Origin of the sequence: Nocardioides scoriae, from assembly GCF_900104965.1 — a bacterium.
Taxonomy (GTDB): Bacteria; Actinomycetota; Actinomycetes; order Propionibacteriales; family Nocardioidaceae; genus Marmoricola; species Marmoricola scoriae.
This window is the reverse complement of sequence record NZ_LT629757.1, coordinates 3290007-3347677: the sequence shown is the minus strand read 5'-3', so window position 1 is coordinate 3347677 and position 57671 is coordinate 3290007. Positions and strand designations below refer to the sequence as shown.

Annotated in this window: 51 protein-coding genes (2 of these 51 cut by a window edge); 14 read left to right on the top strand and 37 right to left on the bottom strand. The window is 73.8% G+C overall.

Annotated features, from left to right (window positions below; all coding sequences use genetic code 11):
* From clpB to dnaK, 7 genes are all read right to left on the bottom strand, one after another.
* Positions 1-2309 carry the 5' portion of an ATP-dependent chaperone ClpB gene (gene clpB, locus BLU55_RS15835; RefSeq protein WP_091731649.1) on the bottom strand. It extends 277 nt beyond the left edge of the window, so the window shows 2309 of its 2586 coding nt (coding positions 1-2309); it begins with the start codon at positions 2307-2309; its stop codon lies off the left edge, out of view.
* A gap of 254 nt (positions 2310-2563) precedes the next feature.
* Positions 2564-3532: an Abi-alpha family protein gene (locus BLU55_RS19800; protein WP_231916912.1), complete on the bottom strand. Its 969-nt coding sequence runs from the start codon at positions 3530-3532 to the stop codon at positions 2564-2566.
* Positions 3529-4839 carry a DUF445 domain-containing protein gene (locus BLU55_RS15825; RefSeq protein WP_231916911.1) on the bottom strand — a complete coding sequence of 437 codons (1311 nt, stop codon included), beginning with the start codon at positions 4837-4839 and terminating at the stop codon, positions 3529-3531. The genes BLU55_RS19800 and BLU55_RS15825 overlap by 4 nt, the downstream gene beginning before the upstream one ends.
* A gap of 157 nt (positions 4840-4996) precedes the next feature.
* Positions 4997-5431 carry a heat shock protein transcriptional repressor HspR gene (locus tag BLU55_RS15820; protein ID WP_091731647.1) on the bottom strand — a complete coding sequence of 145 codons (435 nt, stop codon included), beginning with the start codon at positions 5429-5431 and terminating at the stop codon, positions 4997-4999.
* Between the two features lies 1 nt (position 5432).
* Complete coding sequence (gene dnaJ, locus BLU55_RS15815; RefSeq protein WP_091731644.1) at positions 5433-6623, bottom strand: molecular chaperone DnaJ; 1191 nt, start codon at positions 6621-6623, stop codon at positions 5433-5435.
* Between the two features lie 37 nt (positions 6624-6660).
* Positions 6661-7323, bottom strand: coding sequence for a nucleotide exchange factor GrpE (grpE, locus tag BLU55_RS15810; RefSeq protein WP_091731641.1), 663 nt, complete (start codon positions 7321-7323; stop codon positions 6661-6663).
* Positions 7320-9182 (bottom strand): molecular chaperone DnaK, encoded by a 1863-nt coding sequence (gene dnaK, locus BLU55_RS15805; protein WP_091731639.1) that lies wholly within the window; start codon positions 9180-9182, stop codon positions 7320-7322. Before dnaK ends, grpE begins: the two co-directional genes overlap by 4 nt.
* Positions 9183-9401: 219 nt before the next feature.
* On the opposite strand from dnaK, the gene zwf reads away from it, so the two are divergent.
* Positions 9402-10841: a glucose-6-phosphate dehydrogenase gene (gene zwf / locus BLU55_RS15800; RefSeq protein ID WP_091734084.1), complete on the top strand. Its 1440-nt coding sequence runs from the start codon at positions 9402-9404 to the stop codon at positions 10839-10841.
* 70 nt (positions 10842-10911) lie between these two features.
* Positions 10912-11760 (top strand): aldo/keto reductase, encoded by an 849-nt coding sequence (locus BLU55_RS15795; RefSeq protein ID WP_091731637.1) that lies wholly within the window; start codon positions 10912-10914, stop codon positions 11758-11760.
* Positions 11761-11830: 70 nt separating this feature from the next.
* Here BLU55_RS15795 and BLU55_RS15790 read toward each other — a convergent pair whose 3' ends face one another.
* Positions 11831-12385, bottom strand: coding sequence for a hypothetical protein (locus BLU55_RS15790; RefSeq protein WP_091731635.1), 555 nt, complete (start codon positions 12383-12385; stop codon positions 11831-11833).
* Positions 12386-12731: 346 nt separating this feature from the next.
* On the opposite strand from BLU55_RS15790, the gene BLU55_RS15785 reads away from it, so the two are divergent.
* A complete protein-coding gene (locus BLU55_RS15785) occupies positions 12732-13673 on the top strand; it encodes a type IV toxin-antitoxin system AbiEi family antitoxin domain-containing protein (RefSeq protein ID WP_091731632.1) in 942 nt (313 codons plus the stop codon).
* Positions 13674-13756: 83 nt separating this feature from the next.
* Here BLU55_RS15785 and BLU55_RS15780 read toward each other — a convergent pair whose 3' ends face one another.
* The 10 genes from BLU55_RS15780 to BLU55_RS15735 form a co-directional block, all read right to left on the bottom strand.
* Positions 13757-14845 carry an ABC transporter ATP-binding protein gene (locus tag BLU55_RS15780; protein ID WP_091731629.1) on the bottom strand — a complete coding sequence of 363 codons (1089 nt, stop codon included), beginning with the start codon at positions 14843-14845 and terminating at the stop codon, positions 13757-13759.
* On the bottom strand, positions 14845-15981 hold the full coding sequence (locus BLU55_RS15775) for an ABC transporter ATP-binding protein (RefSeq protein ID WP_091731626.1): 1137 nt from the start codon (positions 15979-15981) through the stop codon (positions 14845-14847). Before BLU55_RS15775 ends, BLU55_RS15780 begins: the two co-directional genes overlap by 1 nt.
* The gene (locus tag BLU55_RS15770) at positions 15978-16991 is read right to left on the bottom strand and encodes an ABC transporter permease (protein WP_091731623.1); all 1014 of its coding nucleotides are present in this window, start codon (positions 16989-16991) and stop codon (positions 15978-15980) included. Before BLU55_RS15770 ends, BLU55_RS15775 begins: the two co-directional genes overlap by 4 nt.
* A gap of 138 nt (positions 16992-17129) precedes the next feature.
* Positions 17130-18896 carry an ABC transporter substrate-binding protein gene (locus tag BLU55_RS15765; RefSeq protein ID WP_091731621.1) on the bottom strand — a complete coding sequence of 589 codons (1767 nt, stop codon included), beginning with the start codon at positions 18894-18896 and terminating at the stop codon, positions 17130-17132.
* A gap of 74 nt (positions 18897-18970) precedes the next feature.
* Positions 18971-19960, bottom strand: coding sequence for an ABC transporter permease (locus BLU55_RS15760; RefSeq protein WP_231916910.1), 990 nt, complete (start codon positions 19958-19960; stop codon positions 18971-18973).
* Positions 19961-20156: 196 nt separating this feature from the next.
* Positions 20157-21434, bottom strand: coding sequence for an MFS transporter (locus tag BLU55_RS15755; protein ID WP_091731618.1), 1278 nt, complete (start codon positions 21432-21434; stop codon positions 20157-20159).
* Complete coding sequence (locus BLU55_RS15750) at positions 21421-21633, bottom strand: SCO4848 family membrane protein (protein ID WP_091731616.1); 213 nt, start codon at positions 21631-21633, stop codon at positions 21421-21423. Before BLU55_RS15750 ends, BLU55_RS15755 begins: the two co-directional genes overlap by 14 nt.
* The gene (locus BLU55_RS15745; RefSeq protein WP_091731614.1) at positions 21630-22073 is read right to left on the bottom strand and encodes a histidine kinase dimerization/phospho-acceptor domain-containing protein; all 444 of its coding nucleotides are present in this window, start codon (positions 22071-22073) and stop codon (positions 21630-21632) included. Before BLU55_RS15745 ends, BLU55_RS15750 begins: the two co-directional genes overlap by 4 nt.
* 92 nt (positions 22074-22165) lie before the next feature.
* Positions 22166-23782 (bottom strand): sensor histidine kinase, encoded by a 1617-nt coding sequence (locus tag BLU55_RS15740; RefSeq protein WP_091731611.1) that lies wholly within the window; start codon positions 23780-23782, stop codon positions 22166-22168.
* Between the two features lie 25 nt (positions 23783-23807).
* Positions 23808-24263 (bottom strand): response regulator, encoded by a 456-nt coding sequence (locus tag BLU55_RS15735; RefSeq protein WP_091731608.1) that lies wholly within the window; start codon positions 24261-24263, stop codon positions 23808-23810.
* A 161-nt stretch (positions 24264-24424) separates the two neighbouring features.
* Here BLU55_RS15735 and BLU55_RS15730 point away from each other — a divergent pair, with 161 nt between their 5' ends.
* Positions 24425-25099: a response regulator gene (locus tag BLU55_RS15730; RefSeq protein WP_091731605.1), complete on the top strand. Its 675-nt coding sequence runs from the start codon at positions 24425-24427 to the stop codon at positions 25097-25099.
* A 188-nt stretch (positions 25100-25287) separates the two neighbouring features.
* On the opposite strand, the gene BLU55_RS20070 is transcribed toward BLU55_RS15730, so the two are convergent.
* From BLU55_RS20070 to BLU55_RS15695, 8 genes are all read right to left on the bottom strand, one after another.
* Positions 25288-25419 carry an MFS transporter small subunit gene (locus BLU55_RS20070; RefSeq protein WP_269457924.1) on the bottom strand — a complete coding sequence of 44 codons (132 nt, stop codon included), beginning with the start codon at positions 25417-25419 and terminating at the stop codon, positions 25288-25290.
* Positions 25416-26843, bottom strand: coding sequence for an OFA family MFS transporter (locus BLU55_RS15725; protein WP_091731602.1), 1428 nt, complete (start codon positions 26841-26843; stop codon positions 25416-25418). Before BLU55_RS15725 ends, BLU55_RS20070 begins: the two co-directional genes overlap by 4 nt.
* Positions 26844-26929: 86 nt before the next feature.
* The gene (locus BLU55_RS15720) at positions 26930-27874 is read right to left on the bottom strand and encodes a sucrase ferredoxin (protein WP_091731599.1); all 945 of its coding nucleotides are present in this window, start codon (positions 27872-27874) and stop codon (positions 26930-26932) included.
* A complete protein-coding gene (locus BLU55_RS15715) occupies positions 27829-28974 on the bottom strand; it encodes a cupin domain-containing protein (protein WP_091731596.1) in 1146 nt (381 codons plus the stop codon). The genes BLU55_RS15720 and BLU55_RS15715 overlap by 46 nt, the downstream gene beginning before the upstream one ends.
* Complete coding sequence (locus BLU55_RS15710) at positions 28975-29220, bottom strand: hypothetical protein (protein WP_091731593.1); 246 nt, start codon at positions 29218-29220, stop codon at positions 28975-28977.
* Positions 29221-29288: 68 nt separating this feature from the next.
* Positions 29289-30440, bottom strand: a complete 1152-nt coding sequence (gene hutI, locus BLU55_RS15705; RefSeq protein WP_091731590.1) for an imidazolonepropionase — start codon at positions 30438-30440, stop codon at positions 29289-29291.
* Positions 30437-31777 (bottom strand): formimidoylglutamate deiminase, encoded by a 1341-nt coding sequence (locus tag BLU55_RS15700; RefSeq protein ID WP_091731587.1) that lies wholly within the window; start codon positions 31775-31777, stop codon positions 30437-30439. The genes hutI and BLU55_RS15700 overlap by 4 nt, the downstream gene beginning before the upstream one ends.
* On the bottom strand, positions 31774-32997 hold the full coding sequence (locus BLU55_RS15695; protein WP_091731585.1) for an allantoate amidohydrolase: 1224 nt from the start codon (positions 32995-32997) through the stop codon (positions 31774-31776). Before BLU55_RS15695 ends, BLU55_RS15700 begins: the two co-directional genes overlap by 4 nt.
* A 10-nt stretch (positions 32998-33007) precedes the next feature.
* Here BLU55_RS15695 and BLU55_RS15690 point away from each other — a divergent pair, with 10 nt between their 5' ends.
* The 4 genes from BLU55_RS15690 to BLU55_RS15680 all read left to right on the top strand — a co-directional run bounded on the left by BLU55_RS15690 (position 33008) and on the right by BLU55_RS15680 (position 36952).
* Positions 33008-33649: a nitroreductase family protein gene (locus BLU55_RS15690; protein WP_091734080.1), complete on the top strand. Its 642-nt coding sequence runs from the start codon at positions 33008-33010 to the stop codon at positions 33647-33649.
* Between the two features lie 167 nt (positions 33650-33816).
* Positions 33817-33960 carry a hypothetical protein gene (locus BLU55_RS19655; RefSeq protein ID WP_172833924.1) on the top strand — a complete coding sequence of 48 codons (144 nt, stop codon included), beginning with the start codon at positions 33817-33819 and terminating at the stop codon, positions 33958-33960.
* Between the two features lie 203 nt (positions 33961-34163).
* Positions 34164-35516: a M20/M25/M40 family metallo-hydrolase gene (locus BLU55_RS15685; RefSeq protein ID WP_091731582.1), complete on the top strand. Its 1353-nt coding sequence runs from the start codon at positions 34164-34166 to the stop codon at positions 35514-35516.
* The gene (locus BLU55_RS15680; protein ID WP_197681017.1) at positions 35513-36952 is read left to right on the top strand and encodes an MFS transporter; all 1440 of its coding nucleotides are present in this window, start codon (positions 35513-35515) and stop codon (positions 36950-36952) included. Before BLU55_RS15685 ends, BLU55_RS15680 begins: the two co-directional genes overlap by 4 nt.
* A 90-nt stretch (positions 36953-37042) precedes the next feature.
* Here BLU55_RS15680 and BLU55_RS15675 read toward each other — a convergent pair whose 3' ends face one another.
* The gene (locus tag BLU55_RS15675; RefSeq protein ID WP_091731578.1) at positions 37043-37828 is read right to left on the bottom strand and encodes a sulfite exporter TauE/SafE family protein; all 786 of its coding nucleotides are present in this window, start codon (positions 37826-37828) and stop codon (positions 37043-37045) included.
* Between the two features lie 94 nt (positions 37829-37922).
* On the opposite strand from BLU55_RS15675, the gene BLU55_RS15670 reads away from it, so the two are divergent.
* Both BLU55_RS15670 and BLU55_RS15665 read left to right on the top strand, forming a co-directional pair.
* Positions 37923-38537, top strand: a complete 615-nt coding sequence (locus BLU55_RS15670) for a DnaJ family domain-containing protein (RefSeq protein WP_091731575.1) — start codon at positions 37923-37925, stop codon at positions 38535-38537.
* Positions 38534-39196 carry a class F sortase gene (locus BLU55_RS15665; protein ID WP_157682905.1) on the top strand — a complete coding sequence of 221 codons (663 nt, stop codon included), beginning with the start codon at positions 38534-38536 and terminating at the stop codon, positions 39194-39196. The genes BLU55_RS15670 and BLU55_RS15665 overlap by 4 nt, the downstream gene beginning before the upstream one ends.
* A 105-nt stretch (positions 39197-39301) precedes the next feature.
* Here the strand turns inward: BLU55_RS15665 and BLU55_RS15660 are convergent, their stop codons facing one another.
* From BLU55_RS15660 to hutH, 4 genes are all read right to left on the bottom strand, one after another.
* Positions 39302-40180 (bottom strand): universal stress protein, encoded by an 879-nt coding sequence (locus tag BLU55_RS15660; RefSeq protein ID WP_091731569.1) that lies wholly within the window; start codon positions 40178-40180, stop codon positions 39302-39304.
* Entirely contained in the window at positions 40177-41661 is a 1485-nt protein-coding gene (locus BLU55_RS15655; RefSeq protein ID WP_091731566.1) for an amino acid permease, read from the bottom strand. The genes BLU55_RS15660 and BLU55_RS15655 overlap by 4 nt, the downstream gene beginning before the upstream one ends.
* 196 nt (positions 41662-41857) lie before the next feature.
* The gene (gene hutU, locus BLU55_RS15650) at positions 41858-43534 is read right to left on the bottom strand and encodes a urocanate hydratase (RefSeq protein ID WP_091731563.1); all 1677 of its coding nucleotides are present in this window, start codon (positions 43532-43534) and stop codon (positions 41858-41860) included.
* Positions 43531-45117, bottom strand: coding sequence for a histidine ammonia-lyase (gene hutH, locus BLU55_RS15645; RefSeq protein ID WP_091731560.1), 1587 nt, complete (start codon positions 45115-45117; stop codon positions 43531-43533). Before hutH ends, hutU begins: the two co-directional genes overlap by 4 nt.
* A gap of 179 nt (positions 45118-45296) precedes the next feature.
* Between hutH and BLU55_RS15640 the strand changes: the two genes are divergently transcribed.
* Positions 45297-46316 (top strand): hypothetical protein, encoded by a 1020-nt coding sequence (locus tag BLU55_RS15640; RefSeq protein WP_157682904.1) that lies wholly within the window; start codon positions 45297-45299, stop codon positions 46314-46316.
* A 27-nt stretch (positions 46317-46343) separates the two neighbouring features.
* Here BLU55_RS15640 and BLU55_RS15635 read toward each other — a convergent pair whose 3' ends face one another.
* Positions 46344-46922: an HAD family acid phosphatase gene (locus BLU55_RS15635; RefSeq protein WP_091731554.1), complete on the bottom strand. Its 579-nt coding sequence runs from the start codon at positions 46920-46922 to the stop codon at positions 46344-46346.
* Positions 46923-47068: 146 nt separating this feature from the next.
* On the opposite strand from BLU55_RS15635, the gene BLU55_RS15630 reads away from it, so the two are divergent.
* From BLU55_RS15630 to BLU55_RS15620, 3 genes are all read left to right on the top strand, one after another.
* A complete protein-coding gene (locus BLU55_RS15630; RefSeq protein ID WP_091731551.1) occupies positions 47069-47827 on the top strand; it encodes an IclR family transcriptional regulator in 759 nt (252 codons plus the stop codon).
* A gap of 4 nt (positions 47828-47831) precedes the next feature.
* Positions 47832-49025, top strand: a complete 1194-nt coding sequence (locus BLU55_RS15625) for an MFS transporter (RefSeq protein ID WP_231916909.1) — start codon at positions 47832-47834, stop codon at positions 49023-49025.
* Positions 49026-49122: 97 nt separating this feature from the next.
* Positions 49123-53244 (top strand): heterodisulfide reductase-related iron-sulfur binding cluster, encoded by a 4122-nt coding sequence (locus BLU55_RS15620; protein WP_091731549.1) that lies wholly within the window; start codon positions 49123-49125, stop codon positions 53242-53244.
* Positions 53245-53466: 222 nt separating this feature from the next.
* Here BLU55_RS15620 and BLU55_RS15615 read toward each other — a convergent pair whose 3' ends face one another.
* The 5 genes in view from BLU55_RS15615 to BLU55_RS15595 are tightly spaced (each overlapping or abutting the next) and all read right to left on the bottom strand, a layout consistent with a single transcriptional unit that may run on beyond the window.
* On the bottom strand, positions 53467-54483 hold the full coding sequence (locus BLU55_RS15615) for a siderophore-interacting protein (protein ID WP_231916908.1): 1017 nt from the start codon (positions 54481-54483) through the stop codon (positions 53467-53469).
* Complete coding sequence (locus BLU55_RS15610) at positions 54480-55328, bottom strand: ABC transporter ATP-binding protein (protein ID WP_091731546.1); 849 nt, start codon at positions 55326-55328, stop codon at positions 54480-54482. The genes BLU55_RS15615 and BLU55_RS15610 overlap by 4 nt, the downstream gene beginning before the upstream one ends.
* Positions 55328-56401 (bottom strand): FecCD family ABC transporter permease, encoded by a 1074-nt coding sequence (locus BLU55_RS15605; protein WP_231916907.1) that lies wholly within the window; start codon positions 56399-56401, stop codon positions 55328-55330. The genes BLU55_RS15610 and BLU55_RS15605 overlap by 1 nt, the downstream gene beginning before the upstream one ends.
* Positions 56398-57438 carry a FecCD family ABC transporter permease gene (locus BLU55_RS15600; RefSeq protein ID WP_091731544.1) on the bottom strand — a complete coding sequence of 347 codons (1041 nt, stop codon included), beginning with the start codon at positions 57436-57438 and terminating at the stop codon, positions 56398-56400. Before BLU55_RS15600 ends, BLU55_RS15605 begins: the two co-directional genes overlap by 4 nt.
* On the bottom strand, positions 57435-57671 hold the 3' portion of the coding sequence (locus BLU55_RS15595) for an iron-siderophore ABC transporter substrate-binding protein (RefSeq protein ID WP_091731542.1). It continues 798 nt past the right edge of the window; the window shows 237 of its 1035 coding nt (coding positions 799-1035); its start codon lies off the right edge, out of view; its stop codon occupies positions 57435-57437. Before BLU55_RS15595 ends, BLU55_RS15600 begins: the two co-directional genes overlap by 4 nt.

The window sequence follows — 57671 nt, the reverse complement described above, 5'->3', positions numbered from 1 at the left end:
TCCTTGCCGAGCGCGTCGAACATGACGACCTCGTCGAGCCGGTTGAGGAACTCCGGCTTGAACGCCTGCCGCACCACCGCCATCACCGCCTCGTGCTTGGACTCCGTGGCCAGCACCGGGTCCACGAGGTAGGTCGAGCCGAGGTTGCTGGTGAGGATCAGCAGGGTGTTGCGGAAGTCGACGGTGCGGCCCTGGCCGTCGGTGAGGCGACCGTCGTCGAGCACCTGGAGCAGCACGTCGAAGACCTCGGGGTGGGCCTTCTCCACCTCGTCGAGCAGCACGACCGAGTAGGGCCGGCGCCGCACGGCCTCGGTCAGCTGGCCGCCCTCGTCGTAGCCGACGTAGCCGGGAGGGGCGCCGACCAGGCGCGAGACGGAGTGCTTCTCGCCGTACTCGCTCATGTCGATGCGCACGATCGCGCGCTCGTCGTCGTAGAGGAAGTCGGCCAGCGACTTGGCCAGCTCGGTCTTGCCGACGCCGGTGGGGCCGAGGAACAGGAACGAGCCGGTCGGGCGGTCGGGGTCGGAGATGCCGGCGCGGCTGCGTCGCACCGCGTCGGACACGGCGCTGACCGCGGCCCGCTGGCCGACCAGCCGCTCGCCGATGATGTCCTCCATCCGCAGCAGCTTGGCGGTCTCGCCCTCGAGCAGGCGGCCGGTCGGGATGCCGGTCCAGGCCTCCACGACGTCGGCGATCTCGGCGGGGCCGACCTCCTCGTTGACCATCCGCTCATCGGCGGGCACCTCGACGCGGTCGGCCTCCTCGATCTGCTTCTCCAGCACCGGGATCCGGCCGTAGAGGATCTCCGAGGCGGCCCCGAGGTCGCCCCCGCGCTGCAGGCGCTCGGCCTCGACCCGCAGCTCGTCGATCTGCTTGCGCAGCTCGCCCGAGCCCTCCAGGGCGGCCTTCTCCCGCTCCCAGCGCGCCTCGAGCTCGCGGAGCTCCTCCTCGCGGTCGGCCAGGTCGGCCCGCAGCCGCTCCAGCCGGTCCTGCGACGCGGCGTCGGTCTCGCGCTCCAGCGCCAGCTGCTCCATCTTCATCCGGTCGACCGAGCGCCGCAGCTGGTCGATCTCCACCGGGGAGCTCTCGATCTCCATGCGCAGCCGCGAGGCCGACTCGTCGATCAGGTCGATGGCCTTGTCGGGCAGCTGGCGCCCGGGGATGTAGCGGTCCGACAGCATCGCCGCGGCGACCAGGGCGGCGTCGGTGATCTTCACGCCGTGGTGAGCCTCGTACTTCTCCTGCAGCCCGCGCAGGATCGCCACCGTGTCCTCGACGCTCGGCTCGCCCACGAAGACCTGCTGGAAGCGCCGCTCCAGGGCGGGGTCCTTCTCGATGCGCTCGCGGTATTCGTCGAGCGTGGTCGCGCCGATCAGGTGCAGCTCGCCGCGGGCCAGCATCGGCTTGAGCATGTTGCCGGCGTCCATCGCGGAGTCGCCGCCGGCGCCCGCACCGACGACCGTGTGCAGCTCGTCGATGAAGGTGATGATCTGGCCGCCCGAGGAGGTGATCTCCTCCAGCACGGCCTTGAGCCGCTCCTCGAACTCCCCGCGGTACTTCGCGCCGGCCACCATCGCGGCCAGGTCGAGGCTCATCACGCGGCGCCCCTTGAGCGAGTCGGGCACGTCGCCCGCGACCACGCGCTGGGCCAGCCCCTCGACGACGGCGGTCTTGCCGACGCCGGGCTCGCCGATGAGCACCGGGTTGTTCTTGGTGCGCCGCGAGAGCACCTGCACGACGCGGCGGATCTCGGCGTCCCGGCCGATCACCGGGTCGAGCCGGCCCTCCTCGGCGCGGGCGGTGAGGTCGACGGCGTACTTCTCCAGGGCGTCGTACGTCGCCTCCGCGTCCTGGCTGGTGACCCGGCGGCTGCCGCGGGTGGCGGTGATCGCCTCGCGCACGGCCTGCTCGGTGACGCCGGCGCCGGCCAGCAGCGAGCGCACCGGGGTGTCGACGACCGTCAGCGCGAGCAGCAGGTGCTCGGTCGCGACGTAGTCGTCCTTCATCTCCTTGATCAGGTCCAGCGACCTGGCCAGCACCCGCGTCAGGGCGGCGGAGGCCGTCGGCGAGGCCACGGTCGACCCGGAGGCCGACGGCAGCTGCCACAGCGCCTGGTCGACGGCGTGGCTCACGGCCGCGACGTCGGCGCCGGCCTTGGCCAGCAGGGACGGGGTGACGCCGCGCTCCTGCCGGAGCAGGGCGGCGGCGAGGTGCACGGGGTCGACCTGCGGGTGACCCTCGTTGACGGCCAGGGTGCTGGCGGCGTTGACGACCTCGACGCTGCGTGAGGTCAGCTTGGATGCGTCCACTCGAACTCCTCGTGACGACCGGGACGGACCGGGGTGGGATGCGGCTCGGACGGCGAGCGCGACACCGGGTCAACGCCGCCAGAGTTGAGTCTGTTCCCCTCAACTTTGGGGTTTGGGGGTGGGGGTGGTCAAGGGGCGCTGATCACCCGGACGTCCGGGTGATCGGTGACTGGACGTCTGTTGCAACAGACGTCCAGTCACCAGGAACGACGTCCAGTGGGACGCGTGGTGTGTCCGACCCCGAGGGCGGCGGGTCAGTCCTCGGGGATCTGGTGGGCCGGGAGCGAGGCCGCCTCGGAGTCGTCGACCAGGCAGGCGGTGCAGAAGCCGGTGCCGAAGGGCGTCAGGTGGATGCTGCGGCGCACCACCTTGGGGAAGCGCACGGAGTGCATCGCGGCCAGCACGTCGGGCTGGGCCTCGACGACCTGGTACTCCATCGGGTCCTCGAGCTGCTCGCGGCTGAACCAGATCAGGCCGAGCCGGAACAGGTTGTTGAGGTACGCCGGCACCTCGTCGGTGTGGCGGCAGCCGGCCCGGGCGCCGATCATCGACATGCCGGGGGCGACCAGCGCGCTGCTGACCATCCCGACGGGGCCGCCGGTGCGCACGTCGACCGAGGGCTGCGGGCCCCCGCGCAGCAGGAGCAGCAGGATCCGGGCCTCGTCGGGGGCGAGCTCGTCGAGGATCCGGCCGTACGCCGGGTGCACGCCCTCCTCGTCCCACACGTCGCGCGACCGCTCCAGCAGGTCCTCGCCGCGCTCGCGCAGCGACCGCTCGCGCTCGGGCTCGCGGGGCTGCGGCGTGACGTCGGCTAGCACCACGTCGGCCAGGGAGGCGGACGCGTCGCGCAGGGCGCGGGTGACCGGCACGCCCGCGGAGACGGCGCGGGCCACCTCGCTGACGGTGCGCGAGGCCTCGGCCACGTCGTGGGCGACGCCCTGGACGAGGTCGCCGGCGGTGTCGGGATCGGTGAGCGCGCGCACCAGGAGCCGGCCCGAGCGCAGGCCGGCGCCGACCGACCAGGCCGTCGAGCGGGCCGCGGCGGTGGCGGCGATCCGGGCCACGCCCGGCAGCGCCTCGGTCGCCTCGCGCAGCACGGGCTGGCGGCCGGGTCGTGCCGGCGGCTCGTCGTCGGTGCGCCACGGCGCGGGGCCCTGCGGGTCCTGCGCGCCGGGCAGGGCACCGGTGGCGCGCTCGGGCGTGCGGTCGGGACGGTCGTTCACGCCGGCCCCCCGACCCCGAAGAGCGCGAGGTGGAGCAACCCACCGCCGAAGCCCATGATCGCGCCGTGGGCGTAGAGCATCCACTCGTCCTCCTTGATGGCGGAGCGCATCATCTCCACGAAGTCGCGCGGGGGCAGCTCCTTGGTCCGCTGCGCGATGAGCGCGTTGATCTTGTCGGCCTGGCGGCGGCTGAAATCCGGGTCGCGGAAGGGCTCGATGGTCCGGTCGACCGCCTCCAGCGCCATCGCGTCGCGGATGTTGTCGAACTGCCGCGACCCCACGGCCACGCGCACCGCGCCGCGCACCGGGCCGGCGGCGTTGTCGATGGCCGGGCGCATCGCCGAGGCCAGCATCTGCCGGGTGCGGTCGCCCCGGGGGCCGTCGAGCAGGAAGTCGCCGATGTTCTCCAGCGTGATGACGTCGTCGGCGATGATCCGCGCGTAGACCTCGGCCGCCTGGTCCTGGCGACGCAGGAACAGGCCGTGCACCTTGATGCCCAGGACCCGGCGCGGCTCCGGCGGCTCGAAGATCAGCCACATGCCGAGCGCGTTGGTGGCCCAGCCGACGACCACGCCGAGCACGGGCAGCAGCCACCACTGGGCGAACCAGTGGTCGAGGACCGCGACCGGGATGCCGAGCCCGAAGCCGAAGATGAACCCGAAGGCCACCATCAGGTTGAGCTCGCGCTGGCCGAAGTCGCGGAAGATCCGGACCACCAGCGCGGGGTGCCGCTGGAAGTGGTTGATGACCATGATCTTCGGGTCGAGCAGCTGGTCGATGTGCTCGCCGATCTCGTCGGTCACGGTGCGCACCACGCCGGGCAGCTGCGCCTGGACGCGACGTACGACGGCCGCCCGTGCCCGTGGGGGCAGGTCACGCCACAGGGCGGGGTGCTCGCGCCGCATGATCTGGTCGATCATCTGTGGCAGCTCGGGCTCGAAGACCTGCACGATGTGCTCGGCGATCTGGTCGGGCTCGAGCTGCTGGTAGAACTCCGCGGGCGTGCCGAGCTTGGCGATCGCCTTGTCGACGGCGATGCTGCCCATCTTGGCCGCCCGGGCCGGCACGATGCCCTGCCAGCCGATGCCGCCCTGCAGGATGCCGGGCACCTCCTGCACCTTGCGGGGCAGCACCCGCGAGAGCTGGCGCATGCCCGGCACCGTGACGCCGTGGAAGCGCACCGGGGAGAAGAGCATCCACAGCCCGCTCCAGTTGATGAGGAACCCCACGACGCCGGTGAACACCGGGATCGTCAGCACGTGGAGCCAGTCGGCGCGCTGGAAGAACCAGTCGATCTCCGCCGGCATGGCGGCCTCCTGTCCCGGCCTCGCGGTGGGCCCGGCGGGCGGGTCCCCCGGGCGTGCGCGCGTGTGTCGCGAAGGTTAACGACTCCGCCGCGACCCGGTCACCGGGATCGGCAAGCCCGTGCCCGTGACGAGACGCACGGAGCGTCCCGACGGGCGGCTAGTGGGGCGACTGCAGGAACGGCGTGATGGCGCCGCCCGGGGGGCGCAGCGCCGGCAGGTTGGGCCGGTGGCCGCGCAGGGTGGCGAGCGTGGCCTCGAGGGCCGACTGCAGCTCGGCGACCTGGCCCCGCAGCTCGGCGTTGCGGGCGCGCAGGGCTGCGACCTGGTGCTCGAGCTCCAGGATGCGGCGCACCCCCTCGAGGCCGATGCCGGAGGCGGTCAGCTCGGCCACCTCGCGCAGCAGCTCGATGTCGCGCAGCGAGTAGCGCCGACCGCCGCCACCGGTGCGGCCCGGGGAGACCAGGCCGGCACGGTCGTACTGGCGCAGGGTCTGCGGGTGCAGGCCGGTCAGCTCCGCGGCGACGCTGATGACGTAGACCGGCACGGTCGGGCCGGGCACCTGGTTGCGACGCGGCTGGCGGGAGGTGGGCATCTCACGCGCCTCCCTCGAGCAGGCCGGCCCGCGGGTCGTGGCCCGCGCGCGCCGCGCGGTAGGCCTCCACGGCCGAGCGCGCGTCGTCGCCCAGCGTCGGCGGCACCTCCACGAGCACCGTCACCAGCAGGTCGCCCGGGGAGCCGTCCTTGCGCGGCGCCCCGCGGCCCCGCACCCGGAACACCCGGCCGCTCGGCGTGCCGGCCGGGACGCGCAGCGTCACCGGGGCGCCACCCAGCGTGGGCACCTTGATCTCGGCCCCGAGCGCGGCCTCGTCGAAGCCGACGGGCACCTCGAGGGTGAGGTGGTCGCCCTTGCGGCCGAAGAGCCGGTGGGAGCCGACCTTGACCGTCACGAGCAGGTCGCCGGCCGGGCCGCCGTTCTCGCCGGAGGCCCCCTTGCCCTTGAGGCGGATCCGCTGGCCGTCCTTGACCCCGGCGGGGATCCGCGCCGAGATGGTGCGGCTCGAGACGCCTCGACCGGAGCCGTGGCAGGTGGGGCACGACTCGTCGTAGACGAGCTGGCGACCGTGGCACTCGGGGCAGGTCTCGTTCATCGAGAACCCGCCGCCCACGGTGCTGGCCACCATGCCGGCGCCGTCGCAGGTGCCGCAGACGTGCGGCCGGGTGCCGGGCTTGCCGCCCGTGCCCGAGCAGGTCGGGCACGGCGCGTCCGAGCGCAGCCGCAGGCTGATGGTGGTGCCGGCGAGCGCGTCGGCGAAGGCGATCGTGGCCTCCGCCTCGACGTCGGCGCCCTTGGCCGGCCGCGGGCCGCGGGAGCCGCCGAAGCCGCCACCGCCCCCCTGGCCGCCCTGGCGGAAGAGGTCGCCGAACAGGTCACCGACGTCGAAGCCGCCGGCACCGCCCGGGCGGGTCCCGGTGCCGGGGCGACCACCGCCGAAGCCGCCGGGGAAGCCCCCGCCGCCCCCGCCCCGGCCGAAGCCGGCGCCGGCGCCGTAGAGCGAGCGCATCTCGTCGTACTGCGCCCGCTTGTCCTGGTCGCCCACGACGTCGTAGGCCTCCGCGACCGACTTGAAGCGGTCCTCGGCGGCCTTGTCACCCGGCTTGGAGTCGGGATGGTTCTCCCGCGCCAGCTTGCGGTAGGCCTTCTTGATGGCGGCCTGGTCGGCGTCCTTGGCCACGCCGAGGACCTGGTAGAAGTCCTTGGTGGCCCAGTCGGCGTTGTTCGCCACGGGTCGTCCCTCCTCTCGTCGGATCGGTCGGGGGCTCTCAGCCCTCAGGGTCCAGCACGGTCACCTTCGCCGCGCGCACGACGCGCTCGCCGATGCGGTAGCCCGCCTGCGCGACCACGTCGACGGTGGTCGTGGTGACCTCCGGCGACAGGCCGTGCATGAGCGCCTCGTGGAGCGTGGGGTCGAAGGCGTCGCCCGTGGCGGCGTACTTCGTCAGGCCCAGCTGCGCCACGGTGCGGTCCAGCGCGTCGGCGACGGCCTTGAAGCCGCCCTCGACCTCGCCGTGCTCACGGGCCCGGTCGATGTCGTCGAGCACCGGCAGCAGGCCGGTGAGCACCGTGAAGGTGGCGTTCTGCTGGACCAGCTCGCGGTCGCGCTCGACGCGCCGCTTGTAGTTGAGGAACTCCGCCTGCAGCCGCTGCAGGTCGAGCAGCCGCTCGGCCGCCTCGGCCCGCGCCACCGCGAGCTCGTCGGACGCCGCCTGGGCGGCGGGGTCGAACGGCTCCCCGTCGGCCTCGGGCCCGGTCGAGGCGTCGCCCGCCTCGACCTCGGTGTCCTCGCCGGTCTCGCCGGCGACGTCGCCGAAGCTGCCGGCGGGCCGGCCCTGGCCAGCGGGCCCCCCGGGCCGGGGAGCAGCGGAGTGCTCCCCGGCCGGGGTCTCGACGGAGTCGTCCTGGGGACGGTCGTCGGGAGCGGTCACTGGTCGTCCTTCTTGGGCTGCTCGTCCTCGTCCACGATCTCGGCGTCGACGACGTCGTCGTCACCGTCGGTCGTGGCCTCGGCCTGGTCGCCCTCGGCGGCACCGCTCTCGGCGGCGGAGGCCTCGTACATCGCCGCCCCCATCTTCTGGCTGGACTCGCCCAGCTTGGTGATGGCCGCGGTGAAGGCGTCCTTGTCGGTCTCGGTGTCCTCGAGGAGCTTCTTGAGCGCGTCGACGTCGGCCTGGACCTCGGTCTTCACGTCCTCGGGCAGCTTCTCGTCGTTCTCGGAGAGGAACTTCTCGGTCGAGTAGACGAGGGAGTCGGCCTGGTTGCGGGACTCGACGGTCTCGCGGCGGCGGGCGTCCTCCTCGGCGTACTGCTCGGCGTCCTGGACCATCCGGTTGATGTCGTCCTTCGACAGCGCGCTGCCGCCGGAGATCGTCATCGACTGCTCCTTGCCGGTGCCCTGGTCCTTCGCCGACACGTGCACGATGCCGTTGGCGTCGATGTCGAAGGTCACCTCGATCTTGGGCACGCCGCGCGGGGCCGGGGGCAGGCCGGTCAGCTCGAAGTTGCCGAGCGGCTGGTTCTGCGCCCACATCTGGCGCTCGCCCTGGGCGACCTTGATCTCGACCGAGGGCTGGTTGTCGTCGGCGGTGGTGAAGATCTCCGAGCGCTTGGTGGGGATCGTGGTGTTGCGCTCGATGAGGTTGGTCATGACGCCGCCCTTGGTCTCGATGCCGAGGCTCAGCGGGGTGACGTCGAGGAGCAGCACGTCCTTGACCTCGCCCTTGAGGACGCCGGCCTGGAGCGCGGCGCCGATCGCGACGACCTCGTCGGGGTTGACGCCCTTGTTGGGCTCCTTGCCGCCGAGCAGGCTCTTGACGACGTCGGTCACGGCGGGCATCCGGGTGGAGCCGCCGACGAGCACGACGTGGTCGATCTTGCTGACGTCGACGCCGCCGTCCTTGAGGACGTTCTGGAAGGGCGTCTTGGTCCGCTCGAGCAGGTCCGCGGTGAGCTTCTGGAACTCGCTGCGGGTGAGCTTCTCCTCGAAGTGCAGCGGGCCGGACTCGCCGTGGGTGATGTAGGGCAGGTGGATCGTGGTCTCGCTGGAGGAGGACAGCTCGATCTTGGCCTTCTCGGCCGACTCCTGCAGGCGCTGCAGCGCGATCTTGTCCTTGCTCAGGTCGACGCCGTTGTTGCCCTGGAACTTCTTGACCATCCAGTCGACGACCTTCTGGTCCCAGTCGTCGCCACCGAGGTGGTTGTCGCCGCTGGTCGCCTTGACCTCGACCACGCCCTCGCCGATCTCGAGGAGGGACACGTCGAAGGTGCCGCCGCCGAGGTCGAAGACGAGGATGGTCTGGTCGGCGTCGCCCTTGTCGAGACCGTAGGCCAGCGCGGCCGCGGTGGGCTCGTTGACGATCCGGCTCACGTTGAGGCCCGCGATCTCGCCGGCCTCCTTGGTGGCCTGGCGCTGCGCGTCGGAGAAGTACGCCGGGACGGTGATGACCGCGTCGGTCACCGGCTCGCCGAGGTAGGCCTCCGCGTCGCGCTTGAGCTTCTGCAGCACGAACGCGCTGATCTGCTGGGAGGTGAAGTCCTTCTCGTCGATCTTCTGCTTCCAGTCGGTGCCCATGTGGCGCTTGACCGAGCGGATGGTGCGGTCGACGTTGGTGACGGCCTGCCGCTTGGCGACCTCACCGACGAGCACCTCGCCGGACTTGGCGAAGGCCACGACCGACGGGGTCGTCCGGGCGCCTTCGGCGTTTGCGATGACGGTGGGTTCGCCACCCTCGAGGACCGCCACGACGGAGTTCGTCGTGCCGAGGTCAATGCCAACCGCTCGTGCCATGTGTGTGTTACCTCCGTGTGACTGTGGAACAGGATGATGAGGGGTGTGAAGATCGGGTGGTCAGACAACTTGAGTCCGACTGGCTCAACTCTAGACACCTGCTCCAACCCCCGGCAAACCCGGGGTGTTCCCCTCGGGCAGGGAAATTCGTGATGTCCGGTCCGGGCGAACCAGACAGTCGGCTTTGCAACCGGGCCGCGGCGGAGAATGCTGGTCCTCATGCCGACACCCACGACCGTCGTGCTCTTCGGAGCGACCGGCGACCTCGCGCAGCGCAAGCTCCTCCCCGGGCTGCTCCACCTCTTCCAGTCCGGCCTGCTCACCGAGGTGCAGGTCGTCGGGACCTCGCTCGACGACCACACCCGTGACAGCTTCGTCGACTTCACGAGGATGGCGATCGCCGAGCACGGCGGCGAGGGCGCCGACCCCGAGGGCTGGGAGGAGTTCAGCAAGCGGCTGCACTGGGCGCCCGGGGCGGGCGGTCCGGCCGCGCTGCGCGAGACGGTGGCCACCGCGGAGTCCCACTTCCCCGCCGACACCGAGCCCCGCCGGCTGGCGTACCTCTCGGTGCCCCCGAAGGCCGCGCTGCCCGTCGTGCACCAGCTGCGCGACGCCGGCCTGGTCGAGCGCTGCCGGATCATCATGGAGAAGCCGTTCGGCACCGACCTCGAGTCGGCCAAGAAGCTCAACAACGCGCTGCACGAGGTCTTCGACGAGGAGAACATCTTCCGCATCGACCACTTCCTCGGCAAGGAGGCGGCGCAGAACATCCTCGCGTTCCGCTTCGCCAACGGCCTGTTCGAGCCGATCTGGCACCGCAACAACATCGACCACGTGCAGATCGACGTGCCCGAGGAGCTGGGCCTGGCGCAGCGCGCCGACTTCTACGAGTCGACCGGCGCCTACCGCGACATGGTGGTGACCCACCTGTTCCAGGTGCTGGCGTTCACGGCCATGGAGCCGCCCACGGCGCTGGAGCCGTTCGCGATCTCGGAGGAGAAGAACAAGGTCTTCCGCTCGATGCTGCCGATCCAGCCGAGCGACGTCGTCCGGGGCCAGTACGTCGGCTACCGCGACATCACGGGCGTGCGTCCCGACTCCGAGACCGAGACCTTCATCGCGCTCAAGTGCTACGTCGACAACTGGCGCTGGGCCGGCGTGCCGTTCTACCTGCGCACCGGCAAGCGGCTGGCCGAGGGGGCGCGCATCATCTCGATCGCCTTCCGCGAGCCGCCCCGCTCGATGTTCCCCGCCGGCTCCGGCGTCGGCGACAACGGCCCCGACCACCTCACCTTCGACCTCGCGGACCAGTCGAAGATGTCGCTGTCCTTCTACGGCAAGCGTCCCGGCCCGGGCATGAAGCTCGACAAGCTCTCGATGCAGTTCTCCATGCACGAGACCGGCTGGGCCGGCGCCGTCCTCGAGGCCTACGAGCGGCTCATCTACGACGCCGCCCGCGGCGACCGCACGCTGTTCACCAGCGCGGAGGGCATCGAGCGGCTGTGGGAGGTCTCCCAGCCGCTGCTCGACAACCCGCCGCCGGTGCGGCCGTACGCCCAGGGCTCGTGGGGCCCCAACCGGATCCACCAGCTGATCACGCCCCACCTGTGGCGGCTGCCCTTCGAGCGCACCTGGCGCGACCCCAACTCGCTGGGCTGAGGTGCCGGCCCTGGGGGCCCCGACGGCGCACGTCGGAATAGCCGCGGGCCCCAGGGGTATTGGGTCAGGTATGGCTACTGTCCCGAACCTCACCCTCAACGACGGCAACACCATCCCCCAGCTCGGCTTCGGGGTCTTCCAGGTCCCGCCGGAGGACACCGCGAAGATCACCGGCCTGGCGCTGGACGCCGGCTACCGCCACATCGACACCGCGCAGATGTACGGCAACGAGAAGGGGGTCGGCGAGGCGATCGCCGCCTCCGACCTGTCGCGCGACGACGTCTTCATCACCAGCAAGCTCAACAACGGCTTCCACGAGCCCGACGTGGCCCGCAAGGCCTTCGACCAGACCCTGGCCGACCTCCAGGTCGAGCAGGTCGACCTGTTCCTCATCCACTGGCCGCTGCCCACCCGCTACGACGGCGACTTCGTCTCCACCTGGAAGACGCTCATCGAGTTCCAGCAGCAGGGTCGTGCGAAGTCGATCGGCGTCTCCAACTTCCAGCCCGCGCACCTGGCCCGGCTCGCGGAGGAGACCGACGTGGTCCCTGCCGTCAACCAGATCGAGGTCCACCCGTTCTGGACCAACGAGGCCGCCCGCGCGGCCAGCCACGACGCCGGCATCCTCGTCGAGGCGTGGTCGCCCATCGCCCAGGGCGGCGTCCTCGACGACCCGACCATCTCCGAGATCGCCCGCTCGGTCGGCCGCTCCACCGCCCAGGTGACGCTGCGCTGGCACGTGCAGCGCGGCGACATCATCTTCCCCAAGTCGTCCTCGCCGGAGCGGATGGCCGAGAACTTCGCCATCTTCGACTTCGAGCTCAGCGACGAGCAGGTCGACGCCATCTCGGCGCTCGACAAGGGCGAGGAGGGTCGCACCGGCCCCAACCCGGACGAGTTCGACTACATCCCGGACTGAGCCACCCCGCACGACAGCACGGGCCGGTCCCCCCTCGCGGGGGGCCGGCCCGTGCGGCGTACGACGGGGGTCAGCCGATCGTCACCGTGACGACGTTGCTGGCGACGCTGGCCTGCGGGTCCCACATCCGCAGCCGGTTCTCGCCGGTGCGGCCGCTCATGATCCAGGTCTGGTACGTGCCCGCGCTGACCGTGGCGTCGACGCCGAAGTCGGTCCAGGTGCCGCCGTCGTAGCGCTGCACCTGCAGCTGCCCGGCGTCGGCGCCCCGGTAGGTGCCCGTCAGGTTGATCCGCTGCATCGCCGAGACCTGCGGCGGGCTGACCTCGAGCTGCAATCGGCCTCCGTTGGGGCTCGCGCTCTGGCTCGGCGTCGCGGTCGCGCTGGGCGACCCCTCGTCCTCGGGCACCGGCAGCGCCGTGCTCGGCAGCGGCTCGGACGGCGACGACGCGGCCGCCTCCCCCGCCCCCGCGCCCTCGTCGACCCCCTGGTCCAGGCCCAGCGCCCGCACCGACAGCAGCGTGCCCACCGCGATCACCAGGCCGATCGCCACCAGGGCGACCAGGCCCTTGACCAGGGCTCCGCGCACCTGCTCGTCTCGCTCGTCGTCGGGTCGCTCGTCGTCCACGTCGTCCTCCGGTGGCCGTCCCCGGCCGTCGCTGGTCGTTTGCTGGTCGTTGCCCCGCTCCCCCGACGAGGGTGCCACAGGCCCAGCTGGGCGGCCGGCGGGTGGGGGCGGGGGGCGTTGCGCACGTCACGGAATCACCGGGTACCCGGTGGTCCATGGACTCCGGGGGCACTGCAACCCCCCGGGAAGTCCATGGAACCCCTGGGAGGTCGGGCCGGCGCGGACACCGCGACCGGTCCCGCCGTACGACGCCGAACGCCGTCCACAGGGTCGGCTCGGCAGCGCGCCGTCCACAGCCCGCCGAGTGCGCCTGGCGGCGGGGGCTGCGACGACCTTGACTCCCCGCATGGACGAGCTCGCGAGGATCAGCCAGGAGCAGGGGGTGTTCCTGCGGCGCGAGGCCATCGCCGCGGGGGCCGACGACGCGTGGTTGGCCCGCGCCCGACGCTCAGGCGTCATCCACCGCGTGCGCCGGGGCGCCTACGTCCCCGCCGAGGACTGGACCCCGCTCGACGAGGCGGCGCGGCACCGGCTGCTCGTCCGGGCGGTGCTGCGGACCGCGGGTGCCGCAGCCGTCGTGTCCCACGTCTCCGCGGCCGCGGTCTGGGGGACGCCGCTGTGGGACCTGCCGCTCACCGAGGTCCACCTGACGCGCCTCGACGGTCGGGCGGGGCGACGCGAGGCCGGCGTGGTGCAGCACTGCGGGCGGCTCGGCGAGGAGGAGACGGTGCAGGTGGGTCCCTACACCGTGACCACCCCCGCCCGCACGGCGCTCGACCTCTTCACCCTCACCGACGTCGAGCACGCCCTGTGCGTGACCGACCACCTGCTGCACAGCGGGCGCACCACGGCGGCCGAGCTCCGGCGCGCGCGGACCCTGATGCGGCGTACGCCCGGCATGCTCGCGGCCGACCTGTTGGTCGCCCTGGCCGACGCCCGGAGCGAGTCGGTCGGCGAGACGCGCAGCCGTCACATGTTCTGGCGGCAGGGCCTGCCGGCGCCGATCCCCCAGTTCGAGGTGCGCGACGGCCGGGGACGGGTGGTCGCGGTGGTGGACTTCGCGTGGCCGGCATACGCCTTGTTCGTGGAGTTCGACGGGTTCGTGAAGTACGAGAAGCTGCTGGCGCCCGGCCAGAGCGCCTCGCAGGTCGTGGTGGCCGAGAAGCAGCGCGAGAGCCTCGTGTGCCGGCTCACCGGCTGGCGCTGCCACCGGCTGGTGTGGGCCGACCTCCACCGTCCAGCGGAGACCTGCCGACTGCTCAGGTCGCTGATGACGGTCGCCGCCTGACCCTCACGAAGCGGACGAAGCAGTCGTCCTCCCAGGCTCTTCATGGACCTCGGGGGCATTGCAGTGCCCCCGGAGTCCATGGATCACCGGGTACCCGGGGGTTCCGTGGCAGGCGCGCCCGCCCCCACCTGCTCCCCCGCGACGTTCTCGGGGAAGTGGCAGGCCACCTGGTGGGAGCTGGTGCCGATCTGCAGGAGCGGGGGCTCCTGCGTCGAGCAGATCTCCTGGGCCTTCCAGCAGCGGGTGTGGAAGCGACAGGCGGGGGGCGGGTTGATGGGGCTGGGGACGTCGCCCTCGAGGCGGATCCGCTCCCGCGTGTGGCGGCGCTTCACGTCGGCCACGGGCACGGCGGAGAGCATCGCGACCGTGTAGGGGTGGTGGGGCCGGTCGTAGAGGTCGTCGCGGTCGGCGATCTCGACGATCTTGCCGAGGTACATCACCGCGATCCGGTCGGAGACGTGACGCACGACCGACAGGTCGTGGGCGATCATCACGTAGGTCAGGCCGAGCTCCTCCTGGAGGTCCTCGAGGAGGTTGACGACCTGGGCCTGGATCGAGACGTCGAGGGCGGAGACCGGCTCGTCGGCGACGATCAGCTTGGGCTTGAGGGCGAGCGTGCGGGCGATCCCGATGCGCTGGCGCTGGCCGCCGGAGAACTCGTGGGGGTAGCGGTTGTAGTGCTCCGGGCTGAGTCCGACCAGCTCGAGCAGGTCCTGCACGGCCTTCTTGCGGCCGCCCTCGGGCGTGACGCCCTGGAGGTGGAACGGCGCCCCGACGATCTTGCCGACCGTGTGGCGAGGGTTCAGCGAGGAGTAGGGGTCCTGGAAGATCATCTGGATGTCGCGGCGCATCGGCCGCAGCTTGCCCTCGGACAGGTGGGTGATGTCCTGGCCGTCGAAGCGCACGGTGCCGCCGGTGGGCTCGAGCAGCCGGGTGACCAGCCGTGCCGTGGTGCTCTTGCCGCAGCCGGACTCGCCCACGATCGAGAACGTCTCGCCCCGGCGCACCGCGAAGTCGACGCCGTCGACGGCCTGGACGGCGCTGGCGCCGCGGCCGAACAGGCCGCCCTTGATCGGGAAGTGCTTGACCAGGCCCTCGACCTCGAGGAGGAGGTCCGGGGAGCCGTCGTCGGACGCGGGCCCGGTGGGGGCGGGGGCAGGGGTGGTGGTCATCAGGCGAGCCTCGGGGAGATCTCCTGCGCCCAGATCTGCTGGCGCTGGTCGGTCGGGATGTGGCAGGCGACGTCGTGGCCGCCGGCGCCGGCGAGCGGGCCGCCGGCCAGGAGGTCGGGCCGCTCGGTCGTGCACCGGTCGCCGGTGACGCGGTCGGAGAACTCGCAGCGCGGGTTGAACGCGCACCCCGACGGCACCCGGATCAGGCTGGGCGGCGTGCCCTTGATCGGCAGCAGCCGCTCGGTCGGCGGCTTGTCGAAGCGCGGCATCGAGCCGAGCAGGCCCCAGGCGTAGGGGTGCTCGGGGGCCTCGAAGAGCTGCTGGGCGGTGCCGTACTCCGCGGCGCGGCCGGCGTACATCACCAGGATGTCGTCGGCGAGCTCGGCGACGACGCCGAGGTCGTGGGTGATGATGACGACCGCGGAGTTGAACTCCTGCTGCAGGTCGCGGATCAGGTCGAGGATCTGGGCCTGCACCGTCACGTCGAGGGCGGTGGTCGGCTCGTCGGCGATCAGCAGGCTGGGGTCGCACGAGAGCGCCATCGCGATCATGGCGCGCTGCCGCATGCCCCCGGAGAACTGGTGGGGGTAGGCGTCGACGCGGCTGCGGGGCTCGGGGATGCCGACCCGGTCGAGCATGTCGATGGCGTGGGCGCGGGCGGCCTTCTTGGAGACGTCGTTGTGGATCCGGTAGGCCTCCACGATCTGGTTGCCCACCGTGTAGAAGGGGTGCATCGCCGAGAGCGGGTCCTGGAAGATCATGGCCATCTTCTTGCCGCGCAGCCGGCGCACGTCGTCGAGCGGCCGCCCGACGAGCTCCTCGCCGTCGAGCCGGATCGAGCCGCTCAGCCGCGCCGTCCGGCCGGTGTGCAGGCCCATCACGGCCATCGAGGTCACCGACTTGCCCGACCCCGACTCGCCCACGATGCCGAGCGTCTTGCCGCGGTCGACGTGGAAGGACAGGCCGTCGACGGACTTGACCAGCCCGTCGTCGGTGGAGAAGTGCACCCGCAGGTCTTCGACCTGGAGGTAGTGCTCGGCCGCGTCGGGACCGGCGGCGGTCCGGTCGGCGTGGCTCTGGAGCCCGCCGGACCGCATGCCCGGCTGCTGGGTGGACTGCTGGGAGGACTGGCTCATCGGGTGCGCACCCTCGGGTCGATGACGGCGTAGAGCAGGTCCACGACGAGGTTGGCGACCGCCACGAAGACGGCGATCAGGAGGACGACCCCGAGGACCTGGGGCAGGTCGTTGGCCTTGGTGCCGTCGATGGCGAGCTGGCCCAGGCCCGGGAGGCCGAAGACGGTCTCGGTCAGCACCGCGGTGCCGATGAGGAGGCCGAAGTCGAGGCCGAAGATCGTGACGATGGGGGTCAGCGCCGCCCGCAGGCCGTGCTTGACCACCACCGTGCGCTCCGGCAGGCCCTTGGCCCGGGCGGTGCGGATGTAGTCCTCGCTCATCGTCTCGAGCATGCCGGCGCGGGTCAGCCGGGCGTACTGCGCGGAGAAGAGCAGCGCGAGCGTGATCCAGGGCAGCAGCAGGCCGTAGGCCCACTGCGCGGGGTTCTGCGTGAAGGGCGTGTACGTCGCGCCCGGTGGCGTCCAGCCGAGCTGGTAGCTGAACACCGACAGCGCGATCAGGCCGGTCCAGAAGACCGGCATGGACACGCCGGCCAGCGCCACGGTCATCGCGGCGCGGTCGAAGAAGGAGCCGCGGCGCAGCGCGGAGAGGATGCCGATGCTCAGGCCCAGCAGCAGCCAGAGCACGGCCGCGCCGATCGCCAGGGAGAACGACACCGGCAGGCGGCGCAGGATCTCGGGCGTCACCGGCGCCTGGGTGCGGAAGGAGTAGCCCAGGCACGGGGCCGGGCAGCTCACCTGCTGGGCGCCGGTGTCGATGGTGGTGCCGAACAGCACGCCCTGCAGCCAGTGCCAGTACTGCACGACGATGGGGTCGTAGAAGCCGAGCCGCTCGGCGGTCAGCTTGACCGTGTCGGCGGTGGCCGCGCGCCCGACGTAGCGGGTCGCGAGCGTCTCAGGGGTCGCCCCGGCGAGACGGGGCATCAGGTAGAAGATCGCGAACGTGATCATGCTGACGATGACCACGAGCCCGACGGCGGCGATGAGTCGCCGGATGATGTAGCTGATCACGTGCCTCGGCAGGGGGGCCGACCCGGACCGGACCTCGCGGTCCGGACCGGGTCGACCTCCTACGCCTTCACCTGCTCTCGGTGTGCCCCGGGGGGCATGGTGGCGGAGTTGCGACGGTGGTGCGGGTCGGGCTCGGGACTACTTCTTCACGCCCATGGCCGTGTAGTCGTAGTAGCCGAAGGACTCGTTGACGAACACGTTGGTCGCGTTCTTCGAGCGCAGCAGGACCGCCTTGGCGTACACGCCCGGGTAGATCACTGCCTCCTCCATGACGCGCTTGTCGACGGCGCCCCACAGCTCGTTGCGCTTGGTCTCGTCCTGCTCGGTGATGGCCTCGTCGACCATCTGGTCGACCTCGGGGATGCGGACCGAGGTGTTCGAGGAGCCACCGGTCTCCCGGATCACGCGGCTGTCGACGATCTGGGACAGGAAGCCGTAGCCGTCGGGCCAGTCGGCACCCCAGCCGTTGACGCAGATGCCGAGGTTGTTCTTCACGACGTACGGCGGCAGGCCGCAGGTGCCGGAGAAGTAGTCGTTCTCGGGCAGGGGGCGCGGGGTCGCGGTGATGCCGACCTTCTCCAGCGACTGCTGGAACGCCTCGGCCGTGGCCTTCTCCTTCGGGCGCTCGGCGCGGTAGCCGATGTTGAACTCGAAGCCGTCGGGCTGGCCGCAGGCCTCGAGCGCGGACTTGGCCTTGTCGGGCTGGCCGTTGGGGTTGTCCTTCTGGCCGTAGAGGTCGAAGTCCTGGTAGCCCGGGATCTGCGGGGGCAGCAGGGTGGTGGCGATGTCGCCGCCGGCGTACTGGCCGCCGTAGGCGTTCTGGTAGCTGACCGGGCTCATGGCGTACATGACGGCCTTGCGGCAGTCGATGTTGTCCAGGGGCTTCACGGTCGGGTTGATCGAGGAGTACCACAGCCGCGCGTTGACGGGGTTGTCCGCGCGCTCGCGCAGGTCGGCCGACTGCAGCACCTTGGGCAGCGCCGCCGCCTGGATGCCGGTGCCGGCGATGTCGACGTCGATGGTGCCCGCGATCAGCTGGTTGTCGAGGTCGTTGGCGTCGAGGCCGAGCTTGACGTCCATCTCGTCGGGCAGCGCCTTGCGGTTGGGGTCGGTCGAGGCGTCCCAGTTGGGGTTGCGCACGAGCGTGAACCCGGTGGTGGGGCTGTACTTGCCGTCGAACATGTAGGGACCCGAGGAGATGACGTGGTCCTTGTACTTCGTCCCGGTGTCCTCCGCCTCGGGCACGGGGGCCGTCTGCGGGAGCTGGGCGAGGTAGTCGAAGCCGGCGAACGGCGTGGTGAGGTGGAAGACGATGGTCTTGTCGTCGGGCGTCTCGATGGCCGAGTCGGTGTTGACGTCGGGCGTCTTGTAGGGGCCCTTGTAGTTCTTCGGCAGGTCGAGCATGCCCTCGAAGTAGGCCGGCCCGTTGGGGAAGGTCTGCTTGTCGGTGGAGCGGAGCACGGCGTACTTGACGTCCTGCGCCGTGATCGGGGAGCCGTCCTCGAACTTCACGCCGTCGCGCAGCGTGTAGGTCCAGGTCTTGCCGCCGTCGCTCGACTTGCCGAGGTCGGTGGCCAGGTCGGGGGTCAGCTCGAGGCCGGCCTTGCCGGGCTCGGTCTTGAACATCACCAGGGTGCGCGCGTAGTTGCGCAGCATGTCCCAGGAGTAGCCGTAGTAGGTCTCGCCGGGGTCGACGGTGTCGCCCCACTCGCCGGCCAGGCCGAAGGTGAGGGTGCCACCCTTCTCGTCCGACTCGTCCACGACCTTGCCGATCGCGGCGTTGGACAGCTCGGGCTCGTCGCCGTTGCCGCTGCTGCTGCCGCCCCCTCCGGAGCCACAGGCGCTGAGCCCGAGGGCCGCGACCGCGACCATGGCCGCGGCTGCTCTCTTACGCGTGATGCGCATCTTCCTCACCTTTCTCTCCTCCGGCCCTGGCAGGCGCAGGGTCGCGGGCTGTGCGAGCGCAGTGGTCCGAGGACTCACCGGCTGCTCTTGGGGTCGAACGCGTCGCGCAGCCCGTCCCCGAAGAGGTTGAAGGCCATGACCGTGGCGAAGATCGCCAGGCCGGGCCAGAACATGAAGTGCGGGACGGTGTAGAAGTTCACCGCGTCCGCGAGCATCCCGCCCCAGCTGGCGGTCGGCGGGGGCACGCCGACGCCGAGGAAGGACAGCGCCGCCTCGAAGAGGATGTTGGTCGGGATGATGAGCGTCGCGTAGACCAGGATCGGCGCGATCAGGTTGGGCAGCAGCTCGGTGAACAGGATGTAGGGCCGCCGGGCACCCAGGCTGCGGGCGGCCTCGACGTACTCCCGCTCGCGCAGGGAGATCGTCTGGCCGCGCACGATGCGCCCGATGTAGGGCCAGTTGAAGAAGCCGATCACGAAGACCAGCAGCGAGAGCCGCAGCGGCAGGCCCGAGAGGCCGAACGCCTTGTCGGGGATGACGCCCGAGAGCGCGATCGCGAACACCAGCAGCGGGAACGCCAGGAAGATGTCCATGATCCGCGACAGGACCGCGTCGACCCAGCCGCCGAAGAACCCCGCGACGATGCCGATCGTGGTGCCGATGACGACCGAGACGAAGGTGGCGAGGATCGCGATCAGCAGCGAGATCCGGGCGCCGTAGAGGACCCGGCTGAAGATGTCGCGGCCGTTGACCGTCTCCAGGCCCATCGGGTGGGCCCAGCTCATCCCGCCGAAGGTGCCGTAGGGGATGCCGCCGAGGCCCATGTTGAGCAGGTCCTCGTGGTACTCGTCGGGCGGGCCGCCGGTGATCTTGACCAGCAGCGGGGCGAACAGCGCCACCAGCACCAGGAAGACGATGAAGCCGGCGCCCGCGAGCGCCACCTTGTCGCGGCGCAGCCGTCCCCACGCGATCTGGGAGAGCGAGCGACCCTCGATGCGCTGCTCGCCCGCGGCGATGGCCTCGGGGTCCGCCATGGCGGACGAGGGGTCCTCCAGCGTGCTCAACTCGGGGGCCTCCCAGGCTGGTCGGACGATCTCCTCGGCCCCTCGGTGGCCGGGGTCCGGACCACGTCGGGCGGCGCGGTCGACTCACCTTGGTCCGCGGCCCCACCCCGGTCAAGCAGGCGGGTCCCCCGTTGCCCAATCGTGACCGACCGGCGCCCGGGGGCGGGAACTCCTGCGGCCGGTGCGGCGTACGGCCTCAGGGTGTGGCGAATCCGGCCTCGATGTCCGCACGATGACCGTGCAGCAGCCACCACACGCCGGCGCCGATGGCGATCCCGCCGACGCCGGAGACCACGAAGACGGCCGGCAGCCCCGCCACCGACGCGAGCGCGCCGCCCCCGAGGGTGCCGAGCGGGATGCCACCCCAGATCACGGTGCGGTAGGCGCCCTGCACCCGGCCGAAGAGCACCTCGGGCACCAGCGCCTGGCGCACCGACATCACCTGCACGTTGAACGCCGAGACCGCTGCCGCGCTGGTGGCGAAGCCGGCCACCGCGACGACGGGGTGCGGCGCCAGGCCCATGGCGAGCAGGGCGGCGGCCGACAGCACGCCGGTGACGCCCATGGCGTGGGTGCGGCCCAGCGTGCGCGTGACGTACGGCGAGGCCAGCGCGCCGACCACCGCCCCGATCCCCCCGGCGGCCAGCATCACGCCGAACCCGCGCTCCCCCAGGCCGACCGCCTCGAGGGCGTAGAGCACCAGCACGCCCTGCACCAGCGAGTGGCACATGGCCTGGACCGAGGTCAGCACCATCAGCGAGCGCAGCAGCCGGTGGTGGAGCAGCCAGCGCAGCCCCTCGGCCGTCGCGGCGCGCAGGGTGGGCCGCGCGGCGGTCGTGGCACCGGCGTCGGTCGCGCGGGCCGGTGCGGCCGGGCGGCGCACGGCCACGCCCAGGACGAGCAGCGCCGCCACGGCGTACCCCCCGGCACCGGACCACAGCGGCAGGCTGGCCGCGGCCGCGAAGAGCCACGCCCCCACCGGAGCGCCGGCGAACTGGTTGCCGACGCTCTCGGCGGTGGCGAGCAGGCTGTTGCCCCGCTCCAGCTGGTGGCGCTCGACCACGGCCGGGAGCAGCGCGCGTGCCGCGTTGTCGTGGACCGTCTCGGCGCAGCCGAGCACGAACGCCGCCGCCCCCAGCACCGGGAGCGTGGCGACGCCCGCGACCACCGCGGCGGCCAGCAGCCCCAGCGCCGCCGCGCGCCCGATGTTGGCCGCCGCCATCGCGGCCCGGCGGTCGACCCGGTCCACCAGGGTGCCGGCCGGCAGCGAGAACAGCAGCCACGGCACGAAGGCCAGCGCGGAGACGGTCGCGACGGCGACCGGGTCGCGGGTCAGGCTGGCGGCCAGGAGCGGCAGCGCCGCCTGCAGCACCCCGTCGGAGAGGTTGCTGGTCGCGCTGGCGCCGAACAGCCGGCGGAAGCCGCGGCCGAGCCCCGGGCGGGGACCCGGGGCGGCGGGCTCAGCGGCTGGCACGCAGCGCGCGCAGGCCCCACCGGCCCAGCACCACGGCGATCACCAGGTTGACCACGATCAGCACGCCGTGGGCCACGAAGTAGCCGGTCGGGCGGTCCTCCTCGGTCTGCACCAGCGCCTTGGTGAACTGCGCGTAGGTGACGACGTTCCACACCGCGACGGCGACCAGGACCAGGGCGTGCTTGCGCTCGAGCTTCACCCCGCCAGGGTAGGTCGACCCCGACTGGCGTCCCGAGCCGGCATGGGGACGAACCGACGAGCCGGGGGAGGTGGGGTCGACCCCGGCACCGATCCCCGACCTCGCGCCCAGGAGCCGAGGGCCTCGAGCACGACGGCCAGGTCGGGGCCCTGCTCCTGCGCCCCGGTGCTGTGGTGGCACACGTCGAGCACCTGCTCGACGGCGGCGCTCAAGCGCAGGCTGTTCACGGACACCCGTCGCAGCATCGACGCCTGGGCCTCGCTGAGCGGCCCCACCTCGCCGTCGAGCAGCAGCTCGACCAGTCCCACGACGCTCGTCGACGGAGTGCGGAGCTCGTGGTCCAGCAGCTCCACGAGGTCGTGACGGACGGCGTCCCGACCGGACGGGACGGCGACGGCGACCGGGATCGCCGTCTCGCCCGCACCGGCAGGACGGTTCACAGGATCGCGGTGTCGCGGGGCGGAGGGGTGCTCATCCATCCAGGGTGGCACCGCGACGCAGCCGTCCGACAGGCGCGCAGGTGGGGTCCTGACTAGTGCGATGGCGCTGGTGCGTCGCCGGTGGACGGGACCCACAGTCGTACGACGGTGCCCGCGCCCGGGACGCTCTCGACGTCCAGGTGCCCCCCCACGAGTGCCGCCCGGTCGTGCATGTTGCCCAGGCCGCGGTGGCCGGCCCCTCGGTCCGCGGTGGGGTCGAACCCGACACCGTCGTCGGTCAGGGTGACCGCCATCCCGCCCCCGACCGTGGTGGCGGCCAGCACGACGTGACGGGCCCCGGCGTGGTGGCGCACGTTCCACAGCGCCTCCTTGAGGATGCGCAGCGCTTGGACCCGGACCGCATCGGGCAGGGTGGGCGCGGGCCCGTCGTCCAGCCGGACGTCCACCACGACCTCGACCCCCGCGTCCCCGAGCACCTGCTCGACGGCGTCGCGCAGCAGGGCCTCGGAGGGGACCTCGTGACCGACCGGCTCCAGCTCGAAGAGCAGGTCCCGCAGCCCGGTCACGACGTGGCGCAGCGTGGCCCCCACCGACCCGACCTGCGCGGCGAGGTCGGGGTCGTGGGCCGCGACCTGCCCCTCGAGCATCCCCAGCCGCAGCTCGAGGGCGGCGAGCGACTGCAGGGAGTCGTCGTGGATGCCGGCGGCGATCCGGGACCGCTCCCGCTCCTGCGCGTCCGCCAGCCGCTCGGACAGCTCGTGGCGCTCGAGCGCCAGCTGCTCGAGCTGGCGCCGCACGGCGAATCCGTCCAGGGCGAAGGAGACGTTCTCCCCCAGCGAGCGCAGCAGCGCGCCGGTCTCGCCGCCGAAGGCACCCGGGTGCTCGGAGTAGAGGCACAGCACCGCGGCGGGGACGCCCCCCTGGACGAGCGGCACCGTGGCCGAGGAGCCGATGCCGTACGGCGCGGCGAGGTCTCGGAACGGCCGCACGATCTCGTCGTTGCCGAAGTCGGAGGTGAACCACGGGCGCCCCTCGCGCAGCGCCAGCGCAGTGGGGCCGTTGCCCCGGGGGTGCGCCGGATCGATGCTGATGTCCAGCGCGGCGACGTAGCCGTCCAGTGCGCCGGCAGAGGCGGCGGAGTGGACCCGCCCCGCATCGTCCGCGCGACCCACCCAGGCGCCCAGGTAGCCACCCCGCTCGACCGCGACCCGGCAGGTCTCGGCGAACAGCGCCTGCTCGTCGCCCGCTCGGACCACGACCTCGTTCAGCTCCGCCAGCGTCTGGTAGGACCGACCCAGCTCGCGCAGCCGCTCCTCGGTGGCCAACCGGCCGCTGACGTCGACCACGGACGCGATGGTCCAGAGCCCGTCGCCGCTGCGCAGCGGGATGAGGCTGATCTCGACCGGGAAGGTGCTGCCGTCGCGCCGTCGCGCAGCCAGGTGCAGACCCGCTCCGAGATCGCGGGCGCGCGGGTGCGCGGCGTACCCCGCGCGGAGCTGGACGTGACGATCCCGGGCGGACTCCGGGACCAGCTCCTCCACCCGACGGCCGAGGAGGTCGTCCAGCTCGTACCCGAACGCCGCGAGGGCCGCGCTGTTGGCGAAGTCGACCAGACCGGTGTCGTCGACGGCGATCACGGGGGTGGGCGCGGCGTGCAGCACCGCGAAGACGCTGTCGGCGTCCTCCAGACGACGCAGGTGTCGGATCACCGCCGCCGCCGGTGTCGCCGCGGCGTCACGTCAGCACGTGCCCGTCCCGGACCAGTGTTCGCAGCGCCTCGGCGCCCGACGGGCCGGCCACGACGACCTCGCCACGGGCGCACCTCTTGACCAGGGACCCCAGGTCCCCCCCGAGGTGGCCCTTGACGAGGTAGCCCACGGCTCCCTCGCGCAGCAGGGACACGACGGTGTGGGTCGCGGCCTGCGCCGAGATCGCGACGACCGCGACCTCGTGGAGGCGTCCGTCCTCGCACGCCTCGCGCACCGACCGGGCGGCGTGGACGCCACCGTCGGGCATCCGGACGTCGACCAGGGCGACGTCGGCGTGGGTGCGGGCCAGGGTCTCGACGAGCCCCGCGCCCGAGGACAGCGACGCCACCACCTCGATGCCCGGGTCGACGCCCAGGACGTCGACCAGCGCGCTCCGGAAGGTGCTGTCGTCGTCCGCCACCACTACGCGGGTGCTGGTCATCGTCTGGCTCCCTGGCTGGGGGCCTCCAGTCTCCGCCGAAGTCGCGGCCGGCGAAACGCGTGCAGGCACCAGTCGGTCTAGTACCTTGGCACCAGATCGAGCGGCCCCCGGCCGCTCGGCTCGGGGGAGGGGTGCGACCACGCACCCCGGGTGGGGGACCCATGAACGCCACGGACGACGTCCAGGAGAGCGACACCTCACCCACGCGCGTGCTCGTGGTCGACGACCACGAGGTGCTGGCCACCAGCCTGTCGATGGTGCTCGACGCCGAGCCGGACCTCACCTCCGTCGGCGTCGCCCGGAGCCTGGAGCAGGCCCGCACCCTCGTGCGGAGCACGCAGCCCGACGTGCTGCTCCTCGACCACCGCCTGCCCGACGGCGACGGCGTCAGCGCGATCCCCGAGCTGCGGGCGCTGCGCGAGCAGATGCACGTCGTGGTCCTCACGGCCACGGCGGCCGACCACGTGCTCGTCGCCGCCATCGAGGCCGGCGCGTCCGGGTTCGTGTCGAAGACCCGCGGTCTGGCGGAGGTCACCGCCGCGGTGCGGGCCGCCGCCTCCGGGGAGGCCCTGATCTCCCCCGAGATGCTCGCCCGGCTGCTGCCGCGGCTCACGCGGAGCTCGGGTGCACGGCACCAGGAGCTGACCGACCGCGAGCACGAGGTCCTGGGGCTGCTCGCACGCGGCATGACCAACGCCGCGATCGCGGCGCAGCTGGTGGTCAGCGTCCACACCGTGCGCAACCACATCGCCAACCTGTCGGCCAAGCTGGGCGCGCACTCCAAGCTCGAGGCGCTCTCGATCGCCGTCCGCGAGGGCCTGCTCCCCGACCGCTGAGGGCGGCCGGGTGCGTGCCGCCACGTGGTGCATCGGGGCCAGTCCGGGTGGGGCCCGTCGGCTCAGGCGTGCACGCGTACGGCGCGGCAGACTCGACCCAGGTGGGCACGACCCCCTGTGGCCCACCCGGCACCACCGGACGCGGAGGGCCCCTCCCCCCAGGGGCACCTCCGCGTCGCGGGTGGTCCTCAGCCGAGCAGCTGGGCGGCCTTGACCAGGGTCTGCCACAGGCCGTAGGCCAGCGGCACCGAGACGAGCAGCCACGCGAGCGTGACGAGCAGCGGGCTGGTGGGGCGGTCGTGCGCGTCGTGCTGGCTCATCGGGTGCCTCCTGAGGTGGCGGGCTCACCGGAGCGGCCGGCTCCGGAGCTGCGCTCGGCGTGGGTGGACAGGGCGTCCTGGTCGAAGTGCTTCTCGTCGACCGGCTTGACGAGCAGGTTGGCGACGAAGCCCACCGCGAGCACGACGACCATCGTGATCAGCGCGGGGTGGTAGTCCGAGGCCACCAGCGAGCCGGGCTCGCCGGCCGCGTCGAGGAAGCCGTTGACGATGAGCGGCCCCATCACGCCGGCTGCCGCCCACGCGGTCAGCAGGCGACCGTGGATGGCCCCGACCTCGAGGGTGCCGAACAGGTCCTTGAGGTACGCCGGGACGGTCGCGAAGCCACCGCCGTAGTAGCTGATGATCACCAGCGCCAGCACGACGAACACGGCCGTCGACTGCTGGCCGATCGTCGCCAGCAGGACGTAGAGGACCAGTCCCACCCCGAGGTACATCATGTAGATCGGCTTGCGTCCGATGCGGTCCGACAGGCTCGACCACACGAAGCGTCCGGCCATGTTGGCCAGGCTCAGCATGCCGACGAAGCCAGCGGCCTCGGCGGCCGAGACGCTGGAGTCCTGGCCGTCGCGGAAGAAGTCCTGGATCATCGGCGCGGCCTGCTCGAGGATGCCGATGCCCGCGGTGACGTTGCAGAACAGCACCACCCACAGCAGCGCGAACTGCGGCGTGCGGATGGCCTGCTTGGCGCGGACGAGCGCGCCGTTGCGACCGGGCTGGTGCGCGGCGGTGGCGTCGTCCTCGAAGCCGGGTGGCAGGCGGATCAGCGCGGCGCCGATCATCATGAAGACGAGGTAGACCAGGCCGAGGGTCAGGAAGGTGCTGGCCAGGGCCGAGGCGCTGGCGCCGTTGTCGGTGTTGGCCGGGTCGAAGCCCGGGTCGAACGTGCCGAGCAGCAGCGTGGACAGCGGCGAGGCGATGAGCGCGCCACCACCGAAGCCCATGATGGCCATGCCGGTGGCCAGGCCCGGCTTGTCGGGGAACCACTTGATCAGCGTGGAGACCGGCGAGATGTAGCCGATGCCCAGGCCGATGCCGCCGATGACGCCGTAGCCGAGGTAGAGCAGCGGCAGGCTGCCGATCGCGATGCCGAGCGAGCCGACGAGGAAGCCGGTGCTCCAGCACAGGCCGGCGGCGACCATCGCCTTGCGGGGGCCGTTGCGCTCCACCCAGGTGCCGAGCACGGCGGCCGAGAGGCCGAGCATGACGATGGCGATGGAGAAGATCCACGCCACCGCGGTCTGCGAGGACTCGAAGCGCTGCACCAGCGAGGCCTTGAACACCGAGAAGGCGTAGACCTGGCCGATGCTGAGGTGGACGCAGAGCGCGGCCGGGGGGATGAGCCACTTGCTGTAGCCCGGTCGGGCCACGGTGTTCTTCTTCTCGAGGAAGGCCAAGCCTGCCATGCGCACCTCCTGGTGTCGGTGTGTGACGTACCCCACCCGGAGTGGTGGAAACCTGGACGACCTTCGCACGCCGGACGGCGGTCGGGTCAGGCGCCCCCGGCCTCGGAGGTGTCGGGGTCGAGCCGGACGAGGGAGGTGACCGCGAACGTCGGGACCCGCGAGAGCCCGGCCGCCCCGCAGGTCAGCCGGGCGGGCTCACCGGTGCGCCGCTCGACGCGCACCTCCCAGCGACCGCTCTCGTGGGCGAACACCGCCCGCTCGGCGTCGAGGGCGACGAGCCGCACGGAGGTGAGGCGGTCGTCGTCGAGGTGGCGGCGCAGCGCGACCTCGGCGTGCTGGACCGACATCGGCCGGCTGGACCGGCCGCGCAGGTGGTCGAGGTCGAGGCGGCCCGCCTCGTGGTGGTGCGCCAGGCCGGTGACGCCCTCGGGGGTGACCTGGCCGTAGTAGAGACCCTCGGGCAGCACCAGCACGTTGGCGGCGAAGCGGTCGCCGCCGACGTGGGAGACCTCCCACGTCTGCTCGGGCCGCACCCCGGTCAGCGCGGCCACCACCGGGCGACCGCGCTCGGCGCAGCAGGCGTCGTGGCGGCCGTGGGTGCACACGGCGTACACCGGTCCGGGCGCGGGGTCCCAGCCCTCGGGGGCCTCGCCGCGGGCGATCGCCGCGACGTCGACGTCGAGCAGCTCGCGGTGGTCCTCGACCGTGCGGACGAGGAGCTGGCGACGGCCGGGGAAGCAGGCCATCACGGCGTACGACGAGCCGCGGTGCGCGCGGTGGTGCCGCCGGGCGAGGAGCACCTTGAGGTGCTGGTGGCCGCCGAGGTGGCGGCGCACGTCCTCGGGCAGCCGGCTGTCGCGCAGCACCGACTGCCCCCACGGGCCGTGGTGCTCGACCAGCAGGAACGCCGCGAGGTGCGGAGCGCTGCCGGCCGGGTCGTCGCCCCGCTCCAGGGCGGCGCCGGAGCAGCGGACGGGCGCGGCGCTCAGCGCCGGACCTCCAGCAGGCCCTCGCGGACCAGTCGACGGCACAGCACGAGGCTCGAGGCGGGGTCGAGGTCGAGGTCGTCGGGCGTGAGCTCCAGCAGCCCGCGCAGCTGCTCGACCGCGGTCGTGATGCGGGCGGGCACCGTGACCCGGCGGTCGCCGAGCAGCAGGTGGAGCCGGTCGCCGTCCGGCTGCAGCACGCAGGCGCGGCCGGGGCGCCGCCGCAGCGGGGTGTCCCCGGCCAGGTCGGCCAGCGCCATCCGGTCGAGCAGGCTGCCGCCGAGGGGGCTCGTGACGCGGCCCTGGAGGAAGGAGCTGGCCTGCGCGTCGGCCACCGCCTGGGGGTCCAGGGCGCCCAGGGCGTCGGACAGCCGGCCGAGCCGCTCGGCCAGGCCCTGCGCCAGCACACCGGGCCGGTCGAGGTGACCGGCAGGCAGGTGGGTGTCGAGGTCGCCGAGCCCGGCGAGCGCCTGCTCGACGGCACGGTCGACCAGGCTGCGCCAGGTCAGCTGGTTGATCCCGACGGTCACGTGCAGGGAGACGGTGTCCTGGGCGCGCGCGGCGTGGGGCGTGCCGGTCGGGAGGTACATCGACAGGCCGGGCTCGAGCAGCACCTCGCGGGCGTCCTCGTGGTCCTCCAGCGGCGCGGGGTGCACATCCCACAGCTTCGAGCCGTGGGTCTGGAAGACGAAGACGTCGTGGCTGTCGCTGTGGACCGCGAAGCCCTGCGAACCGGGCGGGGTCAGGTAGGCGTTGGCCTGGCACGGGTGGCCCAGCGCGAGCTCGAGCTCGGCGACCAGCCTCGTCAGGGGTGCCCAGTAGCGGTGCAGCCCCTGCAGCACGACGGTGGCGCCGTCCTCGAACAGGTCGGCGACCTTGCGGGCGTCGACCAGGCCGGTGAGGGGCTGGCCGGCCAGGGTCGACCCGCTGCGGGTGAACGCGGAGGCCGGCAGCACGGCGCCGTCACGGGCGACGCGGACCGCGGGGGTGCGGATGGCGGTGCTGGTGAGCAGGTGGTCGACGTCCGCGAACGACAACAGGCCGACGAGCTCGTCGGGCTCGGCGCGGTGGACGTGGACGTGCGACGCCCAGACCTTCTCCACGAAGGTCTGGGCGTCGCCGCTGAGCAGGTCGAGAGCGTCCACCTACGAGTCGGAGGCGTCGCTGTCGGAGCCGTCGGTGCCGTCGTGGGCGGCGGTGTCGCTGCCGGGAGCGTCGGCCGGGCCGTGCGAGCTGCCGTCGGAGGCGTCGCTGTCCGAGCCGTCGGTGCCGTCGTGGCCGGCGGTGTCGCTGCCGGGCGCGTCGGCCGGGCCGTGGCCGCTGTCGCCGCCGGTCGCGGGAGTGGTCTCGATCTCGTCGTCGCCGAGCGGCTGGTTCGGGGTCTCGCTCATGTCGCCTCCTGGGATGGGTGGGCGCTGCGGTGCGCCGCCACCTCCGTGCCCGTTCTCGCCGGATCGAATCAGGCGATCACCTCGGCGACCAGCGGCACGCCGGGGCGGTAGGCGAGGTGCAGGTGGGAGGGGGCGTCGAGCACCGTCAGGTGGGCGCGGCGGCCCGGGGCGAGGACGCCGACGTCGTCGCGGTCCAGGGCCCGGGCCCCGCCCGCGGTCGCCGCCCACACCGCCTCCGCGGGCGTCATCCGCATCTCGCGCACCGCCAGCGCCACGCACAGCGGCAGCGAGGAGGTGTAGCAGGACCCGGGGTTGCAGTCGCTGGCGAGCGCGACGGTGACGCCGGCGTCGAGCAACCCGCGGGCGTCGGGGTACGGCGAGCGGGTGCTGAACTCCACGCCGGGCAGCAGCGTCGCCACCGTGCCCGACCCGACCAGCGCCTCGACGTCGGCGTCGGCGAGGAAGGTGCAGTGGTCGACCGCCGTGAGCCCGAGCTCGCACGCCAGGCGCACGCCGGGCCCGGGCCCGAGCTGGTTGGCGTGCAACCGGCCCCGCAGGCCGGCCGCGGCGCCCGCCTCCAGGACGGCACGCGCCTGGTCGGCGTCGAAGGCGCCCCGCTCGCAGAAGGCGTCGATCCACCGCGCGTGGGGGGCGGCCGCCTCCAGCATCGGGCCCGTCACCAGCTCGACGTACGCCGCGGGGTCGTCCGCGTGCTCCGGCGGCACCACGTGGGCGCCGAGGAAGGTCGTCTCCGAGGTCCAGCGACGCGCGATCGCCAGCGCCCGGGCCTCGTCGTGGACGCTGAGGCCGTAGCCGCTCTTGACCTCGACGGTGGTGGTGCCCTGGCGGCGCATCTCGGCCAGGTGGCGGGCCAGGTTGGCCTCGAGCTGCTCGTCGGTGGCGGCCCGGGTCGCGGCCACCGTGGTGCGGATGCCGCCGCCGGTGTAGGACTCCCCCGCCATCCGGGCCGCGAACTCGCCCGCCCGGTCGCCCGCGAAGAGCAGGTGGGAGTGGGAGTCCACGAACCCCGGCAGCACCGCGCGGCCGCCCAGGTCCCGCGCGTCGTCGGTCGCCGGCGCCTCGTGGCGACGGCCCACCCAGGCGACGCGGTGGTCCTCGACGACGACCGCGGCGTCGGTGAGCAGGCCCAGCGGCGTGCCGTCGTGGGTGGGGTCGTTGGTGACCAGCTCGCCGATGCCGGTCAGCAGGACGGAGCTCATCGGGCCTCCTCCGGGAGTCGTGCGGGTGGGAGGGCGCCCTGGCGCCCGCTGGCACCCACGACTCCCCCCGGGAACGGGCGCACGTCGGCGCCGCCCGCCGCGAAGACCAGGGTCTCCGGGGCGGCGCCGGCGCCGCGGGTGCGGACGGTGGTGAGGTCGACGGTGACCAGGTCGGCGCGGCGGCCGACCTCGATCGCGCCGGCGTCGTCGAGGCCGAGCGCCGCGTGGCCGTCGCGGGTGGCGGCCGCCAGCAGCTCCAGCGCCGACCAGTGGCCGCGCTCCTGGGTGGCGAGCCGCTCGTGGAGCTCGACGGCGCGCATCTCCTCGAACAGGTCGATGACCGCGTGGCTGTCCGAGCCCAGCGTCAGCACCGCCCCGGCGTCGTGCAGCCGCCGCGAGGGGCCGATGCCGTCGGCGAGGTCGCGCTCGGTCGTCGGGCAGAAGCAGACCCGGGTGCGGCTCTCCCCCAGCAGCCGCACGTCGGCGTCGGTGAGGTGGGTGGCGTGCACGGCGGTGGTGAGCGGGCCGAGCGCCCCGTGGTCGGCGAGCAGCTGGGTGGGCGTGCGGCCGGTGGCGGCCAGGCAGGCGTCGTTCTCGGCGACCTGCTCCGACAGGTGCACGTGCAGCGGGCGGCCCGCGGCGGCCTCGACCACGGTCGCGAGCTGGTCGGCCGGCACCGCGCGCACGGAGTGGATCGCCACCCCGACCCGGTCGTCGTCGAGCAGCGCCACCCGCTCGGCCCAGGCGTGGGCGTCGCCGTCGGAGTAGCGCCGCTGCACCCCCTCCGGGGGTCGCCCGAACCCGGCCGCGAGGTAGCAGGTGTCGAGCAGCCGGATCCGGATCCCCGCGTCGTCGGCCGCGGCCAGCAGCGCCCGCCCCATCTCGTTGGGGTCGTCGTACGCCGTGCCGTCGGGCTGGTGGTGCAGGTAGTGGAACTCCCCGACCGCGGTGATCCCGGTGGCGACCATCTCGGCGTACGTCTCGCGGGCCAGCTCGAAGTAGGAGTCCGGCGTGAGGTCGGCCGCGACGGCGTACATCTGCTCGCGCCAGGTCCAGAACGACCCCCGCTCGGTCTGCGTGCGCCCCCTCAGCGCCCGGTGGAACGCGTGGCTGTGGCCGTTCGCCAGGCCGGGGAGGGTGAGGCCGGGGACCGGGATCGGGGCCGCTGATTCCCCGGACGTCCGGGTGATCGGTGACCTGACGTCTGTTGCAACAGACGTCAGGTCACTGGAAAGGACGTCCAGCACTCCCGCGATCACCCCGTCGGCGACCTCGACGCGTACGTCGGAGGCGACGCCGTCGGGGAGCAGCGCGTGCTCGAGCAGGTACGCCGTCACGCGACCAGCGCCTCGAGGGCGTCGGCGAGCGCGTGCACGCCGAGCAGGCAGTCGGCCGTCTCGGCGTGCTCGGCCGGCGAGTGCGAGACGCCGGTGGGGTTGCGCACGAAGAGCATGGCGGTGGGGATGCCGGAGGCCGCCAGGACGCCGGCGTCGTGGCCGGCCAGGGACGGGAGCACCGGCACCTCCCCGAAGCGGTCGGCCAGCGCGGCGCCGACCCGGGCGGTGAGGCCGGTGTCGAAGCGGACCGCCCCGGAGACCGACTCGGCGGTCACGGCCAGGCCGGTGCCGTCGCGGTCGGCCCGCTGCGACCCCTGCCGCTCGACCTCGCCCACGAGCGCGGCCAGGGCCTCGTCGGAGTCGCCCCGGGCGTCGAGCCAGGCGGTGACCCGCGAGGGCACGGCGTTGGTGCCGTTGGGGGCGACGTCGACGCGACCGAAGGTGGCGCGCTGACCCGCGAGCCGGGCCTGCTTGTTGGCCGCGAGGACGGTCATGGCGTAGGTCAGCATCGGGTCGCGGCGGTCCTCCATCCGGGTCGCCCCGGCGTGGTTGGCCTCGCCCGTGAAGTCGAAGCGCCAGCGGCCGTGGGGCCAGATCTCCCCGGCGAGCCCGACCGGGAGGTCGCGGTGCACCAGGTCGCGGCCCTGCTCGACGTGGAGCTCCAGGAAGCAGCCGACCCGGTCCAGCCAGGCGGCCGGGCCGGGGGCCGGCTCGTGGCCGGCGGCGGCCATCGCGTCGAGGAAGGGCACGCCGTCGCGGTCGCGCAGCGCGGCGGCGGCCTCGGGCGAGGTCGCCCCGGTCAGCAACCGGGAGCCGAGGCAGGCCACGCCGAAGCGCGACCCCTCCTCCTCGACGAAGGCGCCCACCAGCACCGGCCGGCGCGGCACCACGCCGCGCTCGCGCAGCAGGTCGACGGCGGCCAGCGAGGAGACCACGCCGAGCGGCCCGTCGTACGCCCCGCCGTCGAGGACCGAGTCGAGGTGGGAGCCCACGAGGACCGCCGGCCCGGCCGCGTCGCCCGCCGGGGGCGCCCAGGTCGCCACCAGGTTGCCGTTGCCGTCGGCCTCGAGGGCCAGGTCGCGGGCGGCGCACTGCTCGGCGAACCAGCCGCGCAGCTCGGTCTCGGCCGCGGTGAACGGCTGGCGGAAGTAGCCGCCGCTCGCGGACGAGCGCCCCACCGGCGCGAGGTCGCGCCACATCTGCTCGAAGTCCTCAGCCATGCTGGCCCCCATGGAGTTCCGCGAGGTCGTGCGACGACGCCGGATGGTCCGCAGCTACACCGACGAGGCCGTCGACCCGGCCGTCGTGGACCGCGCCCTCGCCCACGCGACCCGGGCGCCGAGCGCGGGGTTCACCCAGGGGTGGGGCTTCCTGGTGCTCGACGCCCCCGAGGACGTCGGCCGCTTCTGGGCGGCCACCTCCGACGGCGTCGCGGCCCCCGACCGCTGGCTGGCCGGGATGGTGCGGGCCCCGGTGGTGGTGCTGCCGTGCTCGAGCCGGGCGGCGTACGTCGAGCGGTACGCCGCGCCCGACAAGGGCCGTGCCGTCGCCCAGGAGGGCACCGAGGGGTCCCCGTGGTCGGTGCCCTACTGGCACATGGACGCCGCGATGGCCTCGCTGCTGGTGCTGCAGACGCTGGTCGACGAGGGCCTCGGCGGCTGCTTCTTCGGCGTGCCGCCCGACCGCGTCGAGGCGGTGACGACGGCCTTCGGGATCCCGGCGGAGTTCACCCCGGTCGGGGCGATCACCATCGGCCACCCGGCCCCGGGCGGGGCGGCCGGCTCGCGCACGCGGCGCCCGCGACGCGACCTCGACGAGGTCGTGCACCGGGGACGCTGGGGTCGCCACGGGATTGCCGGCGGGGCGGGTTGAGGCGAGGGGGCTCGTCACGGCACCAGTCCACCGGACGCCGCGCGAGGTCCGCCACCCGGGCGGCCCACCCCCGTCTCGGATCCGAGACCACACGCCTGTTGTTTGTGGCCTCTGCTAAGGGGGTACGTCTGTCCCATCGGGGGGAATTCCAACGAAGGGAGCAGGACATGGTCGTCCTGGGTTTGATTCTGCTGATCATCGGACTGGTGTTGCCCCAGTCCATCCTGGTCACGATCGGTGCGATTCTGCTGATCGTCGGCCTGGTGCTCAACCTGGTGCCGATCGGCGGCACGCGACGGCGCGTGTTCTAGGGGCACAGCCCTAGACGCACCACCCCGGACCTCGGTCCGGTCAAGCCCACGGCACGTCTTGCCCACGGCTCCGGAGGCCCCGACCCACGTGGTCGGGGCCTTCGGCACGTCCCGGTCGGTCGCGACACCGACGATCCGACCAGCCGCCCCGACGGCGCGGCGACGCGGCGCACGGCGGTCCGCGATCGCCTAGCCTCACCCGCGTGGACGTCGACGTCGAGAAGCTGCGCCGCCTCGTGCGGGTCCCGACGGTCTCCTCGACGGTCGAGGACGAGATCGACCACGGCGCGTTCGACGACTTCCTGGCTGCGCTGGCCGAGGAGTTCCCGCTGGTCCACGAGCGCCTCGAGGTGACCCGGGTGCGGCAGCACTCGCTGCTGCTGCGCTGGCCGGGCCGGGACGCGTCGTCCGCGCCGGTGGTGCTGATGGCGCACCTCGACGTGGTGCCCGTCGACCCCGACGCGCCGTGGCAGCACCCGCCGTTCGGGGCCGAGGTGCACGACGGCAAGGTCTGGGGCCGCGGCACCCTCGACGACAAGGGGTCGCTGGTGGCGCTGTGCGTGGCGGTCGAGCGGGCCCTGGAGCAGGACGTCGTCCCGGCCCGCGACGTGTGGCTCTCCTTCGGCGCCCGCGAGGAGGTCTCGGGGGCCGACGCCGCCGAGGCCGTCGAGGTGCTGCGCGGGCGCGGCGTGGAGCCGTGGTTCGTGCTCGACGAGGGCGGGGCGGTCGCGGCCGAGGCGTTCCCCGGCGTGCGCCCGCCGCTCGGGGTGGTCGGCGTCTCGGAGAAGGGGACCACCACGCTCGAGCTGCGGGCCGAGGGCCGGGGCGGCCACTCCTCGACGCCGGCGCCGGGTGGGCCGACCGCGCGGATCGCCCGGGCCGTCGTACGGCTGGAGCGGCGGCCGTTCGCGACCCGGCTGCCCGAGCCGACGCTGGAGCTCTTCGCCCGGATCGCGCCCCACGCGCCGCGGCCGCTGCGCCCGCTGCTGGCCTCCGCCCGCCGGCTGCAGCCGCTGGTCGCCCGCGCCCTGGTCGCCGCCGGTCCCGAACCGGCGGCGCTGGCGCGGACCACGATGGCCGTCACCCAGCTCTCCGGGTCGCCCGCGCACAACGTGATCGCCTCGAGCGCTACGGCCGTGCTCAACCTGCGGATCCTGGTGGGCGACACCGTGGCCTCGGCGACCGCCCACGTGCGCCGCGCGGTCGCCGACGACTCCGTGGCCGTGACCGTCCTGGAGGCCAACGAGCCGAGTCCCGTCTCCCCGGTCGACGACGACGCGTTCCGGCTGCTGGAGCAGGTCGTGGGCGACCACTTCCCCGAGGCGGTCGTGACGCCGTACGTGATGATGGCGGCCACCGACTCCCGGTTCTTCGCCGCGATCTGCCCCCGGGTCTACCGCTTCACGCCGTTCCGGATGAGCCGGGCGCAGCGGGAGAGCATCCACTCCTACGACGAGCACGTCGGCGTGCAGGACTGGCTCGACGGCGTGGAGTGGTACGCCGACCTGCTGCGCCGCCTCGACGAGCCCGCCGCCACGACCGGGACCCCGGCGTGAGCGCCACCCGGCCGGCCCCCACGACCAGCCCGGTCGTCCCGGGCCTGGTGGCGGTCGTCGGCTTCCTGGTCGCCGTCGAGGTCGCCAGCGGGATCCTGCAGGGCTACTACACGCCGGTCTTCAGCGACATCGCCCGCCACCTCGGGATCCGCGACGCCGACGTCAACTGGTTCGAGGCCGCGCAGCTGGTCGTCTCGGCGCTGGTGGTGCCGCTGCTGGCGCGCCTGGGCGACCTGTGGGGCCACCGGCAGGTGCTGCTGCTCTCGACCGGCGTCACGGCCCTCGCGTCGTGGGGCGTCGCGCTCGCCCCGGGCTTCACGACCTTCCTGGTCGCCTGGGCGCTCCAGGGGTTCTACGTGGTGTGGCTGCCGCTCGAGGTCGCGATCATCTACCGCCGCACCGCGGGCTCCGGCGCCCAGGGTCGCCTGACCCGGCGCTCGGCGGCCCTGCTCGTCGCCGCCCTCGAGCTCGGCGTCATCGCCGGGGCCCTCACCAGCGGCGCCCTGGTCACCTCGATGGGGGTGCCGCTGCTCCTCACGCTGCCGGCGGTCGCGGTGTCGATCTGCTTCGTGGTGGTCGGCATCGGCGTCGCACCGACCCCGCCGGTGGCCACCGGCCGGGTCGACCTGCGGGGCTTCGCGCTGGTGACGCTCTCGATCGGCCTCGTCATGGCCGGCCTCATCCTGGTGCGGCTCCAGGGCCCGGGGTCGCCGCTCCCGTGGCTGGTGCTGGTGCTCGGGCTGGCCTCGCTGTGGCCGTTCGTGCGCGTGCAGCTGCGCACGCCGGACCCGCTGATCGACGTGCGCCTGCTCGCGACGCCGGCCCAGTGGCCGGTGCAGCTGACCGCCTTCCTGTTCGGGATGTCGGTGCTGGGCGCGCAGATCCCGCTGTCGACCTTCGCCCGCACCGACCCGGCCGTGACCGGCTACGGCCTCGGCGCGTCGGCGAGCTTCGTCTCCACGCTCATCGGGGTGTACGTCGTGGCGCTGGTCGCCGGCGCCCTCAGCCTGCCCCTCACCTCGCGCCTGCTCGGCACCCGCGGGGCGATGCTCGTCGCCTGCCTGCTGGTGGCGCTGGGCTACGGCCTGTTCCTGCCGCTGCACGGCTCGACCGCCCAGACGCTGCTCAACATGGCGATCGCCGGCGTCGGCTCCGGCGCCCTGGTCGCCGCGCTGCCCGCCGCCGCGGCCGCCGCCGCCCCGCCGGACCGCACCGGCTTCGTCACGGGGATGACCAACACCACCAAGACCATCGGCGGCGCGATCGCCTCCAGCGTCTTCGCCATCGCCCTGGCCGCCACCGGCTCGATCGAGGGCGCCGAGGTCGGCGCCGCCCCGCTCTCGGGCTACCTCACGGTCTGGGCCGTCTGCTCCGCCACCGCGCTCGTCGCCGCGGCCTGCCTGCTCGTGGTGCCCCGGGACGCGTTCGCGGACTGACGCGGCGGCTGCTGGACGTCCTTTTCAGCCACTGGACGTCTGTTGCAACACCCGTCCAGTGACTGATCACCCGGACGTCCGGGTGATCAGTCAGCCCCAGAGCCCCAGCACCTCGCCCCCCAGCCGGACCACGAACCCGCCGACCACGAGCAGGAAGAACACCCGCACGAACGCCGTGCCACGACGCACGGCCGTGCGGGCGCCGACGTACGCGCCGACGAGGTTGCCCAGGCCGATGAGCAGCCCGACCTGCCACAGCACCGCGCCCTGCGGGACGAACACGACCAGCGCCGCGACGTTGGTCGCCCAGTTGGCGATCTTGGCCTTGGCCGAGGCCTGGAGGAAGTCGTAGCCGAGCAGGCCGACCAGCGAGATCACGAAGAAGCTGCCCGTGCCGGGGCCGAGCACGCCGTCGTAGAACCCGATCACCAGGCCGGTGCCCATGGCGGCCGCGACGTGCTGGCGGCCGGTGAAGCGCAGTGCGGTCACCTCGCCCATCGAGGGCCGGAACAGCACGTAGCCGCCGACCAGCACCAGCGCGACCAGCACGATCGGCGTGAAGGCGTCGCGCGGCAGGTGGCTGGCCACGAGCGCACCGCCGATGGAGCCGGCGAAGGCGGTGGCCATGAGGGGCAGGAAGGTGCGGGGGTCGGGCCGGACGCGGCGCAGGTACGTCGCGCTGCTGGCCGAGGTCGAGCACACCGAGCCGAGCTTGTTGGTGGCCAGCACCTGCAGGGGCGTCGCGCCGGGCAGCCCCACGAGCAGCGCAGGCAGCTGGACCAGGCCGCCGCCACCGACCACCGCGTCGACGAAGCCGGCCACCAGTCCGGCGAGCGTGAGCAGCGCCAGCACGGTCAGCGAGAGGTCGTCGGGCACCCCGGGATGCTAGGTGGTGGCCCTCCTCGTCGGCCGGACGGGACTTCTCCCCGCCCGTAGGCTGGTCGCACCGATCACCTCTCGGAGACCCACCATGACCGACTCCCCGGCCTCGCGATCCCCGGACCCCGGGCGGTCGCGCCCCGACGTCGACCGCCGCCACCGGGGTCGTGACGACCAGGAGCGCGACGCGCGCACCGGGTCCTCGGCCGCCGCCACCCGGATCCAGCACCAGGCGCGGTGGGTAGACCTGCAGATCGAGCGGGCGATGGCGCGGGGCGACTTCGACAACCTGCCGGGACAGGGCAAGCCGCTGGGCGACCTCGGCTCGCCGTACGACCGCGACTGGTGGCTCAAGAAGCTCATCGAGCGCGAGCAGATCACCGGCGTGCTGCCCGAGGCGCTGCAGCTGCGCAAGGACGACGCCGAGCTCGACGCGCTGCTCGACCGCGAGTCGCTGGAGAAGCGGGTGCGCGAGCTCGTCGAGGGCTTCAACCGCCGCATCGTGGTGGCCCGGCGCCAGCTCCAGGGCGGGCCGCCGGTGGTGACGCCGACGCGCGACGTGGAGCAGGAGGTACGCCGCTGGCGCGAGCGCCTCGACGAGCGCCGGCGCGCCAACGCCGAGGCCGCCCGGCGCACGGCCGAGGAGGAGACGACCCGTCGGGGCCGCCGCGAGCGCCGGGAGCGGCGCTGGTGGCGGCGCGCGTGAGCCGCACCGCACGCCTCGCGCTGGTCCTCGCGGCGGTGCTGGTCGTCGTGGCCGGCGGCACCTGGGCCGGCCTCGCCCTCACCCGTGGCTCGACCCCGGCGCCCAGCAGCGCGTCCTCGGGTGCGGAGCCCGCCTCGCCCTCCGGGCAGCCGGTCGAGCCGGCCGCGACGCTCGCCCCGCCCGCGTGCCCCAGCCGGGTGACGCGGCCCTTCGAGCCGACCACGGTCACGGTCGCCGGCGTGGTGCGCGACGCCGCCGTGGTCACCCCGCCGCGCCCCAGCCCCGAGGTCCCCGGCACGCCCCCCACGACGACCGCCGGCAAGACGGTCTTCGCCTTCGACCGCGCGCAGGGCGTCCGGCCCGGCGACGGCCGCGGCAACGTGCTGCTCAACGCCCACACCTGGCCCGACGGCTCGGCGCTGGGCAACCGGCTGCTCGAGGGCCTGCGGGAGGGCGGGCGCGTCGTCCTGGCCGACGGCGACCGCCGGCTCTGCTACCGCGTGACCGACCGGGTCGAGGTGCCGGCGGACGCGCCGTACTTCCGCTACTACGACCGCCGCGGCCCTGCCCAGGTCGCGATCGTCGTCTGCTCGGGCCAGCGGCTCGGCCCCGGGATCTGGACCGAGCGCACCGTGTGGTTCGCCCGGCCGTCGGCCTGACCCCGGCGCGCACCACGGGCTGCGCCGCAGAGCATGTCGCTGCGCCGGGGCTGCAGCTGCGGCCCAGCGGCGGTCTCCCGGGCGACCTCGGGAGACCGCGGCCCCCTACGGCACCACCACCACCGGCACCGGCGAGGACCGGACGATCTTGGTGGCGTTGGAGCCGAGGAACAGCCGCGACATCAGGCTGGCCGAGGAGGAGCCGACGACGAGCAGGTCGCCGGGCTGCCACGCCAGGCGCTCGAGCGCCTCGGCCCAGGTCGCGCCGGTGGCGACGGCCGTCTCGACGTGGGCGGGCCTGAGCTCCCCGAGGGCGGCGACGGCGGCTTCCTGGGCGGCCGAGGTGCGCGAGAGGTACGCCGCGAGGACGTCGCCCTCGCCGAGCACCTCGGGCGGGTACATCACCTTGCCGCGGACCCCGAAGGTCGCGACCCGCAGGTCGGCGCCGATGCCGCGGCAGATCCGGGCCGCCCGGCGCAGGGCCGTGCGCGAGGAGTCGTCGCCGCGGAAGGCGCAGGTGGCGCGGCGCACGCGCAGGTCGGGGTCGCTGCGGTGGCCGCGGGGGGCGAGCGCCACGGGGACCGGCGAGGAGTGCAGCAGCCGGTCGGCGGTGGAGCCGAGGACGACGGTGCCCCAGGCGCCCTCGACGCCGGAGCCGACCACCACCATCGGCGCGGCCAGCCGCTCGGCCTCGGCGACCAGGGCTCCGGCCACGGAGCTGCCGGCCACGGCGACGGCGTCGGCCGCGACGTCGGGGCAGGTCGCGGCGAGGGCCTCGCGGGCCGAGGCGACCGCGCGGTCGCCGTACTCCTCGGCCCAGCGGGCGAAGTCGCGGTCGACGTGGGAGGCGACCGGGGTGGGCCAGGCGCGGGGCACCACGGAGACCAGCAGCAGGTCCTCCCCCGCCGAGCGGGCGAGGGTGGCCGCGAGGTGGAGCGCCGCGGGGTCGTCGCGGTGGGGCGGCCAGCCGACGACGAGGGTCACCGCTGGCCCCCGTCGGGCACGTCGGTCGTGGCGACCTCGCCGCGGTTCAGGGCCGCGTGCCGGCGGCCCCACAGCAGGTAGAAGCCGAGCACGACCGAGAGCCAGACCAGGAAGATCACCCAGGTCACGGCGGCCAGGCCGGACAGGATGTAGACGCAGACCGCGATGGTGAGCAGCGGCGTCACGGGGTAGCCCGGCACCCGGAACGGCCGCTCCAGGTCGGCGGCCGTGCGGCGCAGCACCAGCACCGCCAGCGCGACCACGACGAAGGCGATCAGGGTGCCGATCGAGACGGTGTCCCACAGGTAGTCGGCCGGCACGAAGCCCGCCACCAGCGCCACCACGACCGAGACCACCACGGTGTTGAAGGTGGGGGTCAGGGTGCGGGGGTTCACCGAGGAGAACCGGTCGGGCAGCATCCCGTCGCGGCCCATGGCGAACAGGATCCGGGTCTGGCCGTAGAGCGTCACCAGCGTGACCGAGAAGATCGAGATGACGGCGCCGGCGGCCAGGACCGTGGCGGGGATGCTGCTGCCGGTGATGTTCTCGAGGATGACCGAGAGGCCGGCGCTCTGCTGCTCGGGGTCGGAGAACTTCTCCACCGGCTGGGCGCCGACGCCGGCCAGGGCGACCAGCACGTAGATCGTCACCACCACCGCGAGCGCGCCCATGATGGCCCGGGGCAGCGCGCGCTGCGGGTCGCGGACCTCCTCCCCCGCGGTCGACACCGCGTCGAGGCCGATGAAGGAGAAGAAGATCGTGGCCGCCGCCGCGCTGATGCCGGTCGCACCGGCGTCCCAGAAGCCGCTGAAGTTGTCGGTGTCGAAGGCGGTGATGCCGATGACGACGAACATCACCAGCACGCCCAGCTTGACCAGCACCATGATCGTGTTGACCCGGGCCGACTCGCTGGCACCGCGGACCAGCAGCACCATGCACATCAGCACCAGCACGATCGCCGGCAGGTTGACCAGGCCGGTCGTGTTGTCCTCGTAGGGCACCGGCGAGTAGGACAGCGCGTCGGGCAGCGAGAAGCCGAAGAGGTTGTCGAGCAGCTCGTTGAAGTAGCCGCTCCAGCCGACGGCGACGGCGGCCGAGCTGACGCCGTACTCCAGCAGCACGCAGGCGGCCACGACCATCGCGACCAGCTCGCCCATCGCGTGGTAGGCGTAGGAGTACGTCGAGCCGCTGACCGGGATCGCGCCCGCGACCTCGGCGTAGCACAGCGCGGAGAGACCGGCCCCGAGCCCGGCGACCAGGAACGAGATGATCACCGCCGGTCCCGCGTCGGGCACCGCCTCCTGGAGCACGAAGAAGATGCCGGTGCCGACGGTGGCGCCGACGCCGAACATCATCAGCTGGAAGGTGCCGAAGCTGCGCTCCAGCTCCGCGCCGTTGCCGGAGCGGGCGGCCCCGATCGGCTTGCGCCGCCGCAGCTGGTCCGCGAACCCGGTGGTGCCTCGTTCGGCCAGGTTGGTCATGCCGGCTCCCTCTCGTCGCCGGCCCCTCGCCGGGAGGCCGTCCGAGAAAACTAGACCCCGCGGCAGTCCCCGCGACAGTTCTCCGGCTGGCGAACCACCGCCGGAGACGGAAGTTTCACCTGGCCGACACACGCGCGCGGGTCGTGGGGGCCAGCGGGCGCCCGGGCGCCCGCTGGCCCCCACGACACCGGGGTGGTCAGCCCTCGGTCATCGGCACGCGTACGCCGCGCTCCGCGGCCACCTCGACGGCCCGGTCGTACCCCGCGTCGACGTGGCGGATGACGCCCATCGCCGGGTCGTTGGTCAGCACCCGCTCGATCTTCTGCGCCGCCAGCTCCGTGCCGTCGGCCACGCAGACCTGGCCGGCGTGGATGGAGCGGCCCATGCCGACGCCGCCGCCGTGGTGGATCGAGACCCAGGTGGCACCCGAGGCCGTGTTGACCAGCGCGTTGAGCAGGGCCCAGTCGGCGATGGCGTCGGACCCGTCGAGCATCGCCTCGGTCTCGCGGTAGGGCGAGGCCACCGAGCCGGCGTCGAGGTGGTCGCGCCCGATCACGACCGGGGCCGAGAGCTCGCCGCTGGCCACCATCTCGTTGAACTTCAGGCCGGCGCGGTGGCGCTCGCCGTAGCCCAGCCAGCAGATCCGCGCCGGCAGGCCCTGGAAGGCGACCCGCTCGCCGGCCATCTCGATCCACCGGTGGAGACGGGCGTACTCCGGCTTCTCGTCGGCCGGGAACAGCTCGAGGATCGCCCGGTCGGTCGCGGCGATGTCGGCGGGGTCGCCGGACAGCGCGGCCCACCGGAAGGGGCCCTTGCCCTCGCAGAACAGCGGCCGGATGTAGGCCGGCACGAACCCGGGGAACTCGAAGGCCCGGTCGTAGCCGCCCTTGCGGGCCTCGTCGCGGATCGAGTTGCCGTAGTCGAAGACCTCCGCGCCGGCGTCCTGGAACTCCACCATCGCCCGCACGTGGGCCGCCATCGAGGCCTGCGCGTCCTTGGTGAAGCCGTCGGGGTCGCGGCGGGCGGCGTCGTGCCAGTCCTCGAACGGCACGCCGACCGGGAGGTAGGACAACGGGTCGTGCGCCGAGGTCTGGTCGGTGACGACGTCGATCGGGGCGCCGACCGCGAGCAGGTGGGGGAACACCTCGGCGGCGTTGCCCAGGACCCCGATGCTGAGGGGCCGGCGGGCGTCGCGGGCCTCGACGGCCAGCTGCACCGCGTGGTCGACCGAGTCGGCCCGGACGTCGAGGTAGCGGTGCTCGATGCGGCGCTCGATCCGGCTGGCGTCGACGTCGACGCAGATCGCCACGCCGTCGTTCATGGTGACCGCGAGCGGCTGGGCGCCGCCCATGCCGCCGAGGCCGGCGGTCAGCGTGATGGTGCCGGCCAGGGTGCCGCCGAACTTCTTGTCCGCGACGGCGGCGAAGGTCTCGAAGGTGCCCTGGAGGATGCCCTGGGTGCCGATGTAGATCCACGAGCCGGCCGTCATCTGGCCGTACATCGTCAGGCCGAGGTCCTCGAGCCGGCGGAACTCCTCCCAGTTGGCCCAGTCGCCGACCAGGTTGGAGTTGGCGATGAGCACGCGCGGGGCCCACTCGTGGGTGCGCACCACGCCGACCGGCTTGCCGCTCTGGACGAGCATGGTCTCGTCGTCGCGCAGGTCGCGCAGGGTGCGCACGAGGGCGTCGTACGCCTCCCAGGAGCGCGCGGCCCTGCCGGTGCCGCCGTAGACCACGAGGTCCTCCGGCCGCTCGGCGTTGGCCGGGTCGAGGTTGTTCATCAGCATCCGCAGCGGCGCCTCGGTCTGCCACGACCGGGCGGACAACTCGGTGCCGTGGGCGGCGTGGATCGGCAGGCGGGGGTTGTCGGTCACTTCAGTTCTCCGATCACTGCTTCGGCGGCGGCCACGACGGCCCCGCTGCGGACGAGATCGACACAGGCCTCGATCTCGGGGGCCAGGTGGCGGTCGGGGCCGGGGCCCTGGACGCCGTGGGAGCGGAGCAGGTCGACGACCGCCCCGGTGGCGGGCGACGGCTCGAGCGGCCGGCGCAGGTCGAGCGCCCGGGCGGCCGCCATCACCTCGACGGCGAGCACGCGGGTGAGCCCGTCGACGGAGCGGCGCAGCTTGCGGGCTGCCGCCCACCCCATCGAGACGTGGTCCTCCTGCATCGCCGAGGAGGGGATGGAGTCGACGCTGGCGGGGTGGGCCAGCCGCTTGAGCTCCGAGACGATCCCGGCCTGGGTGTACTGCGCGATCATCAGGCCGCTGTCGACGCCCGGGTCGTCGGCCAGGAACGGCGGCAGCCCGTGGTTGCGGGCCTTGTCGAGGAAGCGGTCGGTGCGCCGCTCGCTGATCGAGGCGAGGTCGGCGGCCACGATCGCGGCGAAGTCGAGCACGTACGCCACCGGCGCCCCGTGGAAGTTGCCGTTGGACTCCACCCGCGCCGGGCCGTCGTCGCCCGCCGAGACCACCACCGGGTTGTCGACCGCGCTCGCCAGCTCCCAGCCGGCCACCCGGGCGCAGTGGTCGAGGGTGTCGCGGGCGGCACCGTGCACCTGCGGCGAGCAGCGCAGCGAGTAGGCGTCCTGCACGCGGGTGCAGTCGGGGCCGCGGTGGGAGGCCACGACGCCGGAGTCGCGGAGCAGCGCCCGCAGGTTGGCGGCCGAGGCGGCTTGCCCGGGGTGGGGCCGCAGCGCCTGCAGCTCCTCGGCGAAGACCCGGTCGGTGCCGAGCTGGCCCTCGACCGACATGGCGGCGGCGACGTCGGCGGTGCGCAGCAGCACCTCGAGGTCGGCCAGCGCCATCACCAGCATGCCGAGCATGCCGTCGGTGCCGTTGATCAGCGCCAGCCCCTCCTTGGCCGCCAGCTCGACGGGCTCCAGGCCCGCGGCGGCCAGGGCCTCGGCGGCCGGGCGCAGGACGCCGTCGGCGTCGCGCACCTCGCCCTCGCCGATGAGCGCCAGCGCGCAGTGCGACAGCGGCGCCAGGTCGCCCGAGCAGCCGAGCGAGCCGAACTCGTGGACCACCGGGGTGATCCCCGCGTCGAGCACGTCCGCGAGCAGCTGCACGGTGGCGCGGCGCACGCCGGTCCGCCCGGTCGCCAGCGTCGAGAGGCGCAGCAGCATCAGCGCCCGCACCACCTCGCGCTCGACCTCGGGGCCGGACCCCGCGGCGTGCGAGCGGACCAGCGAGCGCTGCAGCCGGGCACGCTTCTCGGTCGGGATGTGCCGCGTCGCCAGCGCGCCGAACCCGGTCGAGATGCCGTAGACGGGCGTGGCCGACGCGGCCAGCTCGTCCACGGCGGCGCGGGCGCGGTCGACGGCCTCGAGCGCGTCGGCCGTCAGCTCGATCCGCGCCCCGTCGCGAGCGACCGCGAGGACGTCGGCCGGCGCCACGGCCCCGACGCCCACCTCGACGACGGTGCGGGCGGACGGAGGCACGAGCGCGGTGGTCATGGACCCAGTACACGGCCGCGAGCCGGTCGCGGCCACGGCCCCGACCTCCTGCGCGTCTCGGATCCGAGACATCCCGGCGACCCGGCCCGCTCCGAACCGCCCGCCCGGCGGGGCCGGGGGTGGCACCATGCGACGACGGGCCCGGCCGGGCGCGCACGAGCGACGAGGGGGTGCTGCGGATGTCTCGTCGACCCCCCGGACGCGGTCTCGTGGGCGCGCTGGCCGCTGCCGCGCTGCTGGCGGCCGCGGGGTGCCAGGCGCCGCTCGAGCCCGAGTCGCGGCGCACCGCCTCCGAGGCGGCCGACCCGACCTCCTCCCCGACCTCCTCCCCGACCTCGACCCCGACGTCGGTGCCGACCGGTCGCGCGAGCGCCGGCCCGACCGCCGCCCCGCCGCGCGCGGGCCGCCAGCAGGGCGAGGTGACGGTGCCGGAGGGGCTGCGCGAGAGCGTGGAGGCCGGACGGCAGCAGCCCCCGGTGCTGGGCGGCGACGTCGGGTGGCCGCAGTGCCCGACCGGGATGGGGATCCCCCAGCGGCGCACGCTGGGGCTGCCGATGCCGCTGCCCGAGGCCAGGTTCGTGGTGCTGGGCCTGACCAACGGACCCGGCTTCACGCCCAACCCGTGCCTGGCCGACCAGGTCGGCTGGGTCCGGGAGCGCGGCCTGCTCGCCGCGGCGTACGTCGTGCTGTCGACGCCGGTGGGCGACCAGCTGGCCCGCTACGGCGACGCGGGTCCCTTCGACGGGGGCTCGCGGCTCGACGGCTACGCCAACGTCGGCTACGCGCAGGCGGCGTACGCCCGCCAGGTGATGCGGCGGGCCGGACTGCGCAGCCCGGTGGTGTGGCTCGACGTCGAGCCGGTGCCGGACTTCGACTGGGGCCCGGACCTCGCCGCCAACGCCGCGGTGGTGCGGGGCGCGGCGCGGGGCTGGACCGACGCGGGCCACCGGGTCGGCGTCTACTCCACGGCCGCGCTGTGGGACCGGGTCGTGGGCGACCTCGAGCTCGGGCTGCCCGAGTGGCGGGCCGCGGGTGAGACCTCGCAGGCCGAGGCGGTGCGGCGCTGCGGTCGCGGCAGCGCCATCCAGGGCGGCCCCGCCGTGATGGCGCAGTGGGTGGCCTCGGGACGCGACCTCGACATCACCTGCCCGGGCACGTCCTCGCGGATGGCGCTGTGGTTCGACGACACCACGGGGTGACGCGGCCGAGGCACCGCGGGCGGGCGCTCAGACCAGCAGGTTGCCGTAGTTCGGCAGCCGGTAGGCCCGGTCGTACCCACCGCCGGTGAAGTCGGTGCTGCGGTTGCCGACGTTGACCGCGATCCGGTAGCCCTGGTCGGCGAACTCGGCGCGACAGCGCTGCTTGCCCTCGGCCAGGCTCTCGCCGGACCTGCGTCCGCAGATGCCGTCGACCGGGAACCCGGCCTTCTCGAGCGAGGCCACCGCACCGGCGACCTTGCCCTCGGGACGGGCGGTGTTGAAGAAGACCTTCACCCCGTGGTTGCGGGCGTACGTCGCGAGCTTGAGCACCGCGACCACCGGCTTGCCCGGGTCGTAGTGGCTGGCCAGCGAGGTGTTGTCGATGTCGAGGGTGATGGCGAGCGGGTCGTCGCCCTCCTCGAGGGCGTCGAGCCGCTGCTGGAGGTAGGTGCGCGAGCCGGACGCGGCGGCCACGGTGTCGCTGACCCACTTCTTCTTGCTGGGCAGCGACGCGGCCGACGCCGGGGCGGTCGCCGCCAGCGGCAGGAGCAGCAGGCCCACCAGGGCGAGCAGCAGCAGGCGGACGGCGGGGTGGCGCGAGGGCATGGGGTCTCCGAGCGATCGAGGTGCCGGCAGGTGTCGGCGTCCCCATTGTGCGTCCGGCCGACCGCCGACGGGCGAGGTTCGCCAGGTTAGGTTCGCGCCATGGGCGGCAGCACGGGCGGGGGCACGACGGGCGACGGGGGCGGGCGGTGAGCCAGGTCCCGGCAGCCACGCGGGCGCTGCGGGTGCTGCGGTTCCTGGCCTCCCAGCCCGACCCGGTGCCGCTGGAGCGGATCGCCGCGGCCCTGGAGCTGCCGCGCTCCACGGCGTACCACCTGGTCAACGCGATGATCGCGGAGGGCTTCGTGGCGCACGTGGAGGAGGACCACCGCTACTGCCTGGGGGTGGCGGCCTTCGAGGTCGGCACCGGCTACACCCGGCAGGCGCCGCTCCAGCGCCTGGCCCACCGCCCGCTGGCCTCGCTGGTCGACCGCACCGGCCGCTCGGCCCACCTCGCGGTCCCCCACGGGCGCGACGTGCTCTACGTGCTGGAGGAGCGGGCGCCGGGTCGTCCGCCGCTGGTGACCGACGTCGGCGTGCGCCTGCCCGCGCACCTCACCGCCAGCGGGCGGGCCATCCTGGCGACCCTCCCCGACGCCCAGGTGCGGGCGCTCTACCCCGATCGCAGCGCCTTCGTGGACCGCCACGGTCGCGGGCCGCGGACGCTGACCGCGCTGCGCTCCGTGCTGGGCCAGACCCGGCGCCAGGGGTTCGCCAGCGAGGACGGCGAGGTGACGCCCGGGTTCGCCTCGGTCGCGGTCGCGGTGCTCGACCACAACGGCACGCCCGTGGCCGGGATCGCGGTCACCTGGGACTCGCGCGAGGTCGTCGACCGCGACGCGCTCGTGGCGGCGGTGTCCACGACCGCGCGCACCGTCAGCCGACGGGTGGGGGGCCACCTAGCGTGAGCGGGTGACCGCCGCGCTCGACCCCGCCACCATCGGCACCGCCCGCCGCTGGTCGATGCTGGGCGCCAGCGTGGCCGCCCAGGCCGGCGCCTCGGTCGCGATCAACGGCCCGGCGTTCCTGATCCCGACCTGGCAGTCCGAGCGCGGCCTGTCGCTGGCCGCCGCCGGGACCCTGGCCACGATGCCGGTCGCGGGCGTCATGCTCAGCCTGTTCGCGTGGGGCCTGCTGGTCGACCGGTGGGGCGAGCGGCGCGTGATGCTGCTCGGGCTGGCCGGCACCACCGTCGCCGGGGTGGCCGCCACCCGCGCCACCTCGGTGTGGGCGCTGGGCGCGGCGCTGCTCGTCGTCGGCCTCTTCGCGGCCAGCACCAGCTCGGCCAGCGGCCGGATCGTGGTGGGGTGGTTCGCCCCCGAGCGGCGCGGCCTGGCCATGGGCGTCCGGCAGATGGCCCAGCCGCTCGGCGTGGCGATGGCCGCTGCGTCGATGGCGCTCACGGCCTCGCGGGCCGGCGTGGAGGCCGCCACCTGGATCCCGGTCGGCGCGACGGCCGTCGCGCTGCTGGTGGTGGCCGTGCTGGTCCTCGACCCGCCGCGGCCCCGGCGCACACCCGAGCTGAGCGCCAACCCCTACCGCGTCGACTCCTTCCTGGCGCGGGTGCACGGCGTCTCGGTGCTGCTCGTGGTGCCGCAGTTCCTGGTGTGGACCTACTCCCTGACCTGGCTGGTGACCGAGCGCGGCTGGTCGCCGGGGGCCGCCGGCGCGCTGGTCGCCTCGACCCACGTGCTGGGCGCGCTGGGCCGGATCGCGGTCGGCCACCTCTCCGACGTGGTCGGCTCGCGGGTGCGGCCGCTGCGCTGGGTGTCGGTGGCCGCCGGCCTCTCGATGGGCGCGCTCGCCCTGGTCGAGCCGCTGGGGGTCGCCGTGGTGGTGCTGGTGCTGGCCTCGATGGTCACCGTCGCGGACAACGGCCTGGCCTTCACCGGCGTCGCCGAGCGGGCCGGTGCCTACTGGTCGGGCCGGGCGCTCGGCGTGCAGAACACCGCGCAGTACGTCGCGGCCGCCGCCGTCGCCCCGGTCGCCGGGCTCGCGCTGACCCACGTCGGGTACGCCGCGACCTTCGCCGTCGCCGCCCTCTTCCCGCTGGCCGCCATCCCGCTGGTCCCGGGCTCGGACGCGCGCCAAGTTACCGCCAGGTAGCGTTGCTCACATCGACCACCGGGCTCGCGCCTCGGGGTCTAGGCTCGCGCCGAGCCGTCTCGTGGTCGAGGTGCGCCCGAACCGAATGGGAGTCTCCATGCAGCTGTTCGCCCAGATCGTCTCGATCGCGATCGCGGTCGTCGGCATCGCGCTGTTCGTCAAGGCGATCCGACAGATCATCGCGACGATCAAGATCGGCCAGCCGGCCCGGCGCACGGACAACCCCGTCGGGCGCAGCATCACCCTGGTCAAGGAGTCGCTCGGCCACACCCGGATGCTGCAGTGGCACTGGGTGGGCGCCGGTCACTGGTTCATCATGACCGGCTTCGGGCTGCTGTTCTTCACGCTGCTGACGGCCTTCGGTCAGCTCTTCGACGCCCACTTCGCGCTCCCGCTGATCGGCCACTTCTTCCTCTTCGAGTGGCTCAGCGAGCTGTTCACGGTCGTGATGCTGGTGGCGATCGTCGCCTTCGTCTACTACCGCGCCACCCGCCCGAAGGAGCGCGTGCGCGGGCCGAAGGGCCGCTTCTGGGGCTCCACGATGTGGCAGGGCTACTTCGTCGAGATGGTCATCCTCGGCGTGGGCCTGTGCATCGTGGTGCTGCGCGGCCTGGAGTACGCCCTGCTCAGCAAGGGCGGCGAGCACTCCGAGAACGCCACGGCGTTCCACTTCCCGTTCTCCTTCTGGCTGGGCGAGCTGTTCTCCGGGCTGTCGACCGGCACCATCGAGAACCTCGTCTACCTCGTCGCGATGCTGAAGATCCTCATCTCCTTCACCTGGATGATCGTGATCTCGCTGCGGCCCACGATGGGCGTCGCCTGGCACCGCTTCCTGGCCTTCTTCAACATCTACTTCAAGCGCCACGCCACCGGCCGCACCGCGCTGGGCGGCCTGGCCCCCATGACCTCCGGCGGCAAGACCATCGACTTCGAGGACCTCGAGGAGATGGACGAGGACACCAAGCTGGGCGTCGGCGCGGTCGAGGACTTCGCCTGGAAGGGCATCCTCGACTTCTCGACCTGCACCGAGTGCGGCCGTTGCCAGAGCCAGTGCCCCGCCTGGAACACCGAGAAGCCGCTGTCCCCCAAGCTGCTCATCACCGCGCTGCGCGACCACGCGTACGCCAAGGCGCCGTACCTCAACGCCGCCGAGGGCGACCGCGCCGCGCTCCTCGAGGGCGACACCGCCCTCGCCCGCGAGGTCGAGCGTCCGCTGGTCGGCGACACCGGCGACGACTGGTTCTACATGCCCGACAGCGGCGCCGCGGTCATCGACTCCGACGTGCTGTGGAACTGCACCTCCTGCGGCGCCTGCGTGCAGCAGTGCCCCGTCGACATCGAGCACGTCGACCACATCGTCGACATGCGGCGCTACGCCGTGCTGGTGGAGTCCAACTTCCCCAGCGAGCTCAACGGGCTCTTCAAGGGCCTGGAGAACAAGGGCAACCCCTGGAACATGTCGCCCAACGCCCGCCTCGACTGGGCCAAGGACCTGCCCTTCGAGGTCAAGGTCGTCGGTGAGGACGTCGAGTCGCTCGACGAGGTCGAGTGGCTGTTCTGGGTCGGCTGCGCCGGCGCCTACGAGGACCGCGCCAAGAAGACCACCCGCGCCGTCGCCGAGCTGCTCGACATGGCCGGCGTCGACTTCGCGGTGCTCGGCAACGGCGAGACCTGCACGGGCGACCCCGCCCGCCGCGCCGGCAACGAGTTCGTCTTCCAGGGCCTGGCCGCGCAGAACGCCGAGACCCTCAAGGACGCCAAGGCCAAGAAGGTCGTCTCGACCTGTGCCCACTGCTTCAACACCCTCAAGAACGAGTACGCCGCCTTCGGGGTCGAGCTCGAGGTCGTCCACCACACCCAGCTGCTCAACCGCCTGGTCCGCGAGAAGCGCCTGACGCCGGTGGCCAGCAACGGCACCGCCGACAAGCGCCAGGTCACCTACCACGACCCCTGCTACATCGGTCGCCACAACGGCGTCTACTCCCCGCCGCGCGAGCTGCTGCAGGTCATCCCCGACGCCACCCTCGTCGAGATGCCCCGCAACTCCGAGCGGTCGTTCTGCTGCGGCGCCGGTGGCGCTCGCATGTGGATGGAGGAGAACACCGGCGAGCGGATCAACCTCAACCGCACCAAGGAGGCCGTCGAGACCGGCGCCGACCAGATCGCGGTCGGCTGCCCCTTCTGCCGCGTGATGCTCTCCGACGGGCTGACCAACCAGCAGTCCAAGGGCGAGGCGCGCGAGGAGGTCGAGGTCCTCGACGTGGCCCAGATGCTGCTGGCCTCGGTCAAGGGCGAGACCAGGCCGGTCGCGCGGTCCACCGCCGGGGCGGGTGCGGCTGCGTCCGGTGCGGCTGCGGCCGGTGGCGGCACGGCCACCCTCACGCGCGAGCAGGAGGAGGCCGTCGAGGAGGACACGCACGCCGAGCCGTCGGCCGGCGACGCGACCCAGACCGCCGACACCGTCACCGCGACCGAGGACGCCGGCCCGCTGGCCAAGGCGTCCGGCGGCAGCTCGCTCTTCGACGAGCCCGAGATGAAGGACGCCGAGCCGGCCTCCACCGGCGGTGGCGCCGCGTCCGCCGCCGCGAGCAGCTCGCTGTTCGACCTGGGTGACGACTCGTCGTCCTCGTCGGCGTCGGCAGCTCCGGCGGAGGCTGCTCCGGCGGAGGCTGCTCCGGCGGAGAAGGCGCCGTCCGGGGGCGGGTCGCTGTTCGACCTGGGTGACGACGACACCGACACCGGCACCGACTCGGGCGCCGGCTCGGGCTCGGGTCCCGCTCCGACCGCGAAGGCGGACGCGGGCGCGGCCTCCACGCCGGCGACCGAGATCCCGCAGGGCGGGTCGCTGTTCGACCTCGCCGAGCCCGACGACTCGGCCTCCCCTGCAGCGGAACCTGCCTCCGAGCCGGCCTCGGAGCCGGCCGGGGAGGACCCTTCCGGTGACTCCACCACCGACGGCCACCTCGACCGCAGCCAGGACGACGCCGACACCTCGGCCCGCGAGCCCGGCGTCGGCACCCCCGAGGAGACCGCCCCGGCGGCCGCGTCGTCGCGCACCGCGGTCACCCCCGCCACGGAGATCCCCGAGGGCGGATCGCTGTTCGACCTGGCCGAGCCCGAGGAGGAGACGGTGGCCGCGGCCCCGCAGCTCCCCGCCGGCGAGGCGACGTCGGCCACCGAGGAGCCCGCCGCCCCGGTGGGCGACGAGCCGGCCGGCGAGGACCCGGCCGGCGACTCCACCACCGACGGCCACCTCGACCGCAGCCAGGACGACGCCGACACCTCGGCGCGCGAGCCCGGCGTCGGCACCCCCGAGGACACCGCCCCGGCCGCCACCGCCCCCGCGGCCGGCGCCACGTCGGGCAGCCGGACCGCGATCACCCCGGCGAGCGCGATCCCCGAGGGCGGGTCGCTGTTCGACCTGGCCGAGCCCGAGGAGGAGACGGTGGCCGGCAGCTCGGCCGCCCCCGCCAGCGAGGTGCCCACCGAGGCGGCGCCCGCGCAGGACGAGGCCGCCGACGCCCAGGAGACGGTCGTCGAGGAGTCGGACACCCCGGCCTCCGGCGACCAGGTCTCGAGCGAGGCCGAGCCGGCGGCCACCGAGCCGGCGCCGGAGCCTTCGGGGGCGACCGCGGCAGCCACGGCGTCCGCGAGTGCCTCGACGAGCGGGTCCTCGCCGGCGGTGAGCGGCAAGTACGCCAAGGGCAGGTCGATGTTCGACCTCCCGGCTGCGTCGGCCCCGGCTGCGACCGCCGCCACGGCGGCCCCCGCTGCGGCCCCGGAGACCGCCCCGGTCGCCGAGGCTTCGACGGAGGCGACGACGACGGAGGCACCGGGCGAGACACCGGCGGAGTCACCGGCGGACGCCCACGAGCCCGCGGCCGAGGCTGCCCCGGTCCGCTCGCTGCGCGACATCAAGGCGAAGTTCGCCGGTGGCGGGTCCGCGTCGGAGGCCACCGCGGCCACGCCGCACGACCCCGACGTCGCGACCGACACCTCCGAGGCCGTCCAGGCGGAGCCCCGCGACGAGGTCGCGCCGGCACCGGAGGCTCCCGAGGACGGCACCGCCGGTGCGGACGACCCGACCGACGTGACCGGCCCCGCGGAGGCCGACACGACGACCGACGACCAGCCGGCCCGTCCGGCCGGCTCCGGCGAGGCGCACCAGCCCCGCACGGACGCCGACGTCCACGACGCCGGATCGCTCTTCGACCTGTAGGCCCCGCGGCCCGTCGTACGACATCGGGGAGGACCACTGCCACCAGCTGGCAGCGATCCTCCCCGTTGGCGTTCCCGCCGGCAGACCCGAGCGGCGGGCGGCGTACGCGCGCGGCGTACCGGACGGATCGGACGCGCTCGACGGGCAGAACTGCCCGTTCGTGCCCGACATGTCCGACCCCGCGGGCAGTTTCCCCGGTCGACCGGGGAAACTGCCCCCCGCCTACGACTGCATCGCCACCCCCCGCCGCCAGTACCCCATGAAGGCGACCTGGCGGCGGTCGACGCCGACTTCGCGGACGAGGGCGCGGCGCAGGCGGGTGACCATGGTGGACTCGCCGGCGATCCAGGCGAAGACGCCGTCGAGGGGGCCCGACGCGGGGTTGTGGGCCTGGGTCGCGACCTCCTCGCCGGAGCTCGAGAACGCCGGGGTCTCCCACAGGTCGGGGTCGACCTCGACGTGGTCGTCGCCGGGCGCGGAGGCGGGCAGGCCGAGGCACTCGCGGACGGCGGGCACCAGCCGGGCGCCGACGTCGCGGTGGCCACGGACCAGCCAGCGGACCTCGACTCCGGGCGGCGCGGGCAGGTCCTGGATGTCCAGGGCGTCGGGGACCTCGAGGAACGCCGTGCCCGTCACTGCGCAGCCGAGGCCGGCGAGGATGCCGGCGACGGCGGGCACGGCCGTCTCGTCGCCGACCAGCAGCAGCGAGGTCGCCGCGCCGGGGGTGAACTCGATGCCGCCGAACGGCACGCCGCGGCGCGGGGCCACCAGCACGATCCTCATCCCCGGGCGGGCGCGCAGCGCCCAGCCGCCGCCGGGCCCGGCCAGGCCGTCCTCGTGGACCACGAAGTCGACGACGAGGCGGGTGTCGGCGCCGTACCCCTGCACGTCGCGGACGGTGTAGGTGCGCATGTGGCCGCGCTGCTCGGGCGGGAGCGCACGCCAGCCGGCGTACCAGTCGGCGCCGACCCCCTCGACCGACGGCACGACGCCGTGCTCCTCGGGGAGCACCAGCTTGATGCGCTGGTCGAGCCAGGGGCCGTCCACGCCGAGGTCGGCGAGGTCGCCGGCGAAGCAGACCCGGACGTACGACGGCGACAGGCGCGTGACCTCGACCGCCTCGACCGTGGTCAGCACCATCGGCAGCGCGGCCTCCCCGGCCGCCCCGGAGGTGGTCGGGGAGGCCGGCTGGGAGTCGGTCCGGTCGGTGGTGGTGGTGTCGGCGGGTGCGGTGCTCATGCGGGGACCTCCTGGGTCCGGTGGCGGGCGGCGCGTCCCAGCGGGACGACCATGGGCGTGCCGGTGACGGGGTCGTCGACGACGCGGCAGCCCATGCCGAAGACCTCGCTGACGCAGGCCTCGGTGATGACCTCGGCGGGGGGCCCGGCCGCGACCACGCGGCCCTCGCGCATCGCGACGAGGTGGTCGGCGTACCGCGCGGCGAGGTTGAGGTCGTGCAGCACCATCACGACGGTCGTTCCGCGGACCTCGTTGAGCTCGGCGAGCAGGTCGAGGACCTCGACCTGGTGGGCGACGTCGAGGTACGTCGTGGGCTCGTCGAGCAGCAGCAGCTCGGTCTGCTGGGCCAGCGCCATCGCGATCCAGACCCGCTGGCGCTGGCCCCCCGAGAGCTCGTCGACCAGGCGCTCGGCCAGGTCGAGCGTGTCGGTCAGCCGCAGCGCCTCGGCGACGGCCGCCTCGTCGGCCGACGACCAGCGCCGCAGCGCACCCTGGTGGGGGTGGCGCCCGCGACCGACGAGGTCGACGACGCTGACCCCCTCGGGCGTGACCGGGTCCTGCGGCAGCAGGCCGAGGGCGCGGGCCACCTGGCGCGAGGGCAGCGAGGCGATCGCCTGGCCGTCGAGCAGCACCGCGCCGGAGCTGGGCCGCAGCAGCCGGGCCATCCCGCGCAGCAGCGTCGACTTGCCGCAGGCGTTGGCGCCGACGATGACGGTGACCCGCCCGTCGGGGACGGCGGTGGTGAGGCCGGAGACGACCGGGCGGTCGCCGTACCCCAGCGTCACGTCCTCGGTGCGCAGCCGCGACCCGGAGGGGCGGGCGTCGTGGAGGGGCAGGGCGTCCATCAGGACCTCCGGGAGGTGCGGCCGGTGGCCAGCAGCCACAGCAGGAAGGGGGCACCGACGGCGCCGGTGACGACGCCGACGGGGAAGTTCACGTCCGGCACGGCGTACGCCGCGACGTGGTCGGCCGCGACGACGATGATCGCGCCGACCAGCCCGGCGCCGACCAGCGTGGTGCGGCCGCCGTTGAGCGCCCGCGCGATCGGCCCGGCGAGGAAGGCCACGAACGAGACCGGTCCGGCCGCCGCGACCCCGAGACCGACGAGCAGCACGGCCACGAGCAGCAGCAGGTCGGCCCGCCGCGGGGGCACGCCGAGCCCGGCGGCGGCGTCGTCCCCGAGCTCGGAGACCCGGGCCGAGCGCGCGAGCACCACCAGCACCGGCACCACCAGCAGGAGCAGAAGCGACAGCACGCGGATGGTGGGCCAGTCGACGCGGTTGAGGCTGCCGATCAGCCACTGCAGCACGATCTGGGTGTCCCACTCGTCGGCGCGGGTGAACAGGTACTGCACCACCGAGTAGAGCCCGGCGCTCAGCGCGACCCCGACGAGCACCAGCCGGGTGCCGGCGTGCGCGCCGACCAGCAGCCGCACCCCCACCGAGACGCCCACGGCGCCGAGCACCGCGGCGACGGCCAGCCACGCGCCCCGCTGGTCGAGCACCACGATGGTGAACACCGCGGTCGTGCTGGCCCCGACGCTCACGCCGACGACGTCGGGGCTGGCCAGCGGGTTGCGCAGCGTGGTCTGGAAGATGGCGCCGCCGACCCCGAACGCCGCCCCGACGAGCACGCCGAGCACCGCCCGGGGCAGCTTGCTCTCCATGAGGATGTACGACGCCCCGGGGATCTCGGTGCCGGTGACGATCCGGACCACGTCGGGCAGCGTGACGATGAAGTCGCCGAGCGTGATCCGCACCAGGAAGACCGTGACCAGCAGCGCGGAGAGGAACGCCACGACCAGGCGCGTGCGCCGCTGCGGCCGGCGTCGCGCCCGGCGCACCACCTCCCGCGGGTCGGCGGCAGGAGGGGCGGAGGGGCTCGCGACGGCCGCGCGGGGGCTCAGCACGGTGCTCACAGCGCCCCGATCCGGCCGCGACGCACGAGGTGGAGGAAGACGGGGACGCCCACGACGGCGCTCATGATCCCGACCTGGACCTCGCCCGGCGGCAGCACCAGGCGGCCGACCGTGTCGGCGGCGACGACCAGCACCGCGCCGAAGCCCAGGCTCAGCGGCAGCACCAGGCGGTAGTCGGGCCCGACCAGGGCGCGGACGCCGTGCGGGACGATCAGCCCGACGAAGGCGATCGGTCCGGCCAGCGCGACGGCGGCCCCCGAGAGCAGCACTGCCGCCACGCCCACCACGAGCCGGTCGCGCACCAGGTGGCGACCCAGCCCGCGGGCGAGGTCGTCGCCGAGGGCCAGGGCGTTGAGGGTCCGGGCGCAGGCGAGCCCGAGCACGGCCCCCACGACGAGGAAGGGCAGCCCGATGAGCAGCACCTCGTCACCGCGGCCGGCCACGGTGCCGACCTGCCAGAGCCGGAACGACTCGATGGTCTTGCGGTCGACGAGGAGCAGCCCCGAGACCCAGCTGGTGACGGCCGCCGTGAGCGCGGCCCCGGCGATGGCGACCTTGACGGGGGTGGCGCCGCCGCGGCCTGCCGAGGCGATGGCGTGGACCAGCACGAGGGCGGTCGCCGCCCCCGCGAAGGCGGCCCAGACGTAGACGCGGATGTCGGAGACGCCCAGGACCGAGATCGCCACCACCATGGCCAGGGAGGCCCCGGCGTTGACGCCGAGGACGCCGGGGTCGGCGAGCGGGTTGCGGGTCAGGCCCTGCATCAGCGCGCCGACCAGGCCCAGGGCGCCGCCGACGGTGAGCCCGAGCAGGGTCCGGTCGAGCCGCACGGCGGCGATCTCGTGGGTCGGGCTGGAGGGGTCGAGCAGCGAGCCGGGCCCGATCCAGCGGGCGCCGAGCAGCACCGAGGCCACCGAGACGACGACCAGGCCCACCACCAGCACGGCCACGGCGACGGCCGGCGAGGTGCGCAGCCGCCCCTCCGGGCGCGCGGGGCTCCCGGAGGGGGCGACCGGCGTCGCCGTGCGGACGCTCACGAGCCCTGGACGGCCTTGCTGACCTCGGGCACGAACTCGTCGATGATGAACGGGATCGACAGCGGGGTCGGGTTGGTGACCGCCATCGCCACCTGCTTGTCGGCCTCGGCGTAGGCGTGGCCGCCGGCGATGGCCGGGACCTGGCCGACCAGCTTGTCCCGGGCGAACTTCTCCATGTCCGCGGGCGACTCGGCCCAGGTCAGGAAGACGTCGGACTCCAGCTCGGGGGCCTT

Coding starts and splice junctions, on each gene's coding strand:
- BLU55_RS15825 (WP_231916911.1), bottom strand. CDS start 4,839: ATGCCGGCGGAGATCGACTGGTTCTTCCAGCGCGCCGACTGGCTCCAC.
- BLU55_RS15820 (WP_091731647.1), bottom strand. CDS start 5,431: ATGCCCACCTCCCGCCAGCCGCGTCGCAACCAGGTGCCCGGCCCGACC.
- dnaK (WP_091731639.1), bottom strand. CDS start 9,182: ATGGCACGAGCGGTTGGCATTGACCTCGGCACGACGAACTCCGTCGTG.
- zwf (WP_091734084.1), top strand. CDS start 9,402: ATGCCGACACCCACGACCGTCGTGCTCTTCGGAGCGACCGGCGACCTC.
- BLU55_RS15795 (WP_091731637.1), top strand. CDS start 10,912: ATGGCTACTGTCCCGAACCTCACCCTCAACGACGGCAACACCATCCCC.
- BLU55_RS15785 (WP_091731632.1), top strand. CDS start 12,732: ATGGACGAGCTCGCGAGGATCAGCCAGGAGCAGGGGGTGTTCCTGCGG.
- BLU55_RS15780 (WP_091731629.1), bottom strand. CDS start 14,845: ATGACCACCACCCCTGCCCCCGCCCCCACCGGGCCCGCGTCCGACGAC.
- BLU55_RS15775 (WP_091731626.1), bottom strand. CDS start 15,981: ATGAGCCAGTCCTCCCAGCAGTCCACCCAGCAGCCGGGCATGCGGTCC.
- BLU55_RS15765 (WP_091731621.1), bottom strand. CDS start 18,896: ATGCGCATCACGCGTAAGAGAGCAGCCGCGGCCATGGTCGCGGTCGCG.
- BLU55_RS15735 (WP_091731608.1), bottom strand. CDS start 24,263: ATGACCAGCACCCGCGTAGTGGTGGCGGACGACGACAGCACCTTCCGG.
- BLU55_RS15730 (WP_091731605.1), top strand. CDS start 24,425: ATGAACGCCACGGACGACGTCCAGGAGAGCGACACCTCACCCACGCGC.
- BLU55_RS20070 (WP_269457924.1), bottom strand. CDS start 25,419: ATGAGCCAGCACGACGCGCACGACCGCCCCACCAGCCCGCTGCTCGTC.
- BLU55_RS15725 (WP_091731602.1), bottom strand. CDS start 26,843: ATGGCAGGCTTGGCCTTCCTCGAGAAGAAGAACACCGTGGCCCGACCG.
- BLU55_RS15710 (WP_091731593.1), bottom strand. CDS start 29,220: ATGAGCGAGACCCCGAACCAGCCGCTCGGCGACGACGAGATCGAGACC.
- hutI (WP_091731590.1), bottom strand. CDS start 30,440: ATGAGCTCCGTCCTGCTGACCGGCATCGGCGAGCTGGTCACCAACGAC.
- BLU55_RS15695 (WP_091731585.1), bottom strand. CDS start 32,997: ATGGCTGAGGACTTCGAGCAGATGTGGCGCGACCTCGCGCCGGTGGGG.
- BLU55_RS15690 (WP_091734080.1), top strand. CDS start 33,008: ATGGAGTTCCGCGAGGTCGTGCGACGACGCCGGATGGTCCGCAGCTAC.
- BLU55_RS19655 (WP_172833924.1), top strand. CDS start 33,817: ATGGTCGTCCTGGGTTTGATTCTGCTGATCATCGGACTGGTGTTGCCC.
- BLU55_RS15670 (WP_091731575.1), top strand. CDS start 37,923: ATGACCGACTCCCCGGCCTCGCGATCCCCGGACCCCGGGCGGTCGCGC.
- BLU55_RS15655 (WP_091731566.1), bottom strand. CDS start 41,661: ATGACCAACCTGGCCGAACGAGGCACCACCGGGTTCGCGGACCAGCTG.
- hutH (WP_091731560.1), bottom strand. CDS start 45,117: ATGACCACCGCGCTCGTGCCTCCGTCCGCCCGCACCGTCGTCGAGGTG.
- BLU55_RS15640 (WP_157682904.1), top strand. CDS start 45,297: ATGTCTCGTCGACCCCCCGGACGCGGTCTCGTGGGCGCGCTGGCCGCT.
- BLU55_RS15635 (WP_091731554.1), bottom strand. CDS start 46,922: ATGCCCTCGCGCCACCCCGCCGTCCGCCTGCTGCTGCTCGCCCTGGTG.
- BLU55_RS15620 (WP_091731549.1), top strand. CDS start 49,123: ATGCAGCTGTTCGCCCAGATCGTCTCGATCGCGATCGCGGTCGTCGGC.
- BLU55_RS15615 (WP_231916908.1), bottom strand. CDS start 54,483: ATGAGCACCGCACCCGCCGACACCACCACCACCGACCGGACCGACTCC.
- BLU55_RS15610 (WP_091731546.1), bottom strand. CDS start 55,328: ATGGACGCCCTGCCCCTCCACGACGCCCGCCCCTCCGGGTCGCGGCTG.